The organism is Paenibacillus tyrphae, from assembly GCF_027925525.1.
Classification (GTDB): domain Bacteria; phylum Bacillota; class Bacilli; order Paenibacillales; family NBRC-103111; genus Paenibacillus_G; species Paenibacillus_G tyrfis_B.
Genome location: NZ_BSDJ01000003.1, coordinates 55,886 through 113,556 on the forward strand (window position 1 = coordinate 55,886; position 57,671 = coordinate 113,556).

51 protein-coding genes and 1 tRNA gene (2 of these 52 running past the window's edge) are annotated in these 57,671 nt (G+C 54.4%); 37 read left to right on the forward strand and 15 right to left on the reverse strand.

Annotated elements, in window-relative coordinates; translation table 11 throughout:
* Positions 1–575: the 3' portion of a VanZ family protein gene (locus QMG93_RS03880; RefSeq protein WP_281933691.1), read on the forward strand. It extends 163 nt beyond the left edge of the window; 575 of the gene's 738 nt are visible here — the last part of the coding sequence; its start codon lies beyond the left edge, outside the window; its stop codon occupies positions 573–575.
* 91 nt (positions 576–666) lie between these two features.
* Here the strand turns inward: QMG93_RS03880 and QMG93_RS03885 are convergent, their stop codons facing one another.
* Genes QMG93_RS03885 through QMG93_RS03895 form a run of 3 tightly spaced genes read right to left on the reverse strand, consistent with a single transcriptional unit; the run spans position 667 to position 3,666 of the window.
* The gene (locus tag QMG93_RS03885; protein ID WP_281933693.1) at positions 667–1,716 is read right to left on the reverse strand and encodes an NAD(P)/FAD-dependent oxidoreductase; all 1,050 of its coding nucleotides are present in this window, start codon (positions 1,714–1,716) and stop codon (positions 667–669) included.
* Between the two features lie 37 nt (positions 1,717–1,753).
* Positions 1,754–2,758, reverse strand: a complete 1,005-nt coding sequence (locus QMG93_RS03890) for an ABC transporter substrate-binding protein (RefSeq protein ID WP_281933695.1) — start codon at positions 2,756–2,758, stop codon at positions 1,754–1,756.
* A gap of 56 nt (positions 2,759–2,814) precedes the next feature.
* Complete coding sequence (locus tag QMG93_RS03895) at positions 2,815–3,666, reverse strand: helix-turn-helix domain-containing protein (RefSeq protein ID WP_281933697.1); 852 nt, start codon at positions 3,664–3,666, stop codon at positions 2,815–2,817.
* A gap of 287 nt (positions 3,667–3,953) precedes the next feature.
* On the opposite strand from QMG93_RS03895, the gene QMG93_RS03900 reads away from it, so the two are divergent.
* The 11 genes from QMG93_RS03900 (at position 3,954) to QMG93_RS03950 (ending at position 14,880) form a co-directional block, all read left to right on the forward strand.
* Positions 3,954–4,634 carry a futalosine hydrolase gene (locus tag QMG93_RS03900; protein ID WP_281933698.1) on the forward strand — a complete coding sequence of 227 codons (681 nt, stop codon included), beginning with the start codon at positions 3,954–3,956 and terminating at the stop codon, positions 4,632–4,634.
* Positions 4,631–5,470 (forward strand): 1,4-dihydroxy-6-naphthoate synthase, encoded by an 840-nt coding sequence (locus QMG93_RS03905; RefSeq protein WP_281933700.1) that lies wholly within the window; start codon positions 4,631–4,633, stop codon positions 5,468–5,470. Before QMG93_RS03900 ends, QMG93_RS03905 begins: the two co-directional genes overlap by 4 nt.
* Positions 5,471–5,530: 60 nt before the next feature.
* On the forward strand, positions 5,531–6,115 hold the full coding sequence (locus QMG93_RS03910; RefSeq protein WP_281933702.1) for a YdeI/OmpD-associated family protein: 585 nt from the start codon (positions 5,531–5,533) through the stop codon (positions 6,113–6,115).
* A gap of 346 nt (positions 6,116–6,461) precedes the next feature.
* Positions 6,462–7,136: a YceI family protein gene (locus QMG93_RS03915; protein WP_281933704.1), complete on the forward strand. Its 675-nt coding sequence runs from the start codon at positions 6,462–6,464 to the stop codon at positions 7,134–7,136.
* Positions 7,137–7,308: 172 nt separating this feature from the next.
* Complete coding sequence (locus tag QMG93_RS03920; protein ID WP_010500226.1) at positions 7,309–7,452, forward strand: hypothetical protein; 144 nt, start codon at positions 7,309–7,311, stop codon at positions 7,450–7,452.
* Positions 7,453–7,549: 97 nt separating this feature from the next.
* A complete protein-coding gene (gene abc-f, locus QMG93_RS03925) occupies positions 7,550–9,499 on the forward strand; it encodes a ribosomal protection-like ABC-F family protein (RefSeq protein WP_281933709.1) in 1,950 nt (649 codons plus the stop codon).
* 101 nt (positions 9,500–9,600) lie between these two features.
* Positions 9,601–11,130, forward strand: coding sequence for an AraC family transcriptional regulator (locus QMG93_RS03930; RefSeq protein WP_281933711.1), 1,530 nt, complete (start codon positions 9,601–9,603; stop codon positions 11,128–11,130).
* 109 nt (positions 11,131–11,239) lie between these two features.
* The gene (locus QMG93_RS03935; RefSeq protein ID WP_281933713.1) at positions 11,240–11,836 is read left to right on the forward strand and encodes a nitroreductase; all 597 of its coding nucleotides are present in this window, start codon (positions 11,240–11,242) and stop codon (positions 11,834–11,836) included.
* Positions 11,808–12,845: a FecCD family ABC transporter permease gene (locus QMG93_RS03940; RefSeq protein WP_216797117.1), complete on the forward strand. Its 1,038-nt coding sequence runs from the start codon at positions 11,808–11,810 to the stop codon at positions 12,843–12,845. The genes QMG93_RS03935 and QMG93_RS03940 overlap by 29 nt, the downstream gene beginning before the upstream one ends.
* Positions 12,845–13,870: a FecCD family ABC transporter permease gene (locus QMG93_RS03945; protein ID WP_413789265.1), complete on the forward strand. Its 1,026-nt coding sequence runs from the start codon at positions 12,845–12,847 to the stop codon at positions 13,868–13,870. The genes QMG93_RS03940 and QMG93_RS03945 overlap by 1 nt, the downstream gene beginning before the upstream one ends.
* Before the next feature lie 38 nt (positions 13,871–13,908).
* A complete protein-coding gene (locus QMG93_RS03950; RefSeq protein WP_281933717.1) occupies positions 13,909–14,880 on the forward strand; it encodes an ABC transporter substrate-binding protein in 972 nt (323 codons plus the stop codon).
* Positions 14,881–15,025: 145 nt separating this feature from the next.
* Here QMG93_RS03950 and gluQRS read toward each other — a convergent pair whose 3' ends face one another.
* Positions 15,026–15,979: a tRNA glutamyl-Q(34) synthetase GluQRS gene (gene gluQRS, locus QMG93_RS03955; RefSeq protein WP_281933719.1), complete on the reverse strand. Its 954-nt coding sequence runs from the start codon at positions 15,977–15,979 to the stop codon at positions 15,026–15,028.
* Between the two features lie 208 nt (positions 15,980–16,187).
* Positions 16,188–16,264: transfer RNA gene (locus QMG93_RS03960), tRNA-Asp, on the reverse strand.
* Positions 16,265–16,707: 443 nt separating this feature from the next.
* Between QMG93_RS03960 and QMG93_RS03965 the strand changes: the two genes are divergently transcribed.
* Together QMG93_RS03965 and QMG93_RS03970 are read left to right on the forward strand one after the other, a co-directional pair.
* Entirely contained in the window at positions 16,708–17,142 is a 435-nt protein-coding gene (locus tag QMG93_RS03965; protein ID WP_063185293.1) for a DUF1641 domain-containing protein, read from the forward strand.
* A gap of 35 nt (positions 17,143–17,177) precedes the next feature.
* Positions 17,178–18,356, forward strand: a complete 1,179-nt coding sequence (locus QMG93_RS03970) for an NAD(P)/FAD-dependent oxidoreductase (protein ID WP_281933721.1) — start codon at positions 17,178–17,180, stop codon at positions 18,354–18,356.
* A gap of 85 nt (positions 18,357–18,441) precedes the next feature.
* On the opposite strand, the gene QMG93_RS03975 is transcribed toward QMG93_RS03970, so the two are convergent.
* Complete coding sequence (locus QMG93_RS03975; protein WP_281933723.1) at positions 18,442–20,748, reverse strand: dockerin type I domain-containing protein; 2,307 nt, start codon at positions 20,746–20,748, stop codon at positions 18,442–18,444.
* Positions 20,749–21,020: 272 nt separating this feature from the next.
* Here QMG93_RS03975 and QMG93_RS03980 point away from each other — a divergent pair, with 272 nt between their 5' ends.
* Both QMG93_RS03980 and QMG93_RS03985 read left to right on the forward strand, forming a co-directional pair.
* Positions 21,021–21,605, forward strand: coding sequence for a TetR/AcrR family transcriptional regulator (locus tag QMG93_RS03980; protein WP_281933724.1), 585 nt, complete (start codon positions 21,021–21,023; stop codon positions 21,603–21,605).
* A gap of 57 nt (positions 21,606–21,662) precedes the next feature.
* Positions 21,663–22,241, forward strand: a complete 579-nt coding sequence (locus QMG93_RS03985) for an NAD(P)H-dependent oxidoreductase (RefSeq protein ID WP_281933725.1) — start codon at positions 21,663–21,665, stop codon at positions 22,239–22,241.
* Positions 22,242–22,292: 51 nt separating this feature from the next.
* Here QMG93_RS03985 and QMG93_RS03990 read toward each other — a convergent pair whose 3' ends face one another.
* The 3 genes from QMG93_RS03990 to QMG93_RS04000 all read right to left on the reverse strand — a co-directional run bounded on the left by QMG93_RS03990 (position 22,293) and on the right by QMG93_RS04000 (position 25,603).
* Complete coding sequence (locus QMG93_RS03990; protein ID WP_281933727.1) at positions 22,293–23,816, reverse strand: MDR family MFS transporter; 1,524 nt, start codon at positions 23,814–23,816, stop codon at positions 22,293–22,295.
* Between the two features lie 554 nt (positions 23,817–24,370).
* Positions 24,371–25,057: a queuosine precursor transporter gene (locus tag QMG93_RS03995; protein WP_281933729.1), complete on the reverse strand. Its 687-nt coding sequence runs from the start codon at positions 25,055–25,057 to the stop codon at positions 24,371–24,373.
* A gap of 192 nt (positions 25,058–25,249) precedes the next feature.
* Positions 25,250–25,603, reverse strand: coding sequence for a c-type cytochrome (locus tag QMG93_RS04000; RefSeq protein WP_281933731.1), 354 nt, complete (start codon positions 25,601–25,603; stop codon positions 25,250–25,252).
* A gap of 227 nt (positions 25,604–25,830) precedes the next feature.
* On the opposite strand from QMG93_RS04000, the gene QMG93_RS04005 reads away from it, so the two are divergent.
* Together QMG93_RS04005 and QMG93_RS04010 are read left to right on the forward strand one after the other, a co-directional pair.
* Complete coding sequence (locus tag QMG93_RS04005) at positions 25,831–26,817, forward strand: lipoate--protein ligase (protein WP_281933733.1); 987 nt, start codon at positions 25,831–25,833, stop codon at positions 26,815–26,817.
* 117 nt (positions 26,818–26,934) lie between these two features.
* A complete protein-coding gene (locus QMG93_RS04010) occupies positions 26,935–27,819 on the forward strand; it encodes a GNAT family N-acetyltransferase (RefSeq protein ID WP_281933735.1) in 885 nt (294 codons plus the stop codon).
* A gap of 181 nt (positions 27,820–28,000) precedes the next feature.
* Here QMG93_RS04010 and QMG93_RS04015 read toward each other — a convergent pair whose 3' ends face one another.
* Positions 28,001–28,819: a LuxR C-terminal-related transcriptional regulator gene (locus QMG93_RS04015; protein WP_281934202.1), complete on the reverse strand. Its 819-nt coding sequence runs from the start codon at positions 28,817–28,819 to the stop codon at positions 28,001–28,003.
* 534 nt (positions 28,820–29,353) lie between these two features.
* On the opposite strand from QMG93_RS04015, the gene QMG93_RS04020 reads away from it, so the two are divergent.
* The 4 genes from QMG93_RS04020 to QMG93_RS04035 all read left to right on the forward strand — a co-directional run bounded on the left by QMG93_RS04020 (position 29,354) and on the right by QMG93_RS04035 (position 37,623).
* Positions 29,354–30,574 carry a Bcr/CflA family multidrug efflux MFS transporter gene (locus QMG93_RS04020; protein ID WP_281933738.1) on the forward strand — a complete coding sequence of 407 codons (1,221 nt, stop codon included), beginning with the start codon at positions 29,354–29,356 and terminating at the stop codon, positions 30,572–30,574.
* Positions 30,575–30,815: 241 nt separating this feature from the next.
* Positions 30,816–36,161, forward strand: coding sequence for an S-layer homology domain-containing protein (locus QMG93_RS04025; protein WP_281934205.1), 5,346 nt, complete (start codon positions 30,816–30,818; stop codon positions 36,159–36,161).
* A 78-nt stretch (positions 36,162–36,239) separates the two neighbouring features.
* Positions 36,240–36,449 (forward strand): dockerin type I domain-containing protein, encoded by a 210-nt coding sequence (locus QMG93_RS04030; protein ID WP_281933741.1) that lies wholly within the window; start codon positions 36,240–36,242, stop codon positions 36,447–36,449.
* Positions 36,450–36,831: 382 nt separating this feature from the next.
* Positions 36,832–37,623, forward strand: coding sequence for a potassium channel family protein (locus QMG93_RS04035; RefSeq protein WP_281933743.1), 792 nt, complete (start codon positions 36,832–36,834; stop codon positions 37,621–37,623).
* Positions 37,624–37,699: 76 nt separating this feature from the next.
* Here the strand turns inward: QMG93_RS04035 and QMG93_RS04040 are convergent, their stop codons facing one another.
* The 3 genes from QMG93_RS04040 to QMG93_RS04050 form a co-directional block, all read right to left on the reverse strand.
* Positions 37,700–38,365 carry an NAD(P)H-dependent oxidoreductase gene (locus QMG93_RS04040; protein WP_281933745.1) on the reverse strand — a complete coding sequence of 222 codons (666 nt, stop codon included), beginning with the start codon at positions 38,363–38,365 and terminating at the stop codon, positions 37,700–37,702.
* A 192-nt stretch (positions 38,366–38,557) separates the two neighbouring features.
* Positions 38,558–40,903 (reverse strand): sensor histidine kinase, encoded by a 2,346-nt coding sequence (locus QMG93_RS04045; RefSeq protein WP_281933747.1) that lies wholly within the window; start codon positions 40,901–40,903, stop codon positions 38,558–38,560.
* Positions 40,881–41,573, reverse strand: a complete 693-nt coding sequence (locus QMG93_RS04050; RefSeq protein ID WP_253412011.1) for a response regulator transcription factor — start codon at positions 41,571–41,573, stop codon at positions 40,881–40,883. The genes QMG93_RS04045 and QMG93_RS04050 overlap by 23 nt, the downstream gene beginning before the upstream one ends.
* 245 nt (positions 41,574–41,818) lie before the next feature.
* Between QMG93_RS04050 and QMG93_RS04055 the strand changes: the two genes are divergently transcribed.
* The 4 genes from QMG93_RS04055 to QMG93_RS04070 all read left to right on the forward strand — a co-directional run bounded on the left by QMG93_RS04055 (position 41,819) and on the right by QMG93_RS04070 (position 45,171).
* Positions 41,819–42,262 (forward strand): hypothetical protein, encoded by a 444-nt coding sequence (locus tag QMG93_RS04055; protein WP_281933748.1) that lies wholly within the window; start codon positions 41,819–41,821, stop codon positions 42,260–42,262.
* A gap of 110 nt (positions 42,263–42,372) precedes the next feature.
* Positions 42,373–42,765: a transcriptional repressor gene (locus QMG93_RS04060; protein ID WP_281933749.1), complete on the forward strand. Its 393-nt coding sequence runs from the start codon at positions 42,373–42,375 to the stop codon at positions 42,763–42,765.
* Entirely contained in the window at positions 42,744–43,580 is an 837-nt protein-coding gene (locus QMG93_RS04065) for a DNA-binding response regulator (protein WP_281933750.1), read from the forward strand. The genes QMG93_RS04060 and QMG93_RS04065 overlap by 22 nt, the downstream gene beginning before the upstream one ends.
* A gap of 133 nt (positions 43,581–43,713) precedes the next feature.
* A complete protein-coding gene (locus tag QMG93_RS04070) occupies positions 43,714–45,171 on the forward strand; it encodes a catalase (protein ID WP_281933751.1) in 1,458 nt (485 codons plus the stop codon).
* A 123-nt stretch (positions 45,172–45,294) separates the two neighbouring features.
* Here the strand turns inward: QMG93_RS04070 and QMG93_RS04075 are convergent, their stop codons facing one another.
* The gene (locus QMG93_RS04075; protein ID WP_281933752.1) at positions 45,295–46,011 is read right to left on the reverse strand and encodes a GntR family transcriptional regulator; all 717 of its coding nucleotides are present in this window, start codon (positions 46,009–46,011) and stop codon (positions 45,295–45,297) included.
* 247 nt (positions 46,012–46,258) lie between these two features.
* On the opposite strand from QMG93_RS04075, the gene QMG93_RS04080 reads away from it, so the two are divergent.
* The 5 genes from QMG93_RS04080 to QMG93_RS04100 all read left to right on the forward strand — a co-directional run bounded on the left by QMG93_RS04080 (position 46,259) and on the right by QMG93_RS04100 (position 51,338).
* Positions 46,259–47,236: an SIS domain-containing protein gene (locus QMG93_RS04080; RefSeq protein ID WP_281933753.1), complete on the forward strand. Its 978-nt coding sequence runs from the start codon at positions 46,259–46,261 to the stop codon at positions 47,234–47,236.
* 161 nt (positions 47,237–47,397) lie between these two features.
* Positions 47,398–48,687 carry an ABC transporter substrate-binding protein gene (locus tag QMG93_RS04085; RefSeq protein WP_281933754.1) on the forward strand — a complete coding sequence of 430 codons (1,290 nt, stop codon included), beginning with the start codon at positions 47,398–47,400 and terminating at the stop codon, positions 48,685–48,687.
* A gap of 135 nt (positions 48,688–48,822) precedes the next feature.
* Entirely contained in the window at positions 48,823–49,653 is an 831-nt protein-coding gene (locus QMG93_RS04090) for a carbohydrate ABC transporter permease (protein ID WP_108532443.1), read from the forward strand.
* Between the two features lie 3 nt (positions 49,654–49,656).
* Complete coding sequence (locus QMG93_RS04095; RefSeq protein ID WP_281933755.1) at positions 49,657–50,484, forward strand: carbohydrate ABC transporter permease; 828 nt, start codon at positions 49,657–49,659, stop codon at positions 50,482–50,484.
* Positions 50,485–50,513: 29 nt separating this feature from the next.
* Positions 50,514–51,338 (forward strand): PfkB family carbohydrate kinase, encoded by an 825-nt coding sequence (locus tag QMG93_RS04100; protein ID WP_281933756.1) that lies wholly within the window; start codon positions 50,514–50,516, stop codon positions 51,336–51,338.
* A 290-nt stretch (positions 51,339–51,628) separates the two neighbouring features.
* On the opposite strand, the gene QMG93_RS04105 is transcribed toward QMG93_RS04100, so the two are convergent.
* Entirely contained in the window at positions 51,629–52,990 is a 1,362-nt protein-coding gene (locus QMG93_RS04105) for an ABC transporter substrate-binding protein (RefSeq protein WP_281933757.1), read from the reverse strand.
* On the opposite strand from QMG93_RS04105, the gene pdaA reads away from it, so the two are divergent.
* The 6 genes from pdaA to QMG93_RS04135 all read left to right on the forward strand — a co-directional run.
* Positions 52,968–53,747 (forward strand): delta-lactam-biosynthetic de-N-acetylase, encoded by a 780-nt coding sequence (pdaA, locus tag QMG93_RS04110; RefSeq protein ID WP_127461727.1) that lies wholly within the window; start codon positions 52,968–52,970, stop codon positions 53,745–53,747. The genes QMG93_RS04105 and pdaA overlap by 23 nt on opposite strands.
* Before the next feature lie 280 nt (positions 53,748–54,027).
* Complete coding sequence (locus tag QMG93_RS04115) at positions 54,028–54,375, forward strand: DUF2294 domain-containing protein (RefSeq protein WP_281933758.1); 348 nt, start codon at positions 54,028–54,030, stop codon at positions 54,373–54,375.
* Between the two features lie 243 nt (positions 54,376–54,618).
* Entirely contained in the window at positions 54,619–55,701 is a 1,083-nt protein-coding gene (locus QMG93_RS04120; protein ID WP_216795960.1) for an ABC transporter substrate-binding protein, read from the forward strand.
* Positions 55,702–55,818: 117 nt separating this feature from the next.
* Positions 55,819–56,751: a nucleoside hydrolase gene (locus QMG93_RS04125; RefSeq protein ID WP_281933759.1), complete on the forward strand. Its 933-nt coding sequence runs from the start codon at positions 55,819–55,821 to the stop codon at positions 56,749–56,751.
* A gap of 30 nt (positions 56,752–56,781) precedes the next feature.
* Complete coding sequence (locus QMG93_RS04130; protein ID WP_253412040.1) at positions 56,782–57,603, forward strand: ABC transporter permease; 822 nt, start codon at positions 56,782–56,784, stop codon at positions 57,601–57,603.
* 5 nt (positions 57,604–57,608) lie between these two features.
* Positions 57,609–57,671, forward strand: the 5' portion of a protein-coding gene (locus tag QMG93_RS04135; protein WP_054974486.1) for an ABC transporter permease. 726 nt of this gene lie beyond the right edge of the window; 63 of the gene's 789 nt are visible here — the first part of the coding sequence; its start codon is at positions 57,609–57,611; its stop codon lies beyond the right edge, outside the window.

Genomic DNA, 57,671 nt, shown 5'->3' on the forward strand with positions numbered 1-57,671 from the left:
TTTTTGACTTTGGAGAGTACAAATCATTGCAGAAAAAATTAGACCAAACGCTAAATCCTTTTAGAAAAATCATTAAGGTAACACAATGGTTGTTTTTTGTTGTATACGTATGGTTCGTATCAATGGCTCTTTTTATAGGCAAATTTGATAATTTATCGTACTTAATCAATGCAGATAGGGGAGTTACTTTAAGATTTGATTGGGGAATTTATTCAGACTATAACGTGATACCGTTTAAAAACCTAGACCGACAAATCGTTCAGTCTTTATTTTGGGTTTCCAACAGAAATGCCTTTGACATCACTTTTTTCACAACCGCATTAGGTATTGTTTTATTATTCATCCCTTTAGGTTTTCTTCTTCCGATGTTATTTAAGGTCGATACTTTGAAGAAAATAATGATTTATTCTGTTGTAACGGGGGTATCTATTGAATTGGTACAGTTCTTTACAAATACTGGTGCCTTGAATGTGAATGATGTTTTTTTTAATGTAGTCGGTTCGGTTTTGGGATGGTTAATATATTCATCTATAAGAAAAGTAAAAGTACCACGATTAGGAAATGTCAACGCCTGATTGCCACTTAGAATAACATGCTAAAATATGTTTGTGCTATAGAAGCCGGATTTCTGCATAGTAGAAATCCGGCTTGAAATTTTCTGAAAAACTATTTTATCAATTGCTTAATCAGCTCACGGTTTCTGCTCTGAAAAATTTCATTGTGGGAAGAAACCATTCCGCTTGCGTGGGCTTCCGGCTGAATGTACAGCTTGGCCTGGTTGACTGCATTTGCCGCGTCATGAAACGCTCCGGCAATCAAATGCACTTTCCCTTCATATGAAATAATGTCTCCCGCCGCAAAAATCCCCGGCTCGGATGTAGCGCTGTTTGTCTGACCGGCCAGGAAGTATTCGTTCGCCATCTCAAGCTTCACCTGGCTATTTTCCAGCAGCGATCTGTCCCGTTCATAGCCGTGATTGATAATCACTTCGTCAATGGTCAGCTCCTGTACTTCGCCCGTCTCATGGTTGGTCAGCTCCACCCGCTCAATCGTCTCCTGATTGGAGGCCGCAACCAGCTTCGTAATCGTCGTGTGAAAGAAGCATTGGGCCGTGCTGTTCAGCAGCTGCTTCACCTGTGCCTCGTGCCCGGAGAGCGTATCTTTGCGATAAGTCAAATACACCTGCTTGGCGATCGGCTCCAGCTCGTTTGCCCAATCGACCGCCGAGTTTCCTCCGCCGGAAATGATGACGGTTTTATCCTTAAACCGTCTCAGCGATTTGACGGTATAGCTCAGGTTGGATACCTCGAACTTCTCGGCACCCTCCAATTCGATTCTTTGCGGCTCTAAGATTCCCCCGCCGATGGCAAGAATGACGGTTTTCGTGTAATGCTGCTCACCGGAAGAAGTATGCAGGACGAATACGCCTGTTTCGTCACGTTCAATCCGCTCTACTTTTTGATTCAATACCACAGTAGGATCGAAGGTTAGCCCTTGCTGGACAAGCTGCTCGATCAGCTTCTCACCGAGCGTTGGCGTCAGACCGCCGACATCCCAAATCATTTTTTCCGGATACACATGGACTTTCCCGCCCAGTCGTGGCTGATATTCGATCAGCTTGGTCTTCATTTCTCTTAAACCGCTGTAAAAAGATGCGAACAGCCCAGCAGGGCCTCCACCGATAATCGTGACGTCAAACAATTCCTCGTTTTTCATCCGTGATCTTCTCCTTAGCTAAGATTAGCGACGCGCTCTATTTTGCCGAAATATTTTTCACGATCGTTTTGACCCCCAGCTCAATTCCCAACGGCCCGCCCGCCGCAATCGAGCTGTCCAGGGCGTACATGTGCCCGTTCTTAATGGCTGGAAGAGAGTTCCAGGCAGAGTCACTTTCCAGGTTTTTTAGATAGCCTTGCAGCTTTTTTGACGAGCCTCCGATATCAGCAACAAACATGTAATCGGGGTTCATCGCTGCCAGTCCTTCGAGGGAGATCTGCTCCCCTTTTGTCGACATGTTTACGTATTTGCTTGGCGGGTTTAAAGCAAGACCGCTTTCCTTGTTGAAAACAAACTGTGTGGTAAAGCCCCAGAATTGCTTATCACCCAACATAATCACACTAAAGGTTTTGTCGCTGAATGTTTTCAACTGTTCTTTGGAATCGGCAATCAAGGTTTCAATCCGTGAAATTTCATCCTTGGCCTTTTGCTCTTTGCCGAAAATTTTTCCGTATTCCCGCAGTGCGCCCTGCCAATTGTTTTCATTGCTGTCCACCGTTACAACCGGGGCTATTTTCTCCAGCTTGTCGCCGTAGCTCCCATACCGACCCGAGACCATGATGATGAGATCGGGGCCGATTTCCACCAGCTTGTCCAGATTGGGGCTCGTCATGGAGCCGATATCAGCAATCGGTTTGTCCTTGTAAGGAGCGAGGGATTCCCATTCCTTCAGAACATTCAAGTCTGTCGCCGCTGCAGGAGATTCATCCAGCAAAAACAAATGCTCAAAATTGCGGAAGAACAAAAGCGCTACTTTCTCAGGCTTTTTTTCCAGTACGATCTTGCGTCCAAGAGCATCTACATACGTTCTCGGCCATGCTCCCGTTTCCTGACCGGCTTTTTCTGTAGTGGCGCTTCCCTCTTTTGCCGGGGCTGCGCTGTTTGCTGCTGAAGGATGGCTAGGCTCCGGCGTTCCGGCACAACCGGCTAAAATCCCCGCCACTAGTGCGATAGAGACGAATAGTCTCATGAGTGCTTTCATTCTGACTCCTCCGTTGCTTGAAAAATTAAGCTACGGTCAGTTTAGCAAAACGCATTTTAGAGAGGAATGGAGCCATCCTGAAATCCATATGGATTATTCCTGAATCGCCCCCGGAACTCGGCCGGAGAGACGCCCACCTGTTTTTTAAAGATACGGCTGAAATATAAGGCGTCTGCATAGCCGACGCTTTTCGCCACCTCGCCGATCGGCGCGTCGTTAGCCAGCAGGCCTTCCTTCGCCCGATTCAGACGATAAGCCATCAAATACTTGCCGGGGCCCATGCCCGCGTACTTTTTGAAGACATAGAACAAGCGGTTTTCGTTGATGTCATTTTGTTCAGCCAAAGCACGTACGCTAAGCCCGTCCATATAATGCTCGTGTATGTACCTGGATACTTGCTCGAATAACGCTTGCTCGCCATCGCTGCTTTGGTTTCGTACACAGACAAACAGCTCCTCCAAGACGCAGCGAAACAACGTTTCAGTCTGAAAAGCGGAAATTCCGCCAGGCTCGCCTGAAGAGCGCCACAAAAGCTCAAGCAGCTCCGTCAGCCGGGGGCTTTGGCCCGGGGTAAGCTGAAAATGCGCTTTGGACAAGGAAAATCCGGACGGCTCGGGCGCGCATACCCGGTATAAAACAAGCAGGTACTCCCATCCGGCGTTGCCGAGAACCCTCCGATTCAGTGGCATACGGGCACCGCCATGCACGACATGGCCCGGAGCAAGCGTATAGGACGTTCCGCTGAAATCAAACTCGGCTTTTCCTCTTAATGGAAAAACAAAGCCTGGGAAAGGCTCCGTATAGTCATCGCAGCTCATGCCCGGACCGCGCACATAGCGACAGACTTGTTCCACTTGAAAAGAGGTACGCGCAAAATGCTCGGCAAGCTTGGTGATGTCCATCTTCATTTCACACACCTCCTGCAATCAAGCACCGCTGCTCCATGGGCTCATCTACTCCACTCCGCTTGGGACGAGCGATCGCGTTCCTCCTGGCAAAGTTACACAACTTAATCATACTTGTATTGAGATTGATAATCAATATCAATTATAGTTCGATAATAAGTCTGCGGTGCGGCTGCGGCAGAAAGTTTACATCATTCCTTATAAGTATTAAAGTTAAAAAGAAGGAAGACAGTCGTTTTCGGAAAACAATTACCCGATGAGAAATGGGTGCCGTGAAGGAGAAGGTAACGATGGGTCATGAAATCGACGCCAGCCGGGAACAGACGGGGCTGCGCGTATTGGTGATAGCGGCCGTACCGGCCGAGAGGGATGCCGTGCTGCGCGGGCTGCGGGGCGACGGCCGATTCGACGTCGTGGCCGGAGGCGTCGGCCCGGCCGCGGCGGCGGCAAGCGCCGCGAAGGCCTTAGCTGCGGCCGAGTACGGCCTGGTCGTCAGCGCCGGGATCGGTGGCGGCTTTCCCGGCCGGGCGGAGGTCGGCTCGCTGGTGGTGGCCGACGCGATCGTCGCCGCCGATCTGGGCGCCGAGACGCCCGAAGGCTTCCGCAGTGTGGACGAGCTGGGCTTCGGCTCCAGCCGGATCGCGGTCGATGCCTCTCTCGCTGCGGGGCTGACGGAGGCGCTGCAAAGAGCCGGGCTGCCGGCGCTTACGGGCCCGGTGCTCACGGTGTCTACCGTGACCGGCACGGCGGCGACCGCCTCCGAGCTGGCGGCCCGGGTGCCGGGGGCTGCGGCCGAGGCCATGGAAGGCTTCGGCGTGGCGGTGGCCGCTCGCGACCGTGGGATACCGGCGCTTGAGCTTCGCGCCATCTCGAATGCAGTTGGCCCGCGCGACCGCGAAGCCTGGCGGATCAAAGAAGCGCTGGACGCGCTGGAAGCGGCGGGCGCAATTTTACTGGAGGTGCTACGATGAAGATCGCTTTTTCTCCTTGCCCGAATGATACGTTTGTATTTCACGCTTGGGTTCACGGGCTGGTGCCCGGGGCGCCGAAGCTTGACGTGACCTACGCGGATATCGATATTACCAATCGGCTCGCGGCGGAGCCCGGAGGGCCGGACGTGCTCAAAATATCGTTCGCGGCGCTGCCGTGGGTGCTGTCCGAATACGCACTGCTGCCTTGCGGAGGCGCACTCGGACGCGGATGCGGGCCGCTGGTGCTCACAAACAATCCGGCGGTCAGCGCCGAAGGCCCTGCCGCTTTGGCCGGGCGGCGGGTCGCGGTGCCGAGCGACCGCTCGACCGCGTACTTGCTGTTCCGCTTGTGGGCGGCGCAGCAGGTGCCGGGCGGCGTAGGCGAGATCGTCGTGATGCCGTTTCACGAGATTATGCCTGCGGTGCGGGACGGTCAAATCGATGCCGGGCTGGTCATCCATGAAGCCCGGTTCACGTACCCGTCGTACGGCTTGACCCTGCTGTCCGATCTGGGCAGCTGGTGGGAGGCGGACACAGGCCTGCCCATTCCGCTGGGGGCGATCATCGTCCGCCGATCGCTGGATCGCACGGCGATCGCCGAATGGACCCGCGCCTCGGTCAAGTACGCGTGGGAGCATCCTCGAGCCTCCCAAGACTACGTGATGAGCCATGCGCAGGAGCTGTCTCCGGAGGTGGCCCGCGCGCATATCGACCTGTACGTGAACGAGTATACGGCCAATCTGGGCGAAAGCGGCTACGGTGCGGTGGAGGCTCTGCTTGGCCGGGCGGCGAAGGAAGGGCTGGTTCCGTCCTTCGACTTGTCCCTGCTGCGCTGAGGCGCGGAGCGAATCGGTCAATCGACGGATAAATGACATGGCCCGGGAGGCGAGAGACGCATGTCCAAGAAAGAGAGCGAGCTGCCGATCTTATTGTTTGCAGACCAGCCGTCTTGGGAAGCTTGGCTGGAGCAAAACCATGCTGCATCGGCCGGAGTAAGGCTGCACCTGGCGAAGAAGCAAGCGGATGTCGTGACGTTGACGTATCAGGAAGCGCTGGAAAGCGCCTTGTGCTACGGTTGGATCGACAGCCGGAAGGAAGCTTACGACGAGAGCACCTGGCTTCAGCGGTTTACGCCGCGCGGGGCGAAGAGCATCTGGTCCAAGGTCAATAAGGACAAAGCGGAAGCGCTGATCGCCAGCGGCCGGATGCAGCCCCTGGGCCTTCGGGCCATTGAAGCCGCGAAGCAGAACGGGCAGTGGGACAAGGCGTACGAGTCGCAAAGCCGCGCCACCGTGCCTGACGATCTGCAAAGCGAGCTGGACCGCAATCCGCAAGCCAAAGCTTTCTTCGAAACGCTCGACAGCCAGAACCGGTACGCGATCTTGTTCCGGGTCCACAGTGCGAAAAAGGCGGAAACACGGGCGAAACGAATTCAGCAATTCGTAACGATGCTGGAGCGCGGCGAGAAGATTTACCCGTAGAAGCGAATAAGCGAGGCCTTCGGCCCCGAGGGTCTCGCAAAATTTTTAATCTTATTTTAATCTTCGCTTCAGTTTAAATTAAGGCAGACCGGTTACGATAGGCCACAAGAACGGAGAAGGTAAGATATTCGCGCTCCATTACACTACTTCATGTAGTGCAACCAGCGCCGATGATGCTATACTTATGAAGCGGGACTCGACGTTTTTGGCATCAGGCGTGCGGGGATTTTTATTGCCAATAACACTACATTATGTAGTGTTACCAAGGGGGCCGAGGGGCCAAGCGAATCTGCCATCAAGAAAACAGGCTGCAGCGCAGCTCATATGACGAGGAGGAATAATCATTATGAAACTGAAGTTGGTCGCTTTTGCCGTAGGTGCTGTCGTTATCGTCGGAGGGGGCTATGCCGCTTACGATTATTATGCCGGGAACCATGTGGCCGTACAGAATGTAATTCCTGCGAACGCTTCGGCGTCAGCCGCCGGGGGAGCCGTTGAAGCAAGCAAGCTGGACGGGCAGTGGAACATCAGCCCGGATTCCAAAGTATACTTCTCGGTCACGACCTCCAAGGAAACCGTGAACTTCGAAGGCAGCGCGGTGAAAGGAAGCTGGACGCTCCATTCGTCCGATCCATCCAAGATGAAAGCCGAGGCGGCGCTCGACCTCAAGTCGATCTCGTCCGGCAACTCGCAGCGGGACGAACATGTGCGGGGGGAGAAATTCCTGAACGCCGCTGCGAACCCCGAAGCCAAATTTACATTAAAGTCGATCGAGAACTTCCCTAAGACGTTGAAAGAGGGAGAAAAGGTTTCTTTCGATATGACGGGCACGCTTACCGTGAATGGCAAACCCAAGGACGTCACGTTCAAGAGCGACGCGGTTTACAGCCAAGACGCGCTCCGTATGGAAGGCAGCACGGTCGTTACGTTCGAAGATTTCGGCTTGAAAAATCCTCACGCGGTTGTCGTATCCACCGAGAATAACGTGACCGTGCAATTAAGACTCATCCTGAAAAAGTAAACTGCCCGTACACCGCAATCGCGCATTCGTTGGCTGCCGGACACGAAGCTACAACCGCAGCGTGAGACGTTGTCGGCGCTCATCCGGGACGGCGACTGCCGATGAAGCTTGCCAACCGCCCGTCCGGTATGGTAAAGTTGTAAATAACTTGAACAAGAGGAGGTGAGGTAGGATGAATCACGAGATGGTGAACAACCGTATTAGCCAGCTGCTGATGCTTTTGGCTGGCATTGTGCATGCTTTTTCCGTCAACGGGAGAGGTCTGTCCAAAAATGCCTATACGGTTTCACCATTCGCGAAAATAATCCTACCTTAACCGCAAACGGATGCCAGTCCGAAGAGCCGTAGGGATTTTTTCCTGCGGCTCTTTTTGTTGCATACCAAGGTTAGGATCACACAAGGAGGACTCCTTAATGATGATCGTTAACTGTCAAAATATAAAAGCGTACCATGGCGCACAGCTTGTTCTTGAAGACGTAAATTTGGATATTCAGCAGGGCGAACGCATCGGACTGATCGGCCGCAACGGCAGCGGCAAATCGACTTTATTGCAATTGATCGCGGGGTTGCTTCGCCCCGACGCCGGGCAGCTTTCCGTCCGGAAAGGAACCCGAATCGGCTATTTGACGCAAATTCCGGCGGAATTCGCAGGCCGGACCGTGTATGACGTGCTGGCTCTCGGTCATCAGGAGCTGCTGGGGTGCCGCTTGAAAATGGCGGAGCTGGAGAAGCTCATGTCGGAGCCTGGCGCTTCCGACAGCCCGGACCGGCTGGCCGGCTGGCTGGAACAGTATGCGGCGCTGCAGGAGAAGTTCGAGCGCGAGGGCGGCTACGAGCTGGATGCGGTCATCGAGCGGGTCGCCGACGGCCTGCGAATTGACCGCGGCAGCTATACCCAGACGTACGCCACGCTATCGGGAGGAGAGAAGACTCGCATCAATCTGGCCTCGCAGTTGATTCGCAAGCCCGAGCTGTTGCTGCTGGACGAACCGACGAATCACCTTGATCTGCACGGGGTCGAATGGCTGGAGGACTATTTAACCCAGTACGACGGCTCGTGCCTGATCGTCTCGCATGACCGGTATTTTTTGGACCGGGTCGTCACGAAGATTGTCGAGCTGGAGGATGGCGAATCACAGTCGTATTTTGCCAATTATACCGGCTATATGAAGGAGAAGGAGGCGCGGCTGCTTCAGCAGTTCGCCGACTATCAGGAGCAGCAGAAGAAGATCAAGAAAATGACGGAGACCATCAAGCAGTTGGAAGCATGGGGACGGATCGGCGGCAACGAGAAATTTTTCCGGCGGGCGGCTTCGATGCAAAAAGCGCTGGACCGTATGGAGAAGCTGAAGCGGCCGGTACTGGAGGCGAAGAGCGCTGATTTCGGGCTGACTCAGGCGGAGCGATCGGGTCGCAAGGTGGTAACGCTGGAGGGGATAGGCAAAAGCTACGGGAGCCGGAAGCTGCTGGACCGGGTCGACGGAGCGCTGGCTTACGGTGACAAGGTCGTGCTTATCGGGAAGAACGGGTCGGGAAAATCGACCTTGGTCAAGCTCATCCTCGGCGAGGACGCCGTCGACGAGGGGCGCTTCGAATGGGGTGCGCGCGTGGACATCGGCTATTTGGCCCAGCAGGAGTACCCGGATGGGCCGAAGAAATCGGTGCTGGACTATTTTCGCAGCGAAGCCGGTCTGGAGGAAGGAGAGGCCCGGGGGATTTTGGCCAAATATTTGTTTTACGGCCCGGATGTGTTCAAGTCGGTCAATCTGCTGTCGGGCGGAGAGTGGACGCGGCTGAGGCTGGCGCTGCTGGTGCTTCGCAAGCCGAACCTGCTGCTGCTCGACGAGCCGACGAACCACCTGGACATCGCCTCGCGGGAAGCGCTGGAGGAAGCGCTGGAGACATTCCCGGGCACCGTGCTCGCCATCTCGCACGACCGCTATTTTATCAACCGGCTGGCCGGGCGCATCTGGGAGCTGGACCATGGCAGGATCACCGTCTATCTGGGCAACTTCGACGAGTATCAGGAGAAGCGGAAGCAGCGCGGCGGCTTGGGCGTTCAGAGTGGGGCAGCCGCCTCTCTTGCGAACGTGAAGGCCAAGGCTGCGGTTCCGGCCGCGGCGCAGGGCAGGACGAACGGGCGCGGGAAAACGCCAGACCGCAGCAGGGAACGCGACACGCTGGAGCGGTCCATTGCCCAGGCGGAAGAGCGGCTCGCCGCTTTGGATGCCGCTATGCAGGAGCAGGAGGGCGGTACGGACGCTCTTTTGCTTAGCGAGCGATGGGCGGAGCGGGAAGCCGTGCAGGAAGAGCTCGACTGCCTCTATGAGCAGTGGCTGGCGGCGGGAGAGGAACAGGAGTAAGCAGGATTCCATGTTGCCGCCGGTCCGCATTTGCCCCTACAATGGGAATGGTAAGGCTCTGACAACCTTAACAAGAACAGGGTCAAGGGAGGAACTGCTCGGTGGACCGCGGCGCATGGAATTGTTACGCATTCGATTTCGTCGATATGCAAATGAAGCAAATCTCCGAGGTCTGGACCCTCCGGACGAATTCGGATCCTGGTACGAATCGGCTCGTCTTTGTCATAAGCGGCGAAGGGGAGCTCTACGCTTCCGATGCCGGCATTCGCTTGGAAGCCGGTAGCCTGTTCGTCTGCCAGCCGGGCCGGAATCCGTACACGGTTCGTGCCGTGCGAGGCGGGCTGGCGATTTACTACATCGAGTTCGCTTCGGCCAGAACGTACAGACAGGGGCAGCAATGGGCGGTTGAGGATTGCCCTTTGCCCGTTCAAGGGATCGTACAAGGCATTCCCGTTCCTATCGTCCGCCGGTGTATGGAGACCTTGTACGAATGCTGGAGCGCGGGCTCCGGGGTAGAGGCGCATCGGGTTCAGGCAGGCCTGACCGAGCTGTGGCAGTCGATCCTGACGGCGGGCACGGATGAGAAGGAGCCGGAAGCTTCGCAGGCTGTGATCCGCAGCATTCAGGACTACTTTGACGAGCATTATACCGAGACGTTCCCGGTAGAGGAGCTGGCGTGTGCGTGGGGGATGAAGCCGACGTCTTTTTTCCAGAGCTTCAAGCGCAGCACCTCCCAAAGTCCGCTCCAATATATTACCGCCAAGCGGATCGAGAAAGCCCGCGAGCTGCTGGCAACCCGCGACATGAAAATAAAAGAAGTATCCAAGGCGGTCGGCTATGCCGATGCGTATTATTTCAGCCGAATTTTTAAAAGTGCGGTTGGGGTGTCCCCGGTCGAGTACATGCAGTCGTTTCGGAAAACGATCGTCGTGCTTAATCCGTTCCTCTGGGCAGGGTTAACGGCGCTTGGGATTCCGGGCGACCGTATGGTCGTCCTGTCCAAAGAGGAGCACAGCGAGGACCCGGCGGTCGAATTCGATCTTGCGCCGATGCGCGCCCGGCAGCCCGATCTGATTCTCGGCTCCGAGAAGGCGGCCGTCTGGTACGACGGCTTGTCCGAGCTCGCCCCGACCCGGCTGATTCCGTACAAGCGGCAATCGTGGCGGGAGCACCTGATGCAGCTGGCGGCGGCTATCGGAATGGAGGAGGTCGCCGTCTTTTGGATCCGGTCTTATGAACGCAAAGCTGCGGCGGCCCGTCATCGAATTCATCAATCGCTGCGGAATGAGACGGTGCTCGCGGCCCGCATATGGCGGCATGGGCGGGTTAGAGTATTCGGCGAGCAGCGGCGCAAGGTCGGAGATTTCTTATACCGGGAGCTTCAGTTGAACGCCCCTGCGCGCATCCGCGGTTTCGCTTTCGAGGAGCTCGATAGCGTCGGGAAGCTGAATGATTATGGAGCAGACCATATCCTTCTCTTTACCGAGCCGGGCTTAGACGCCGGCTTCATCCACGAGTTGAAAGGAAAAGTATATCAGGCCGGCGAGTATCCTTGGCTGCATTATTCGGCGCTCGGCCACGAGAAAGCGCTCGCCGAAGCTGTCGAATTGTTTACCAAGCGGGAGTTTTGAAGAAAAATACAGGTCTTGGCGAAGATTCGTCTATTTTAATCCGGGGCGTTTTCTGTACAATTTTATAGTGAGAATGAATATCACTATCATTGACAGGGGGACAACTTTCGTGGAGACTGCGCAATTTCAGACGGCTCGGACGATCGTAGAGAGAAGATCTATCAAGCAATTCAAGCCGGACCCCGTATCGGAAGAGCTCCTGTATGAGCTGCTCAACGTATCGGTATGGGCGCCCAATCATGGGCTCCGGGAGCCGTGGCGGTTTATTTTATTCGTAGACGAAGGCAAGCGGACGCTGGGCGAAGCGATTGCGGGTCATGCCGTGAAGAGCCGTTCGCCGGAGACCTATATGAACATCCCGGCACACCTGCTGGTCGTGGTTCAAGAGGACCCGCGTCAGCGGGAGCGGGAAGAGGATTACGCGGCGGCGTGCGCCTTGATTCAGAACTTTCAGCTGGCCGCTTGGGAGCGCGGACTCGGCGTGATTTGGAAGACGGAGCCGTTTACGTTCGTCCCGGGATTCCTGAAAAGCGTCGGCGTCAAGCCGGGGGAAAAATTGGTCGGGCTCCTTCATGTCGGCTATCCGGAAGTGATTCCCGAGGCAAGACCAAGAACGCGTGCGGAAGAAAAGCTGACGGTCGTTCGCTCATCCACTGCAACGGAGGACCCGCATACCGATGGCTCTATCCCAACCGGCCTTCGATAAAGCGCCGATCCGGAGCCGTCCGTGGATGGCCACCGTCCTTCTGGCTGTCGGCATATGCGCGATCATGCTCGGGATCGGCACCTCGATTGTAACGGGGGTGGCCCATATTACGTTCGGAACGGTGTGGGATTCGATCGTGGCTTACGATCCGGGCAACGATCACCATGTCATTATCCAATCGCTGCGCATGCCCCGCGCGCTTGCCGGGGTATTGGTCGGCGCGGCATTCGCCGTAGCGGGGGCGATCATGCAGGGGATGACCCGCAATCCGATTGCCGACACCGGACTGCTGGGAATCAATGCGGGGGCGGGCTTTGTTCTCGTCCTCGTCTTCGCGTTCTTTCCTTGGCTTCCCTTCGGAGCGATTATCGTATTCTCGTTCATCGGTGCGGGCTTAGGCGCGGGCTTGGTGTACGGCATCGCCTTCTTTGCCAGAGGGGGTTTAACGCCGCTGCGTCTCGTATTGGCCGGCGCCGTCGTCGGTTCGCTGCTGTCGGGTGTCAGTCAGGCGCTGTCGCTGCTGTTCCAAATCAATTACGATCTCGCCTTCTGGACGGCCGGCGGCATCTCGACGGCGGAGTGGTTTCAGGTATCCGTGATGCTGCCGTGGATTGCAGGCGGACTAATCGCCGCGCTGGCTGTCTCCCGGTCCGTTACGATTCTGAGCCTGGGCGAAGACGTGGCGGCGGGGCTCGGCCAACGGACGAAGCTGGTGAAAGGGATCGGCACCGTGGTGGTGATGGTTCTGGTCGGGGCATCCGTGTCTACGGTCGGAGGCGTCGGTTTTATCGGACTGATCGTTCCGCACATGGTCCGCTTTCTGGTCGGCGTCGATTACCGGTGGATTATTCCTTGCTCCGCCGTGCTCGGCGGTGTGCTGGTTGTGTTCGCCGATATCGGAGCGAAAATGGTCGCTCTGCCCTATGAGACGCCACTTGGCTCCATTATTGCCGTGTTGGGCGTTCCTTTCTTTCTATATCTGGCGCGCAAGGAACGGAGGGAGCTGTAGTGAGTACGGATACGTTCGTGCAGCATCGCGGCCGCCGCAGCCTCCGGCTGATCGTGTTGTTCGGCGCGCTGCTGCTTGTGCTGTTTGTCGTTAGTATGAATACGGGGCGCTACAGTATGGCCCCGCTGGAGGTATTGCAGACGCTGCTCGGCGAAGGCAGCCGTAAGCAGAACATCGTCTTGTTCGATCTGCGCCTGCCGCGTATGATCATTGCCGTGCTGATCGGGGCCGGGCTTGCGGTGTCCGGCGCGGTGCTGCAGGGAATTTCACGCAACGGCTTGTCCGATCCGGGCATTCTCGGCATCAATGCCGGCGCGGGCTTCGCAGTCCTGCTGTTCGTGTCGTTCTACCCGGCGACCAGCGTGGCGCCGCCGTTTCTGATGCCTTTTCTCGCTTTGGCGGGCGCCGGCTTGTCTGCTCTTCTCATTTACATCCTGTCGTATAAAAAAGAGAGCGGCATTTCGCCGACAAGGCTGCTGCTTACGGGAATCGCCGTAGGAGCCGGGATGAGCGCGGTCAGCGTCATTTTGACGCTGCAGCTCAATCCGCGAAACTTCGAATTTGTCGTCACTTGGCAAATGGGATCGCTATGGGGCTCGAACTGGAAATTCGTCCTCGCGCTGCTTCCTTGGATCGTCATCCTGCTGCCGTATGTGTATTGGAAATCGAGAGTAATGAACGTACTGAGCATGAACGAGCAGATTGCAGGCGGGTTAGGGCTCTCAGTCAACCGGGAGCGGCTTGTCTTAATGGCGTCTGCCGTCGGGCTGGCGGCCTCCAGCGTGGCCATCGGCGGCGGCATCGGGTTCGTCGGGCTGCTGGGCCCGCATATGGCGCGGCGGCTGGTTGGGCCGCAGCATCAATACATGCTGCCGATTACGGCAGCGGTCGGTGCGCTGCTTGTGCTCGCCGGGGATACGATCGGCCGGAGCTTTATGGAGAACACGGAGATCCCGGCAGGCGTGGTGATTTCGTTATTAGGCGGTCCTTATTTTATTTATTTGTTAATGCGGGCCAAGGCGTGATTTGAAAAATTGATCATTTTTCCAAAAGGGGTAGGAGAATGCGTAAACATCGATTCGCAGCCGGGTTACTTGCGCTGTGCTTGGCTTCGGCCGGGCTTAGCGCTTGCAGCGGGCAGCAGAATGCGGCGGCGGGAACGGAAGCCGCGGGTTCCGGCCAGACCGCCGGTTTTCCGCGCACGATCAAGCACGTGAAGGGCGAGCTGGAGCTGAAGGAAAAGCCGGAGCGAGTGGCCAGCGTCGATATTATGGGTACGGACTACTTTCTCGTACTGGGAGTAGCACCGATCGTGTCGGAAGGCTTCGAAGGAACGAAAGCCAAGTCGCCGATTTTCGCCAAGTATGCGGAAGGGATGAAGGTGGGCGATCTCGGAAGCAAAACGAACCGGGAAACGCTGCTGGAAATGGACCCGCAGGTAATTGTCATGACCAGCACAGGCAAGGGCGCAAGCTATGACGAGTTCAATAAGCTGGCCCCTTCGATTGCCGTCGACTTTTCCTTGGATGCGGCGTCAAGGCTGATGAAATTCGCCGAAATCGTCGGCAAAGAAGAGAAAGCGAAGCAAGTGATTGCCGATTTTGAGAAGCTGAAAAGCGAAGCGAAAGCGGCGGTAGCCGGCCACAAGGGTGAAACCGCGCTGTTCCTCGTAGCAAACGGCAAAGATTTTACGGTGATGCATCCCAAGAACTTCCCGATTTACTACGAGGAGCTGGGTTTGACGCCTGTGGCGGGACTGCCCGAGGACGGAAAGATCGGGGGGCGGATCGGCATTGAAGCGCTCAGCGAGTTCAAGCCCGATCATATTTTTATCGCCGCCAACCGCAGGGAGATGAAAGCCGAAGATCCGCTCGGCTTGATCAGCATTTGGAAGGACCATCCGGTGTGGAACAATCTCAAGGCGGTCAAGGAGAATCGCGTATATCCGATCGACACGCTGGCCGGAGATACGTTCTTCCTCGGGCAGGTAGCCGGGCTTCAAGCGATTAAAGACCATCTCGGTACGAAGAAATAGAGAAGACGAAGGACCGTTCCGCTCCAATGCAGGAGAAGCGAAGCGGTCCTTTTCCGTTCAGTATTTTTGCAAAAGCCGCCGTTTCAGGCGTGGTCTCAACTTGACGACAGCGGCTTGTTGATTCGTGTGAACGGCTTCTTATTGCTCAGCCCAAGGCCAGGGCTTCTTCGCTTAAGGCAATTTGTTCGCCGGAGAGGCGTTCCAGCGAGAAAAGCGGGACCAGCTCGGCCGCTTGTGCCGGTTCTGGGCGGTCGAGCAGACCGGCTGCATAAGCCAAGTAGCCGATCAGGCGTTCCGGCGGAACGCCGGCGGCGCGGAGAGCGGCAAGCGAGAGGCTGCGGTTCCGCTTGGACAGCCTGCCGCCCTCCGGCGTACAGAGCAGCGGGACGTGGCAAAAGCTCGGCGGGGTCGCCTCCAACAGCTCGTAAAGGACGAGCTGCCTCGGGGTCGAATCGAGAAGATCCGCTCCCCGCAGCACATCGGTGATTCCCATGGCGGCATCGTCGACAACGACCGCTAGCTGGTAGCTGAATTGGCCGTCCGCGCGTTTGACGACAAAATCGCCGAGAGCGCCGGGCGGCACGTGCTGTACGCCCGCCATGCCGTCCTCGAAGGAGATGGAGCGTTCCGGAACAGCCACACGCAAGGAGGGAGGCTTAACCTGGGCCTTACGTCTGCGCTCCTCCTCGCTGAGCTCCTTGCACAGCCCGGGATAAACCGCGCCTTCCGAGGCAAGGCCGTGCGGGGCGCTGGCGATGGCGGCCAGTTCGGCCCGGCTGCAGTAGCAAGGATAGAGCCGTCCTCTGCGCTGCAAGCGTTCGACGGCCTGCTCGTACAGCTCCAGCCGCTCGCTTTGCAGATAAGGGCCGTAAGGGCCGTCGGTGGCCGGACCTTCGTCCCAGTCCAGTCCCATCCAGGTTAAATCTTCTACGATGAGCTGAGCATATTCCGGGCGGGAACGAGGCCCATCGATATCCTCGATACGCAGCACGAACGTACCGGAGGCGTGCCGCATTTGCAGCCAGGCGAGCAGCGCCGTGAAGGCATTGCCGATATGCATCGGTCCCGAAGGCGTCGGGGCGAACCGTCCGCGTCTCATCGAATCACCTCGCAGGTATACAAAAAAGAGCAGGATCTCCCCTGCCCGGTTGTTTATGTATGATAAATGTGGTCTTGCAAACAATGATATTAATGGCGGAGCCGACGAGATACTCTCCGTTTCACTCCGAGACTGCGAAGTAACGCAATCGAAGTGAACGCTCCGACGAACCCTGTGGGTCCTCATCCCTTACTAATGAAGTAATCAATGGCGGAGCCGACGGGATTCGAACCCGCGGTCTCCTGCGTGACAGGCAGGCATGTTAGGCCTCTACACCACGGCTCCGCGTTAGGGACAAAAATGATAATAACACAGCCGCCCGATTTTGGCAAGTAGCTAGGAGAGAAGAATAGGCCGGATGGTGGAACCCGCATCGGTTCCGGAAAGTAATCCGTGGCCGCTCTTTTCCCAGTTCTTTCGGTTCCTGACTACAAATGGACACATTCCTGAAATTGAACGTTGGTTAGTCACAAAAAATTCACAAATGTCGAAATTTGTTTTTCCACGGCTCCCTCTTCGGAGGTATAATCTATAAGTATATAGGGTTCCGTTTCGACCTGATCATGCTTCCGAAAATGTGAAAATTGTAACAAGCGTGGGGGGAGGCCTCCGAACGGGCTTCTTCTCGCTTCCTATATTTTCGAGAAAAACATGATGTTTGCATTGCCTGACCAGGTATCGACACAATTAACGGACTTCTATTCCAAAGTAAAGGAGGACGTTCTCTAATGTCAGTAGCATCCACTCAACAAGCGGTAGTTGCAGCCGAGCCCACCCGGGAATCCTTGGATGTGCTTGATCAGTTGATGAAGCCCGAGGTGCAGGAGTCTTTAACGGTGTTGGTCGAGAATTTGCCGAAGCTGGCGGAAATGGTGACCATCCTCACCAAAACGTACGATTTGGTGCAAAATGTAGCCACGGACCGCGTATTTATCGAGGACATCAAAGGCGGCGTCGAAGAATTCGTGAAGCCGATTCAGGACAAAGCCAAAGGTCTGGCGTCCGCGGCAATCGAAGCGAACGACCGTGCGCAGGACGAATCCACAACGATCGGTTTGTTTGGTTTGCTCAAAATGCTGAAAGACCCGCAAGTCCAAAAGATGTTCCGTTTTTCTCAGGCATTCTTGGATGTCTTGGCTGAGCGCCAGCAGCAGCGTCAATAATATAGGAAAGCTGAATCAAGGAGCGGATGAACAGGATGGCTAAGCAAATTTTGATACTAGGCGGCGGCTACGGCGGATTGCTGAGCGCCCTGACGGCCCGGAAATACATGACGGCGGAAGAAGCGACGATTACGGTCGTCAATCGTTATCCGACGCATCAGATTATTACGGAGCTGCACCGGCTGGCTGTGGGCAACCTGACGGAAAAAGCGGTTGCGCTGCCGTTGGAAAAGCTCTTGCGCGGCAAAAATGTCAATCTTCAGATCGATACGGTCGAGGAGATTCGCCCGGACCAGAAAGAAGTTCTGATGGTCAGCGGCAAAACGTACGATTACGATGTGCTCGTTATTGCTCTCGGCAGCGAAACGGCGTTCTTCGGCATTCCGGGTCTGAAGGAGCACAGCTTCGTTCTGAAATCCGTGAACGACGCCAACCGCCTTCGCGCGCATGTGGAAGCTCGAATCGACGAGTACAGCCGCACGAAAAACAAAGCCGATGCGACATTCGTTGTCGGCGGCGGCGGCTTGACCGGCATCGAGCTTGTCGGCGAATTTGCGGACATGCTGCCCAAGCTTTGCCGCAGCAAAGGCGTCGATTTTAACGATATTTCTCTTTATACCGTGGAAGCGGGTCCGTCCATTCTGGCTGGCTTCGCACAAGAGCTTGTCGAGCGTGCGCAATCGAGCCTCGAGAAGCGCGGCGTGAAGTTCCTGACCGGCGTTGCGATTACGGAAATGCAGGAGAATATGGTATTCCTGAAGGACGGCAGCTCCATCGAGACGAACACGCTCGTATGGACCGGCGGCGTACAAGGCAACTCCGTCGTGGCCAACTGCGGTATCGAAGTCAACCGCGGCCGTGCAACGGTAACGGAAGGCTTGCAATCCACGTCCCATAAAGACATCTTCCTCGCCGGCGACAGCGCGGTCGTTATGGGCAACGAAGGACGTCCTTACCCGCCGACGGCGCAGTTGGCTTGGCAAATGGGCGAGACGATCGGACATAACATTTTCGCTTACTTCAACAACGCGCCGATGGATACGTTCACGCCGGTATTCTCCGGTACACTGGCGAGCCTTGGCCGCAAAGACGCGATCGGCACGGTTGGCGGAAACCAAACGCGCCTCAAAGGCCTTCCGGCTTCGCTGATGAAAGAAGCAAGCAACATGCGCTATTTGACTCATATCAACGGGCTGTTTACACTCGCTTATTAATACGATCATTAGCATGTATGCCAAAAAGGCACCCGCCGGGTGCCTTTTTTGTTTTGTTTGCGTTAGGAGGACGGGAGCCGCATCCTTATTGTCCCAACAGCTTTTGGGTGACGAACGATACGTCGTTTTGGTCGACGACGCCGTCTTTATTAACGTCGGCGGCAGGATTGTAGCCCGGCTGTCCGACCGCTGTGCCCAGCGTGCGGATCACGAGCAGCAGATCGTCGGAAGCTACTTTGCCGTCGCCGTTTACATCCGCGTTGGATGTGTTCTTGTTCACGGTCACTTTCTTGACGACATCTTCCTTCAAAACGAAAAGCTTGTCTGCGCTCGTCGATAAATTCCCGCCCTGCTTCAAGCTAAACGCGGCAGTTCCCGTTTGTTCCTTTGCCTTAAAGCTCAATTTGAGAATGCCGCTTCCTGCAGGAACTCCTGCACTCTGTTTGATGCGCGAACCGACCAAGGCAATTTTTCCTTCCGCTTCATTTTTATCCAGATAAGCGTTATCGTTTGCTTTTCCGAAGTTTTCGTCAAGAACGGCATTGGTCAGCTCGAATTTTGCCGGGTCATACTGCAGCTTCAGATCAAAGACATACGTATCTGCCGTTCCGGTATAGACGGTAAGATCCAGGTTTTCTCCCGTTTGAATGATATCCCGTTTCGTTCCGAGAGCCAATTGGGCGTCGGATGCCGCTGTTCCGCTTACCGTTACCGTACTGGTTGCGGTATAGCCTCCGTCCTGGGTGCGGACTGTAATCACGGCAGTGCCGGGTGACAGGGCGGTGACTTTGGCTTGTTGGGCGCCGGGAGTATAGGTGATGGAGGCGATGAACGGATCGCTGGTCGCCCAATCAACTTGCTGATTATCCGCATTTTTCGGTTCGACCGTCGCCTTCAAAGACGCTTCATTCCCCGGAGCGGTTGTCGTTAAGCTAAGCGTCGGTTTATCAAGCGAAATTCCCGTGACTGGAATCCCGTTGCCTGGGACTGTATAGGTGGCCGTCAAAGGGGCTTGGGCCGACTGTCCCGCCGTGTCGATCGCGTCGACCTTGAACGTGTAGGTCGTGCCCGGTATTAAATTTTTCGCGGCATACGACGTGCCGGTTAGCGGCTGAAGCAGCTCGCCGTTTCCGTAAACGGCGTACAGCACAACGCCCTGCTCATCGGCGGCTTCAGGCCAGCTCAGGCTGACGCTGGTCGGATCGCCGGGGTCCGCCGTCACTTTAAGCGAGCTTCCGGCCGGCCAAGCGGGTGCGGCGTTGGACAGATTCGCCGGTTCGGTTAGGTATGGAAGGAAATTTATGGTCCGGCCATAGTAACCTGCTTCCATCTTGGCCTCGATTTCCGCTTCGTTCACAGTTCCCCAATAGTTACGGGAAACGTCTCCGCCCCAGGGAACATTCACCAAGAACTTATTATTGATAAAATTGTTATAGGTCACACCGCTGACGGAATAGTAGAAAGAGAGAACCGTTCCGTTGTTCAGGAATTCGTTGTATTGCATGTCGAGACCAGGCTTACCTTCTTGGTCGAAACAAGTAACCCGACCGAACCCGCTGAATTTCGCGTATCTTGCTTTTACTTTCCCGCCAGGGTCCCTTTCCGATGTCAGCGCGCACCTTCCCCCGGTATGGGTCGTGCCGTACAGCTCGCCAGCATTAAAATACGGCGAATTGGAAAAGAGGCTCCGCACCACTTTATTGCTCGGGTCGGAGCTATAGGGAGCAGTGCCGACGGTCGAATCCGTAAACTGACTGTCCAGGATGATGAGGCGTGATCCGATGACATCATTGCGTTCGGAGAGGGAATTCGTAAGGGTCAAAGGATGGCCCCCCGCATCAATGGCTTTGTCATTATCGTGGAAGCGGACATGGTCCAGCACGGCGGTCGGAGCTTGGGGGCTGCTCCTTTCGTCTCCTATCAGCGCAGTTTCGGCCTTGAAAAATTCGGCATGCCTCACTTCCAGCTTACCAACGTCTTTTGCCAAAACGATGCCTTTCCACTTCTTGTTATCCGGCGCCGTGTCGTCAGCCGTAAGCCGAATGGGTTCTTCGGAAGTTCCGACCGCCCGCAGCTGCCCCTGCACATTTAGTCCGGCGCCGCTGCGGAATTTGACTTCGACGCCCGGTTCAATCGTTAAGGAAACGCCGGGTTGGACGATCGCGTCGATCGTAACGATGTAGGGACTTTCGCTTTTCGTCCATGTTGTGTTATTGAAAATGTGGTTGGAAATGACGGTACCCGTTCCTGCCGCTTCCGCTGTTTCTGCCTCGACTGATTCGATTTTGATCGAGGGAGCGGCTTCGGCGTTGGCCGGCTGGGCTAAGAGCGGGGCGGTCAGCGAGGTTGCGGCTACGATCAGAGCCATGGTTAAGCGAAGTGGTGCTTTCATTGAATGATCTCTCCTCCGTTTGCTGTTCGTTTTATTTGCTGAGATACCAATTGTATCATTTGTCAAATGGAATTTAAGGAAGATTAAGAAAATTTAAGGAGAAGTGCAAAGACGAATCTATAGCTTCGACGGAAAATGCAGTGTTTCATTTTGTATCATCGGAATGTCGGGCGGGTGACCCGCATGCCTTCTTGGTTTATTGCAGATTGGCAATCCCGTTGGGATATCGATCCATTGTTGTTCTTGCATTTTGGTTAGCGTTCACTTACAATATGGTCATTATGAAAAAGCCGCATATCGATAGCAAGAAAAAGGATATTTTGCAGGCGGCCATGCGTCTGTTCGCCACCAAAGGGATCGACGGCATTTCCGTCAAAGAGATCGGGGAGGCGGCGGGCGTCACCGATGCCGCCATTTACAAGCATTTTAAAAGCAAGCAGGCAATGGCGCTCGAAGCGTTCTCCCATTACTGCGGCAGCTATACGCGCTTGATCGACTATATGACCGGGCAGCCGGGGACGTTTCGCAGCCGGTTCCACCGCTTGATCGACGAAGTGCTGCGCATGCATGATGAGGAGCAGTACGGCATGCTGCTGCTTGCCCAGCAGCACGAAATTTTCGTGGAAGCCAGCCGCAGCGGGGAGAGACAGCTATCCGACGCCCTCATTGCTTTCATCGAGCAGGGCATCGAGCGCGGAGAGCTTCCAGAGCAGGACGCCCGGTTGTCCGCCGTGCTGATTATCGGCGCATTCAATCAGATGGCGCTCTCCAGCCTGCACGGGGAGCTACCGGCCCGCCTGGAGCCGCTGGCAGCGGAAGTGAAACAGAGGTTTTCCCATTTATTAGGTCAGCTTTGACCTTTTCTTTTTGCATACAAAGTTAGTGAATGCTAACTAAAAGGAGCGGATTCAGTCATGAAAAAAGTTTTGATCGTGCAAGGAAATCCGGTAGAGCACAGCTATGGATGGGCGCTTGGAGATTCCTATGCGGAGGGAGCCGCGGCTGCCGGGGCCGAGGTTCGGATGATTCGTCTGGCGGAGCTGGATTTTAACCCGAATCTGTCGGGCGGTTACAAAAATAAGCTTCCATTGGAGGACGATCTGGTCAAGGCGCAGGAATCGATTCGGTGGGCGGAGCATCTGGTCTTTACGTATCCGATCTGGTGGGGCGGTCCGCCTGCGCTGCTCAAGGGCTTTCTCGACCGCGTCTTCCTGCCGGGCTACGCTTTTAAATACAAGAAAGGCTCCTCGCTGCCCGATCAGCTACTCAAAGGCAGGACGGCGAGGCTGATCGTGACGATGGATTCGCCGCTCTGGTATTACCGGCTCGTGCAGGGCCAACCGGGCCATCGGATGATGAAGGTGTCCACGCTGCAGTTCTGCGGCATCCGGCCCGTCAAGGTCACCTCCATCGGGCAAGTCGGCAAGTTGACGGACCCGGAGCGGGAGCATTGGCTGGTGAAGGTGAACCGTCTGGGACAAGCGTTGGCGTAAGCGGAAAGAAGCCTGTGCCTCCACGAGGGGGACACAGGCTTCTTGCGCATATCAGTGGGAAGCCGCTGCTTCGGCCGCAGGGTCTAGCTTCTCCTTGCTCATCGCGAAAGCTGCAACCAGCGCCAAGCCTGCCGGAATCAGGCTCCATGCAAACGTCAGAACGACGGAGGACGACAGCCCTTCCGCGATCGTGCCCAGCGCTTGCGGAGGGATCTGGGCCCGGGTGGCCGGATCGAGCAGCGCATGCGGGTCGCCGAAGTCGATGCCCTTCGGGGCTGCGGCTTGACCGCTACCTGCAAAGGCATCCGTCAGCTTTCGGGTCAGCGCATGGCTTTGGACGATGCCGAATAGCGTGATGCCAAGCGTCATGCCGAGCGAGCGAAGGAAATTGAGCGTAGACGTCGCCGCTCCACGCTGGCTGGCCGGGAAAGAATGGATCGCCGCGTTGCTAAGCACGGAGAAGGAAGCTCCGATGCCAAGGCCCGTCAAGATCATGTACAGCGTGACGATAAAACGCGACGATTCCGGCGTCAAGGTCGTGAGAAGGGCGAGACCCAGCACAAGCAGAGCCAGCGTCGGAATCATGATCGACCGGAACGGCATCTTCGTCATCAAGAAACCGCCCAAGGTCGCCGTAACGACCGAGCTGAGCATCATCGGCAGCAGCATGAGGCCGGAATTGGTGGCCGTTCCGCCAAGCACGCCTTGAATGAAGATCGGAATGTACACGGAGGCCGTAATGAACGCCGCCCCGCTCAAGATCCCAACGGCATTGCTTGAGGCGTACAGACGGTTCCGGAACATGCTGAACGAAATGATCGGCTCTTCGGCGCGCTTTTCCACGAACAGGAACAGCAGGGTAAGGACTGCGAATCCGGCGAATAAGCCCAAGATTTGAACCGAGCCCCAGGCATACTGCTTACCGCCGAGCTCCATCGCGAACATGAGGCAGACGACGGCTCCGACCAGCGTCATGGCGCCCCACCAGTCGATCCGCTGCTTCGAATGAACCGGCGACTCTTTATAGAAGAGCGCAATCATGACGAGCGAGATGAAGCCAAGCGGCAGGTTGATATAGAAAATCCAGCTCCAGTGGATGTAATCCGTGATGTAAGCCCCGAGCAGCGGGCCGAAAATACTGGACATGCCGAATACCGCGCCGAACAGTCCGCCGAGCTTCCCACGGTTCTCCGGTGTGACGGTGTCGAACATGATCGTAAACGCAATCGGCACCAACGCCCCGCCGCCAATGCCTTGAATCGCGCGGTAGATGCTTAATTGTACGATCGAAGTCGCCGTTCCGCAGAGAACGGAGCCGAGCATGAAGACGATGATCCCGAAGACGAAAAATCGTTTGCGTCCATACATATCGGATAGCTTGCCGAAGATCGGCATCCCTGCCATTTCCGCGACCATGTAAGCGGAGGTCGCCCAGACGAATTTATCGAGTCCGCCGAGTTCGCCGACGATCGTTCCGATCGCGGTCGCCATGATGGTATTGTCCATCGAGGCCATCAGGATCGCAAGAAGCAGCCCCGCTAGGACCATCCCGGTTTTGTTGGTTGATTTGCCCATGAGTTGATGTCTACCTCCGATATGAAATGTTTTAAGCTTTATATACATACTATACCTTAGCCTAACTGACAACTGGATGTCAGGATTCAGGGATTGGATATAAAGTTTTTTTGAAGAGACGGGGAGCGCGGGAGACTCGCAAAAGAGGGTGTACTTTCACATGGCGGACTAATTTTGGCGAAAAATGTCCTGTTAGCTAAGTGTTCATGGCTAAAACGTAAGCGGAGAAAAACCGCCGATTCGCTTGACCGGCCTTCGGTGGTTTTTCTCCGCTTATTAAAGTTTCACTACAGTGCGCCGTGGGCTGGCGTCCAGAAGTGGTAAATTAATCACATTTGGTGAAATTCGTTCCAGTGTGGAGCGCGATGCAAATAATCGGTCAAAAAAATCCCATTTTGTAGAGTATACTCCGTGGTCCGATTGGTAAATCCGAAGGGAGAAGCATTTCCTATCGCATCGGTTGCAGGTATCGCATGCCGATGGGGCATAACGTGGCCCCTTAAACAACAAAGGCGCTCCCGCCGCATATGCGAACGGAAGCGCCTTTATAACGATCAAGCCCCGTCTTCCTTGATACGGAAGCTGCGGGCGATGTAGAGCACCGGCGTCGAAGCGGCGGAGATGACGAACTTGAATAAGTAGGTCGTCAGCAAAATTTGCAGCCAGACATCCAGCGTATACACCCCGACAAAAGCGATGGTGCAGAAGACCAGCGAGTCCACAAGCTGGCTGAGCCCCGTGCTGCCGTTCGTCCGAATCCAGAACTGGTTGTATACGGGAAACCGTTTCTTCAGATAGCTGTACACCCTCACGTCGAGGAACTGGCTGATAAAATAAGCGCATAGACTAGCCGCGGCCAGTCGCGGCATTAAACCGAATATCGTCTCGAGCGAGCTCTGTGCGATGTCGCTTTCCTGCGGCGTGAACACGAGCGCCATCTGCATGATGACTGTCGAAGCGACCAAGCTGAAAAAGCCAAACCATACCGCCTGCTTGGCTTCCTTCGTCCCATACTTCTCGTTGAGCAGGTCCGTTGACATGTAGATCGACGTGTAGACGGTGTTGCCGAGCGTCATCACGATGCCGAGCAGCTCGATCGTTTTGACGACTTGGATGTTGGCCAGCACGGTGGCGAAGCCGATCCAAGCGTACAGTCCTTTCTTCCCGAACAATCGATAGCAAAGCAGAAACAAAGCAAAATTCACGACAACAAACAAAATTCCCCATGCCAAATTAAACACGTACCGTTTCCCCCTTAGTTTTGATAACGCGGGATGGTCTCGAACCGCGGATGGGCCGGAAGCCCGATCGAATAACAGAATAGCAGAAACGCCCAAGAAAAGGAATGGAACGATTTTACATAAAAAATCCCCTGAAAGCCGCAGCATCGTTAGACAACGTGCGGTTCAGGGGATTTTCGCGCAGAGAGGCCCTTATTTCTTAGCGGCAAGCCAGTCGCTGATGGCGCTGGTATCGGCATCGGACAGTCTGCCCTTGAATGAAGGCATTCCTCCTCTGCCATTCGCAACAATTGTCGCGATCTGGTCCTTGGAGTACTTGCCGCCTACCTTCGTCAGGTTCGGGCCGACCCCGCCTTCAAAATTGGCACCGTGACAGCTGATGCAATTTTGCTTATAGATCGCTTGGGCATCCACGGTAGCGGTTCCGCCTCCCGGGGCGGGGGTTGCGGCTCCTTGATTCGCAGGCGGCGGCGTTTTGGCAGGCTGATTACAAGCAGACAGCGATACGGCAAGGAGAAGGGCGACACATACGAATGTTTTGTTCATCTGGCGAGCTCCTTTGGAAGAATGCTTGAGCTTGTCGGCCGGGGAATCCTGGCCATCAACAAGCTTCGATCCCTGTCCGTTCAGGGACGTCTGGTCTAGGGTTTCCTGCGCCGTTATTTTCATGCACGACTGCGGCGGACAAGACGCTCGATCCGGGCTGCGGCCCTTGCTATAATAGAGCTGGAACGGGAGCTTGTCCGTTCGAACAGGAGAAGGGGGAGAAGCCCATGCTTTTCATTGACAATAACGGCATTACCGATCCCGCATTAAACCTGGCGCTGGAGGAATATGCTCTGAAGCAGCTTCCGGCGGACCATGATTATTTGTTGTTTTATATCAATGAGCCGTCGATCATTATCGGGAAAAACCAGAACACGGCGGAAGAGATTAATCGCGAGTACGTCGAGGGACGCGGCATTCATGTCGTGCGTCGTCTTTCCGGTGGCGGGGCGGTATACCACGATCTCGGCAACCTTAATTTCAGCTTTATTACGAAGGATGATGGCAAGTCCTTCCATAATTATCGCAAGTTTACCGAGCCGGTGATCCGGGCGCTGCATCGGCTTGGCGTCGAGGCGGAGCTGACGGGGCGCAACGATATTCAAGTCGGGGAGCGGAAAATATCCGGCAATGCGCAGTTTGCCACCAAAGGGCGGATGTTTACCCATGGCACGCTGCTGTTCGATTCGCAGATGGACCATGTCGCGTCCGCGCTGAATGTCAATCCGGAGAAGTTCAAGTCGAAGGGCGTGAAGTCGGTCCGCAGCCGGGTGGCGAATATTACGGAATTTTTGAGCGGGCCGATGACGATTGAGTCGTTCAGGCAGCATCTGCTGGACTCGATCTTCGAAGGATCGGAGGTTCAGCGGGTTGAGCTGAGCCCAGCCGATTGGGATGCGGTGCGGCAGCTCGCGGACGAACGGTACCGGAGCTGGGACTGGAACTACGGCAAGTCCCCGGCGTTCAACGTTCACCGCGTGAAGCGCCTGTCTGCCGGCACGTTCGACGTCCGGCTGTACGTGGAAGCGGGAGTGATCCGTGAGGCCGCAGTATATGGCGATTTTTTCGGCCAGGGGGATGCGTCCGAGTTCGCCGCCAAGCTGCAAGGCGTCCGTTACGATACGGCTGCGCTGGCCGGGATACTGGACGATGTGAATTTGCAGCACTACTTCGGACAGGTGACCAAGGACGAGTGGCTGGAGCTGCTGTTATAGGCGCATGTTGGCGGGATGCTTCGGGAAAAAATGATTGTAAACCAATCATTATCCACCGGAACCTACTCCACGACGGTATACTAAAGATTAATATGGTAATGAAGTGGAGGAAACAGATTGAAATTGATCGGGAAACAAGGACTCTCGGAGCAAGAGTTGAGCGATATTCGGGCACTCGCAGACCTGTGCAACGCGGAGGACGGCATTACGCTGAAGCTGAACTGGGAAATGCTTTCCGAACGGCCGGCCGGGGTGACGGACGACTTTTTGATGTATGAAGGGGAAGAGCTTATCGGGTTTCTGGGGATCTACTCCTTCCGGTCGACGGAAGCGGAGATCAGCGGCATGGTGCATCCGCAGCACCGGCGGAAGGGCGTGTTCACCCAACTGGCCGATGCGGCGACCGAAGAATGCAGGCGCCGCGGGATTCCGAAGCTGATCTTTATATGTCAGGAGCGCTCGGTTTCGGGCAAAGCGTTCCTGCAGGCCCGGGGAGCGGTCTATTCCTTCTCCGAGCATTGGATGGAGATGCGGGTGCCGGACAGGCAACCGCCGCAAGTTCCGGATACGCGGCAAGCGGAAGCTCTGGAGCTCCGCTTGGCGACGGCGGATGATGTCGAAGTACTGACGGAGCTCAACCAGCAGGGGTTCGATATGTCGTACGAGGATGCCAAAGAATTCGCGGAGAAAACCGTAGCCGACGGGAAGGAGAACACGTATGTCGCGGAGCTGGGCGGCAAGCCGATCGGCAAGCTGGCTGTACGTGTGGATGAAGGCGGCGCCTTTATTTTCGGTTTCTGCGTATTAACGGAGTACCGGGGACGCGGGTGCGGACGGGAAATTTTGGCCCGGACGATGGAGCGCATATACCGGGAAGGCGGGACGGTCCGCTTCGAGCTGGAGGTTGCGGCGGACAATCCCCGGGCGCTCGGACTGTACGAGTCGTGCGGCTTCCGGGCGCTGAACGCGAACGATTATTATACGATTGAGCTCGGCGGTTAGGGCGACACTTGATGATGCAAAGGAAGCAGGAACCTTGGAACGTAAAGGGGCCTGCTTTCTTGCGCTTGAAGACGTTTTTGATATTTCAAATCCTTGTATTTAAATAGAAAAAATGGGATATAGACTATGACGAAGCAAAAAAGGAAATTGGTGATGATTACATCGATATGCCGTATTGATATTACGTAAACTTTCGGATGAAAGCCGACTTACTGTTTACCCCTGTCTTATCATATACGGTCTTCAAGATGGTTCGTACGGTGTGTATCGATATATAAAGAGACTGTGCAATTTGGGTATAAGTATACCCTTGAAGCCAAGCATAGGCTACTTCTTTCTGGCGTCCGGTTAGTTGATAGGTTTCAAATGTCTTATATACGATTTCGTGTCCCGTATTTATTCCATCCGTTTGAAGCCGTTTTTCTGTCATTCTTGCGATATGCTGCAATAAAGGGACTGCAAACGTCGGGTCGATCTCGACCGGGAAAGTTAAATTCACGTAGGCTTGGATCGTGCCTTTCACTCTTATCGGAGCACAAATGCAATTCCAAGAGTGAAATAGGTTAAGTGTATGTTCCATGCCCTGAACCAGAGCGATCATTCCTGTCTCCATAGTCACCGCAATGGCGTTATACCCTGAATGTTCAACCATAACCGACGTCCCGGGTCCGATGTTCAGCATGTCTATCCTCTGCAGAATATCGTCATTCCCTTGAAGCTTCAGGATTACCCCGGAGGTATCGACAATAATAAAAAAATGCGCGGCCTGCAAGGTCTCTTCGATGGCTTTGATTTCATTTGACAACACTTGGATCAGCGTCGATTGCTGTGCAATCTTTTCTTGTAATCTTGTAGAAGAGATGCGAGGGAAAATCTGCTTATCGCGACATAAACCAACGGACCTTATTCGCTCTTCCCATTGCTTTAAGACATCATACTCCAAACTGGCTATACCTGCGACTGCTCCGTTTCTATTCTGCTGTACTTTTGGAAAGATCATCACGAATTCATCCCCTTCCTCATGCCAAGAAATTAACCCTCTTTCACAATGATAAATATACCAAATTTTAAATTAAAAGGTAAAATTATTAATCAAAAATAATAAAATATACCTCATTTGTGGTATTAATTACAGTTTATGCATGATGTACCATAAATTTAACTTCAAGTCTTAACTGAAATCGGTAGATTCATTACCTAAGAAGATCTTGCTAGAGCAAAAATTATCGGACGGATGGACATCATTCGCTTTTCCGCTTCCACGAGAACTTAAAGAAGGGAAGTATGACCTCGTCTGGACGTTGGAAGAGCCGGTTTTTCTGATGAAAACAACCAAAATCAGGCTACTCATTCCCGATAGCTCAAATGATTGAGCCTATATCTGGGGCCACGGAGTTGCAGTTGAGCTATCTTTTCGTTGACTTTCATTTCATCTTGTAACTATAATTGTTACAGGATAGGAGGAATGGACAATGAAAGATATTTGGAATAAAGCCCTGAACGCATCCATAACGGAATCTGGAGGCTTGAGATCATGAGCCGGATCGAAGCTTCGGCCCAAGGCTCCGTGCCGTCGCGCCGGATATGGATGGTGTTCATCTTAGGCTCGTTGTCCGCTTTCGGGCCGCTGTCGCTCGATATGTATTTGCCCGCATTGCCGAAGCTGGCGGACGAGCTGAGCAGCAGCACGTCGATGGCCCAGCTTAGCCTGACGGCTTGTCTGCTCGGGCTCGCTCTCGGCCAGCTGTATGCCGGGCCGGTCAGCGACGTGCGCGGCCGACGGGTGCCGCTGCTGATCGGGCTGATCCTCTACGGCGTATCTTCGGTGCTCTGCGCTGTTGCGCCATCCGCAGAGCTGCTGGTATTGCTGCGCTTTATCCAAGGGATGGCGGGCTCCGCAGGAATCGTCATTTCGCGGGCCATCGTGCGGGATATGTACTCGGGAACGGAGCTGACGAAGTTTTTCTCGCTGCTGATGCTGGTAAACGGGGCGGCGCCGATTCTTGCGCCCATCGTGGGCGGGCAGCTGCTGGAAGTCACCTCTTGGCGCGGTGTGTTTGTCGTGCTTGGCCTGATTGGCGTCCTGATGCTGATCGCGGTCGTGCTGGCCCTGCCGGAGACGCTGCCGCAGGAGCGTCGGTCCAAGGGAGGCCTGGGGAATACGCTGACAACGTTCCGGCGTCTCCTGAGCGACCGGACGTTTATGGGCTATGCCCTGGCGCAGGGCTTCGTCATCGCCGCCATGTTCGCCTACATTTCGGGCTCGCCCTTCGTGCTTCAGGATATTTTCGGCGTATCGCCGCAAGGGTTTAGTGTCTGCTTCGCGATTAACGGCCTCGGCATCATTCTTGCAGGGCAGGTCACGGGCCGGCTGGCCGGACGGGTCAGCGACAAGCGGCTGCTGGTCAGCGGGCTGGGGCTCGCTTCGGTCGCCGGTGTAGCACTGCTGCTTGCGATCGTATCGGGAGCCGGGCTCTATGCGATTTTGGTGCCTTTATTCTTCGTCGTATCCAGCGTCGGGATCGTGTCAACGGCCGGTTTCTCGCTGGCGATGCGCAATCAGAGCGAAGCGGCGGGAAGCGCCTCGGCTCTGCTCGGCGTACTGTCGTTCATCTTCGGCGGGATTGTGGCGCCGCTGGTCGGTATCGCCGGCAATCAGACCGCCGTGCCGATGGGGATCGTCATCGCCGCAGCCGATGTCAGCTCGGTGCTGTGCTATTTGCTGCTCGTGCGGCGGCATGAAAATAAAGCTTGATTGTTTGCGGTCCTCCGCAACTTTGCGACCTTCCGGTGCAGGAAGGTCTTTTTTTTGCGTTTCATGAAAAGAAGGAAGGGGCGTTATCCTTCTGTTTTGTGAGTTTTGTTACATTTCGTATCTTTCATGGAGATTTTTTTCTAAAAACTGCTTAAAGGTACTCGATTTTGCAATGCTTTGCGAGTAAAATAGCTAAACAGATACAAAATGTATCTTAACTTTGGAGGTGCCTATATTGGCTATGTCCTTAAAGGTTCGCCGTTTTATCGCTGTCATGTTGTTCATTATTTTACTTGTTCCTCATCCGGCCTACTTGCCATTCTCGGGATCGGCCGCAGCGGCGGATTCTTCTCCGATCCGCATTACCGGGTATTATCCGGAGAGCAAGGTGCTTGTCGGGAACGAATTTCGCGTAGCGGCCAATGTGGACAGCACGTATGACGTTAAGCAGCTTTACGCCGAGGTCGAAACGGCCAGGGTGGATTTGACCAAACTGGATTATCCTTTCTGCACTCGGTTGGCATGCTACTATTGGACCGGCCAGCTTCGAATCGCGGGTCTGTCCAAAGGCGAAAAAACAGTTAAGATAACCGCCGTCGATTCCAGGGGGAATAGGGATACGAAGAGCTTTCAAGTGATTTACGACGAGAAGCCCGTTATCCAAATTGCCAGCCCGGCGAACAAAGCGGTGGCGACGCCCAAGCTGCGGATCCAAGCTTCTTGTACGGACGACGATGTCGCAATCGGCTGCACGTCGCTAACGGTTAAGATTGGGGATTTAGGTCAAAGCCTTAGCGGTGTGGATCGGATTGATGAGGAAGTTTCTTTGGCTTCATGGGACGGGGGGACGGTCCGGCTGGTTTTTACCGCAAAAGACTCCAAAGGGCAGGAGGGCGTAACGCAGCGGGATATCAGTATCGATTCCAGCGACAAGCTCTCCCGGATGGATGCGGTTGAAGGAGAAGCGATTCTGGATATTAGTCCGGATCGTATCTTGTACGCCAAGCCGGATAAGGATAGACCTTTTACGGATTACGTAAGACTGGAAATCAAGAATCGGCTGACGGGTCAAGTGACGTCCGTTCCTGCCTTGCCCGATCAAGCCCCTAATAGCGGCTCCCCAGGTTATTTAACCCCTCATGGCGCTATCTTTATTTCGGAAGACGTGAATAATCATGAGAGCAGCGTGGTGGAATGGCGAGACGGACAACTGCTTGTACTGGGCAGACCGGGTTCTATCGGTAATTTCAAGGTTAAAGGAGATTATGCCTTATTCGATAATGCTTTAGGGAATTACGTAGGTGACGGATACACGCTTGTACTCCGGGATCTGGCGTCCGGAACGAACCGGGAAGTATTTCCGAAGGGGCGCTTTGCCGGCATGGATGTAACGGCTAACGGAGAGGTCGTTTTCTCGGCAACGTCTAGCATGAATCAAGGCACTCACAATATTTATAAGTGGAGCCAAGGTGCACTAACTCAAATTACAAATGATACGGTTAACAGCAACATTAATCCGCTAACCGACGGAAGCTCGATTGTATATGCTCATCGATTGGACCCAAATCCAATGAAGCAAGCCGAATCCATCATCGTTCTGGGTCCGTCAGGATCACAGACCTTGAGTACGTTCGACAAAATGACGACAGCAGGCACCGACTATCAGATCAATCAAGGATGGGTCGCTTTTGCGAAGGAAGGATCGAATCGGATTCGACAAATCTGGGTTCAAGCCCCGGACGGCACGAAGCAGCAAGTATCCGATCTCAGTTCCGATAGCAGTATTGTTTCGCTGACGAATCGCGGTGACGTTGTTTTCAATAATTACCCCACTTTCTTTAAAGGTAAACTGTACCTGAGCGAAAATCCCTCTACCGGCCGGGGCGACTACGTGTACATCTCGTCAAAACTGTTAAAACCGTTGTGGTTGCAGGGAAAGTGGATCGGGACGATTAATGGTACGCTATTCGCCGTCCGTACGGGAGCCGCAGGCACAACTCCGCCGACTTGGCCGGAGGCAAGCCGCTTGGATGCCGCGGAGGTGACGTCAAGCAGTGTCCGCTTGTCTTGGAACGCCGCGGAGGGCGATACGGCAGTGGCAGGCTACAAGCTGTATAAAGGCGCGGATTTAATCGCAACCGTCACAGGGACGACGTATGACGTTGCCGGGCTGACGCCGGCGACGGCGTACCGGTTCAAGGTGGAAGCAGGGAATGAGGCAGGCAACTGGAGCACAACGGGACCGGCCGCGGACGTCACGACGAAGCCAGGGCCGGTGAAGGATACGACGCCACCGGCGGTCGTCGCGGTGAGTCCGCATAATGGTCAGACGGTATACACGTCATCGCCGAACATTATTGCGACGGTAGTCGATGATGAGTCCGGCGTCGATCCGACGTCGGTTGCCGTAAAGCTAGCCGGGAAGCCGGTTCCGGCGCAGTATGTGCCGACCGCTTCAACGATAGTGGCGCTGACGGGGAACGTTCCGAACGGGGCGCTGCCGCTAACGATCGACGCGGCGGACAAAGCAGGCAACCGGATGCCGACGTGGACGGGAACGATTCGTGTTGCAGTGAAGAACGATGCGGATGGCGTGACGTATTTGGCGCTAGGCGATTCGCTTGCTGCGGGCTTTTCACCGACACGGACCATCGGCCTGGGCTACGCGGACTTCTTTGTGGAGAACCTGCGGGAAACCGGCTATTTGAACGAATTCGTGAAAAATTATGCGGTGCCAGGCTACACAAGCGCTCAGGTTCTGGCCGACATTCGCCAAAATGTCATCAAGGACGGCGCCGGGATCGGTCTGAAAGCGAATATCCGCCGGGCGGGCGTCATCACGCTGGATGCCGGAGCCAACGATCTGATTCAGGCGCTGGAGGCAAACGGGTATACGTTAACGGAGGAGCAGATGCAGACGCTCTTCGGGCAGGTGTCGGGGAATCTGGCAGCTATCCTGGCAGAGATCAGACAGCTTAATCCTGCGGCATCCGTATACTTGATGGGCTATTATAATGCATTCCATAACGCGTCGCTGCCGCCCGAGAAAAAAGTGGCTTTGCTGAAAGCGCTGGATGTGTTCAACGGAGCTATTGCGGGTGTGGCGCGGCAGGCAGGCGTGGTGTTCGTGCCGACGAAAGACGCCATTGCGACGGACTATGGCGCCTACTTGCCGACTGCGGATATTCATCCGAGCGTGGAAGGATACCGGGTGATTGCACAAGAGTTTTGGAAGGCCGCACAGCCGTCGTACTTGTGGCCAAGAGGCAGCGCTTTGACGGCGACGGGGGTGACGGACAACGGGCTGAAGCTGACATGGTCGCCGGCGGGCGCCGGAACCGCAGCTTACCGCGTGTATCGGAACGGTGCGGAGCTGCAGACCGTGGCCGGGAACGTGTACTCGCTGGATGTGACGGGACTGGCCAAAGATATGACATATGCATTCAAGGTGGAAGCGAGTCAGGCTGCGGGCGTATGGACCAAGAACGGACCGGCGGTGACGGTAAAAACCGGGGCAGGGGCTACCGATACGACGCCTCCGGTCATCAGCGGCGTGTTTCCGGCGGATGGCCAATCCGTGACAGTGTCCAATCCGCATATATCCGCAGTGATCACGGATAACGGGACAGGCGTCGATCCGGCTTCGGTGACGGTAAAGGTCGACAACCAACGCCTGCAGGCAGCCTACGGCGGGGCGACTCATACCGTAACGGCGGCGGCCTATGGGCTCGCGAACGGCAACCATACGCTGTTGATCCGCGCGGCAGACTTGGCCGGGAACTGGAAGGAGTCATCCAGTCGCTTCGTGGTCAACGTCGGACAGGAAGAGACGCCGGGCTGGCCGCAGGGAAGCGCGTTGACCGCGTCGAATGTGACCGCAAGCTCGGTTGCGCTGAACTGGAATCCGGCTATCGGGGTTGTTCGGTATGGGCTTTACCAGAAGGGCAGCCGGGTCCAGACGGTCGCGGCCAATGTGTACTCTACGACGGTAGCGGGACTGCAGCCGGATACGGCGTATACGTTTAAAATCGAAGCGGAGCTGAAGGGAGGCGTCTGGACAACGGATGGCCCGATATTATCCGTAAAAACATCGTCCGCGCCCTCTACGGATACAACGGCTCCTGTTATTACCGACGTCGTTCCGGCGAACGGCGTAACGGTTGCGACCACCACTCCGGCGGTATCCGCCAAGATCACAGATGCGGGCTCCGGGGTGAAGCCGGATTCCGTGAAGATCAAGGTCGGCGATCAGTCGCTGAAAGTGACCTATGACGCAGCAACCTCGACCGTAACGGCGGCGACGTATTCTTTGGCGAATGGCAGCTATACGCTGCAGATCAATGCAGAGGATCAGGCGGGGAATAAAGCCGAATCCAAGACGTCTTTTACGGTAAGTGTCAGCAGCACATCGGCGTGCTGCACCAGCTTCGGTTGGGGCGGCGGAGCTGCATCAACGCCGGAAGGAACGTTCACGAAGCAGCAAATCGAGGAGCTCATTAAGAAGGCGGGCGATACAGCCAGCGTGACGATCGAGACGGGTAAATCGCACGAGGTGACGCTGCCCAAGGAAGTTGGAGAGCTGCTGCAGCAAGCGGACAAAACGCTGAAGGTCGACGCCACTGGCGGATCGGTCGACATCCCGGCTTCCGTGCTCTCGGCACTGGCGAAGCTGGCAGGCAGCGACGCGACGATCAAAGTCCGGATCACGCCGGTTGACCCTACAGCGGAGAACGTGCTTATCCAGGCGGCAGGGCAAGCGTCCGGCGCGGCCGTCCGCATCGGCGGCTCGTTCTACGATATTGTCTTGATCGCCGTCGAGAAAGACGGCACCGAACGACGCTTAAGCGGGTTCGATCAACCGGTCACGTTGACGCTGCATGTTAACACGACGGACACGGAGCTGCCGCTTGTCGGGGTGTATTACTTGAACGAACAGCAGCAGCGCTGGGAATATGAGGGCGGTGAAGCAAGCACGGAAGGTAACATCCGCGTGGCGCTGCGCCATACCTCGAAGTATGCGGTGCTCGAATACAAGAAGTCTTACGCCGACGTAGCGACGACACATTGGGCACATCGGTACGTTCAAGCGCTGAGCGCAAAGCATATTGCCGAAGGTGTGTCGGGCGACAAATTTGCGCCGGAACAGCTTGTGACGCGGGCCGAGTTCGTTGCGCTGCTCGTGCGTGCCCTCGGATTGCTGCAAGCCTCGGCCGACAAGCCGCTGGCGTACAGCGACGTGGAAGCGAATGCGTGGTACCATAGCGCGGTAGCCTCGGCGGTTCAAGCCGGTCTCGTGCAGGGAACGGACAGCACGCGGTTTGCGCCGGATGCGCGGATTACCCGCGAACAGATGGCGGTGCTGCTGGTGCGGGCGCTCGAACATAAGAAGGGCGGCGTAATGGCGGTGGAAGGCAAGCTGGACGGTTATGCAGACGAAGGAGATATCTCCGCTTGGGCAAAAGCCGAAGTAAGCCGGGCGATTGGAGCCGGACTGATGGAAGGCCGCGAAAACGGCAAATTCGTGCCGGCCGCCCAGACGACCCGTGCAGAAGCGACGACAGTCATTTACAAGCTGCTGCAAAACTAACCTGTTTCAGCAGGGCAGAAGTACGTTCACGCTGCAGCCGATTCACAGCTTGCCGACAGCCGGAGAGGAGTTCGAACCATGCCGGGGCCGGTGAGCTTGACCGTGCACGTCGGATCGGCGGATTTCGACGGGGACGGCCGGACGGGCTTATGCGATCTCGTGCTCATTTCGCAGCATAGCGGTACGCGTGCCGGACAGCCGGGGGATGACAGCATGTACGACTTGAACAACGACGGCGTCATCGACAACGCGGACGTGCGGTACGTGGCGGACAAAGTCGCAGGTTGACCATTTCGCGCAGCATCGCTCCTTTTCGACATTCAAAAAGCGTTTCACGGGGAACATTGTACAAAAAAGTCCTTTCCGGTCGACGGAGGGGCTTTTTTGCAGTTAAAGGTTATCGAAGCATGCCGCAGCTAATAGATTTAAGGAGGAGTGCGGACAACGCCGGTCCGCAAGGCCCGGATAATCTTCTTGTAGATAAATCATATACCGTCATATAATGAAAAATATTGAAATTTGAACGAAATCGTCGGAATACGGCGGGATGAAACGGACAGCGGTCTGCCCTGCAAATATGAGAAGTCATGACCGCTGCACGCAGCAATGTGGATAATTCTTCGGCTGGGCATCGAACTGTTATTCGTCATAGCGAAGGAGAGAAAATCGAGTGAGGTTCTGGTTCCAATTCCGCAAGCTGTTTTTCTCCGTGTTCCAAATCCGGATGAGAACCTTATCGTTCGCCACCGGGCTGCTGGTGCTCACAAGCGCGGTTCTTATGCCGATTCTGGAGCCGGAGCAGTTTCCCAGGGTTTACGACGGACTGTGGTGGACGGTCGTTACGCTCGCTACGGTCGGCTATGGGGACACGTTTCCGAAAACCGATCTTGGGCGATTGTGGGCCATTCTGCTCATTGTCGGCGGGGTCGGTTTGTTTACCTTATTTATCGGGAGGCTCTATGAAATGCTGGTCGAAAGGCAAGAGAGAAGGAAGAACGGAGACTTGGATTATACGAAGCACGGCGGCGGCCATGTCGTCGTCATCGGCTGGAGCGGCCGTGCCCGGATCACGATCAAAAACATCCTCAAAAACGAGCCGTCCACAGACGTCGTGCTGATCGATGACCGACTCGCAACGGCGCCGCTGGACGAACATAACTTCCTGTTTATCCGGGGGATTCCTTCCAGGGACAAGACCTTGCACCGCGCCCGGGTAGCGGAAGCCCGGGAGATCCTTATTTTTGCCGACGAGTCGCTGAAGGTGGAGAACCCGTACAATGCCGATGCCCGTACGGCGTTCATACTCACAAGCGTCGAACGGATCGCGGGGATGGTTCAGACCACGCTGGAAGTGGTGCTCGAAGAAAATCTGGCTAACTTTACGAAAATTGCCTCGAACACGCATTTTAGAATATCCGACCAGTCGTTCGCCGAGCAAATGTATGCGGGACCCAAGCGATAGGCGGCGGACCGGTAAAACAAGCAACCCCTTCTTCCTCTATGGGTCGAAGGGGTTTGTCTATGGGGCAAATCGAGAATCAGTTCACCCACTGCACGACTTGCTCAAGCGATTGTCTTGTTTTGGGGCGTGGTTCGCTTACGCGGTAGCCGAAAGCAGCCATGCTGGAAATGCCGAAGTTGCCTTGAAGAATCCCTTCTTCACGAAGCACCTGCTCTGCCTTCGCTTTGTCGAACCCTTCGATCGGGCACGAATCGATGCCGATTTGAGCGGCTGCCGTCATCATGTTGCCCAGAGCGATATAGGTCTGCCGGGCTGCCCATTCGAACATGACGCGTTCGTTGCCGAGCAGGTCGAAATCTACTTCCAGAAACTTATGGTAGATATTGGTGAAGTGGGCGCGGATCTCTTCCGGGAACTGCTTGACGTTCGTCAGCATGTTTTGAATATAGTCGGAATCGGCGACCATATCGGCTTTCGTACGGGAGAGGATGACGACAAAATGGCTGGCGGTCGGCAGCTGCTTGGATGCTCCCCAAGTGAACGGCAGCAGCTTTTCGCGAATTGCCGGATTCTGCACGACGACAAATTTCCACGGTTCGAAGCCAAAGGAGCTTGGCGACAGTCGTCCGGTCTCCAGAATAAAGCCGAAATCCGCGTCGCTGATCTTTTTGCTGCTGTCGAACTCCTTGCACGCATGCCTGAACTGAAACGCCTCAATAATTTGCTGTTTTCTTGCTTCCATAAGTAACGCCTCGCTTTCGGATAATATTGGTTCCTGTTCAGCATTATAACCCTCAACATCCGAATGCGTAAGTACGCACATTTTTGTTATATAGTTCTCATTTGTATACTGTGATGACAAAGAGGCCGCGGGAGCTGTCTCCCGGACCTCTTTTTTTCACGTCCTTTTGCACGGGGTGGCGGACAGTAAGGGTTAAGACGCGGCAGCCTTGACTTCCCGGGCGAACTCGACGCGCACCTTGAAATAGTCCCCGTCGATGTCGATGCGAAGCTGTCCACCCTGCAGCTCGACGATGCTTTTCGCAATGGCGAGCCCGAGGCCCGACCCTTCGGTATTGCGCGACGTGTCGCCCCGTTTGAACCGTTCGAAAATTTCGTCCACATCGAAGTTAAGCTCATAGGCGGCAACGTTGTTGATCGTGAAGACGACTTTGTCCGCTTCCTCGGTTAACGCGAGGTGAACCCGGGTATGCGGCATCGCGTATTTGAGCGCATTGCTGATCAGGTTCTCGAAGACGCGCCATGTCTTGCGCCCGTCCAGCGGAGCGGTTACCTTCGGGTTATCCACCCGGACGCGGAAGGTGAGCGTGGAAGCCTCGATCTTGTCGCTGAATTCGGCCAGCGCCTGCTGCAGCAGGTCGGCGACGTTGACGTGCTCTACCGCCAATTCGACGGACCCGCTCGCCATCTTGGACGCTTCGAACAAATCGTCGATCAGCACCTTCAGCCGCTGCGTTTTCCGGTCCAGCACCTCGACATAGCTTGCGACGGTCTCCGGAGACAGGTCCCTACGCTTGAGCAAATCGACATAGTTCATGATCGAGGTGAGCGGCGTCTTCAGATCGTGGGATACGTTCGTAATCAGCTCGGACTTCAGCCGTTCGCTCTTCGTCTCGCGTTCGACCGAGGTCTTAATGCTCTGCTTGATGTTGTTCAGCAGGTGCGCCAGCCGGGCCAGATTGCCGCGGCCCTTCTCCACGATCGTATGGTCGAACCGGCCGGAGGCGATCGCTTCCGCGCCGGTCAGGATGCGGACCAACTGCCGGATTCGGCGTAGGAGGTAGGGAACGACGACAAATGAGTAAAACAGTACATATCCCGCCGACCAAAGAAACGGGCTAAAATTGCCGCGGAACCGGTTGTTCATCATATAATCGACAGCAGTGATCAGGAGAACACCGAACAGCAAGGTCAGGACAAAGATCAAGCCGGCCTTAAATAGGATGTTTCTATGGATCAGGGCATCCCGAAAGTACCTCTCCAGCTTGCGGTAAAGCCCCGCGTTCCACTGCTCCCGAAGCGCCAGCGGATTGCGCAGCAGCAGCACGGCATCGCTAAGCAGGAGGCCCAGACAGCCGATCAGCAGCGCCAGCAGCGTCAATTGGGCGAAATGGCTCGGACCGACAGGCAGCCGGAATAAGGCGGCGGAGCTTCCGTAGCTTAACGCAAACATGGTCAGAACATAAAAAAGCAGCAGGCGAAGCTCCAGCGGAATCCCGCGGATGACAGCCGTATAGTTCTGCTGTACAACTTCGATCCCAAAACGATTTCGGCGCAGGTAAAAGATCAGCGCGGCGGCGGCCGCCACGACGGCCCCCAGCAGGTACAGCTCATAAATTAACCGCTCCCGCAGCGTATTGAAGTAAGCGTGGTCGGCAATCATTTGACTGAAGCCTCGGGGCTCCTTCGGAAAAAGAAAAATGCCTTCCAGCCGATACTGTTGGAAAGAACGGTTGATCGATTGAAGAGCGCCGCCTTCCAACGTCGTTTGCGGTAAGCGGATGGCATAAAACGCCGCAGTCTCCTCTCCCGTATATGGATCCCTATCCCGATTGGCATAGATCTCACCGGTTTCGAGGTCTTTGACATAATATTGAAAGGAGCCGCTGCGGGCCGACAAACTGTGTTTGACGGCAGCATATTGTTTGTTATGAAAATCAAGATAGTTCTTGATTTCCTTCTCAATCCGCTCGTTTTTCTGCCGCTCTGCGTTCGGTAAGATGTTGGCCTCTGTGTCTTGCAGTAAGGCAATTTCTTTTCTAATACGCGCAATCTCGGCTTGCTCTTCAGCGTCCGGCGGGTTCTGCGCGTCCTGACTTTGTGCCTTGGCCTGCTCCGCTCCTGACTCTTCCGCGGAATTGGCGGCCTGCTCCCGCTTTTCCTTTGCTATCGCAACTACATCGCCCAACAACGTCTGAAGGTTCAGGATTTGATGCTGCACTTCTGCCTTTCTTTGCTCGACCTCGATGTTTTTCACCGTTTCAAAATGCCGGGTCCATTGCTCCATCCGGGCCTGCCCGATCTTCTCGGCATCCGTCTTATCCTCCCAATGGTTATAGACCACATGAACGTTCCGAAACAGATTGAAATGCTGCTGAAGCTGCTCGTAGAAGGCCGGAGAGCGAAAGTAATAATCCTTCTGAAGATATTCCTGATTCTTTAGCACGTCCGAGGCTGCGAGCAGCCCAAGCGCAATCAGGTAAGAGAGCAAGCCCCAAGCCAGCCAAGGGACGAGCTTACTTCTCGATTTTGTAGCCAATGCCCCACACCACCTTCAAATATTTGGGCTCCCGCGGATTGATTTCGATTTTCTCGCGGATTCGACGCACGTGTACCGCTACCGTATTCTCGCCGTTGAAATACGGCTCTTTCCATACCTTTTCATAAATCTCCTCTATCGAAAACACACGCCCCCGATGCTCGATCAAGAGCTCAAGAATTCTATATTCGGTCGCCGTCAGCCGGACCTCCTCCTGGTCCACGAAGACAGTTTTGCTGCGTTTGTTCAGCACGAGGCCCCGGACTTCGATCTCGTCCTCGTTTGCCTTGTAATGCCCCAACAGCGTGTAGCGTCGAAGCTGGGACTTCACTCGGGCGGTCAGCTCCAGCGGATTGAAGGGCTTGCACAAGTAATCGTCGGCGCCGACGGTCAGCCCCAGGATTTTGTCCGTATCCTCGGATTTGGCGGACAGCATGAGAATCGGAATATTGCGGCTCTCGCGTATTTTGAACGTCGTCTGAATGCCGTCCAAGCCGGGCATCATAACGTCCAAAATGATCAGGTGGATATCTTCCTTCTCCAGAATGTCCAAAGCCTCCAAGCCGTGGCTCGCTTTGAACACGTTCATATTCTCGTTCTTCAAATAGATTTCGATGGCGTCCCGAATCTCCGGTTCATCGTCGGCCACCAGCACATTGTACTTCTGCATGATCTTACTCCTTGAATGCTGCATTCGAATTTACGGCTGCTTGCAAGCGCATATGTCTATATTAAAGGAGACTTTTGTCAAAAAAGCTACCCGTTTTCTTACAAATTTCTTACGAAGCAGGGGAACGGGGTAAATCAAAGTTGATTCGTGTGTGGAGAAATATGGAAAGTTGAGCTAAAATGATAGAAGATGAAGCGGCTAGGAGTCAAATCATGCAACCAGTAACAAGGGGAAAAATACAATTCATGAAGCATGTTCTGGAAGAGGACCCTTTTTATTTGGTGATCGGGGATATTCAGGAAGAGTCCGATCCCGACCCGGATGTGAAGAAAAACGCTCTGCAAGCGTATCACGAGTTCTTGAACGAGTACTCGTCATTGAGGTGCGGAAGCGTTGTACTCTTTGGCCGGAAAGAGCTGCCGGACTATCAGTTCCCCGTAGCGGATATGCCCGGCGGATTCGAGGAATGGGTATGCATTGGGAAGATCGAACCGTATCCGTTGTATATAAATAAACAGAACGGACGAATCTGTTGTTTGACCGGCGATCCGGGAACGGAAATAGAAATTCGGCATTTCGGAGATTTTCATGAGTTTTTGGAAAGCTATGTTTTCGGTGAAAAATACGTCGAAATCGGAGGCAGGGACGATTGGTATGACCTGCTGAAACAACGAGGCCTATTAAAATAAACGGGGGCACCGCGCAGGCCGGCTCCGGCAGACCTACTGCTTCCTTAGCTCTTGACCTTCACCCTAATTAAATTTATACTAAGTCTAAATACTATTAAGGGGTGAGCCTGATGAGCAGATTGAATTTAACCACGCAGCGCAAAGCGATCCTGGATCTAGTCCAAAGCTGCGAGGATCATCCGACGGCCGCCGAGATTATGGAGCGGCTGCGTACGAACGGCCACCAATTTGCTTATGGCACGGTGTACAACTCGCTTCGGTACTTGACGGATGCGGGGTTGATTCGGGAACTCAAGCTGGGGGAGACCGCCAGCCGTTACGACGGAAGAACGGAAGACCATTACCATATCGTGTGTAAGAAGTGCGGACGGGTCGATGAAGTGCTGTCCGCGCCGCCCGCCGATTGGATTCGGGAGGTTGCGGCGAAAACGAACTACGACGTGCATCACAGTCAAGTCGTCTTCGAGGGGGTATGCTATTCATGCAAGCATCCGAACGCGTAATGCAGCCGCTCATGCGGATGGGTTATTCACAAGCCGAGGGAACCGGAATGGCCGACGCGGAGCGCCATGCCGGAAGCCCGGCGGCTCCTATGGCTCCAAGCGCAGGAGAAAAGGCTAGCACGCGGCCTTTCCTGTGCGCCGAAACGAAGCGCGTGGCTGTCATCAGTCCATTCCCCGGGGCGCTGCATCCGCTGATCAACGGACTGGCAGGCGAGTGCTACGACGTTCTCGTGTTTCACCGATTCGAGGCCCAGGTCATGAATGCGTTGGCCGTCGATCTGTTCGTATTCGACGTGACAACAGCGGAATGGGAAGGCGTGGCCGGCATTCGGGAGGCGCTCGCTTCCGATCCGAAGAAGCAGGCCCGTTCGGTGCTGCTGGTCGGCGAGCGGGAGATGGAGGAGAGCAGCTTCGCCGGACTCGGGGAGCTGCAGCCGTGGCCGACGGGTCTGCAGGAAGCGATGTACCGGATCGAGCGCAAGCTCAGCGGTCTCGCCGATGCGGAAGAAGGGAATAGCGTCGGCACCTTCAAGGATCTGCAGATCGACACCAAGAAGATGACTGTTCTGCGCGGCGGCAGCCGTATCGAATGCACGAAGACGGAATACGAGATTTTGCTGATGCTGCTCGAAGCGCAAGGGGCCGTGATGTCGCGCGACGAGATCATGGACCGCATCTGGGGCAGCTCGTTTGTCGGCGGCAGTAACGTCGTCGACGTTCATGTGAAAAGCTTGCGCAAAAAGCTGGGCGACAATCCCGCCGCGCCGCAATACATCGCAACGGTGCGCGGGGTCGGATACAGGCTGGCCGACTAAACCGTCGGCCGCCCGCTTCATCCGATCTTCATGAAAAACTCACGGAATGCTCATGATTCGGTCATGCAGCGATGGTACAATGATCTCATAATTTAGATCAAGTCTAAATATAAATGAAAGGTGAGATCAAGATATGAACCATCGTTTGACGACCAATCAAGGCGCTCCCGTAGGAGATAACCAAAATTCGCGTACGGCAGGCCGCCGCGGACCGACGCTGCTGGAGGATTACCATCTGCTGGAGAAGCTGGCCCACTTCGACCGGGAGCGCATCCCGGAGCGGGTCGTGCATGCGCGCGGCGCAGGAGCGCACGGGGTATTCCGCGTCGAGCGGAGCATGAAGCCTTATACGAAGGCGCATTTTCTGCAAGATGTGGGGCAGGAAACGCCCGTATTCGTTCGGTTCTCAACCGTAATCCACGGCACCGGCTCGCCGGAGACGGCCCGCGATCCGCGCGGATTCGCCGTGAAGCTGTACACGGAAGAAGGCAATTATGACATCGTCGGCAATCACTTGCCGGTATTCTTTATCCGCGACGCGCTGAAATTCCCGGATATGGTGCATTCGCTCAAGCCCGCACCGGACACCAATATCCAGGACCCGGCAAGGTACTGGGACTTCATGACGTTGTCGCCGGAATCGACGCATATGCTGACTTGGGTGTTTTCGGATCACGGTACTCCCGCCAATTACCGGCAAATGGACGGCTTCGGCGTACACGCGTTCAAGTGGGTGAATGCGGAAGGCAAAGTCACGTACGTCAAATATCATTGGAAATCGCTGCAAGGCGTCGTGAATTTGTCCGCCGATGAGGTCCGGGAGGTGCAGGGCAGGGACTTCAACCATGCGACGAGAGATTTGTTCGACCAGATCCGGGACGGGAACTTCCCGCAGTGGGCGCTGCATGTGCAGCTGATGCCGCCGGAGGACTTGGACCGGTGGGGCTTCGACCCGCTCGACGCGACGAAAGTATGGCCCGAGGATGCGTATCCGCTGCACCGGATCGGCACGATGACGCTGAAGCGGAACCCGGACAACTTCTTCGCCGAGGTCGAGCAGTCCGCTTTCTCGCCGAGCGCCTTGGTGCCGGGGATCGAACCTTCCGAGGATAAGCTGCTGCAGGGCCGTCTGTTCTCCTACCCTGACACGCAGCGCTACCGGCTCGGCACGAACTATCTGCAGATTCCAATCAACTGCCCGTATGCGCCGGTCCGCAACCATCAGCGGGACGGAGCGATGAACGTGAAGCAGGATACGTCCAAGGTCAACTACGAGCCAAATAGCGCTTCCGGCAGTCCGCAGGAAGACCCGGCCTATGTGGAAAGCGAAGCGCCGCTGACGGGTCCCGCGGTCCGACAAAAAATCGAGAAAACCGACGATTTCACGCAGGCAGGCGAGCGGTACCGCAGCTACACGAAGCAGGAGCAGGACAACCTGATCCGCAATCTGATCAACGATCTGAAGCAGACCGGGCAGGACATTCAACTGCGCGCCATCTGCAACTTTTTCCGGGCGGATGCCGAGTACGGGATGCGTCTCGCGCAAGGGCTCGGCATCGATATCCAAAGCTTCCTTCCGCGTTCGAATTAAAAACGGGAAGACCGCTCTCGTGAAGCTGCTGCGGGAGCGGTTGTTCCGGGGAAACGCCGTGTTCTAAGACAAGAATATCGTCTCATGAAAAGTCACGTTAATCGTGGCTTTTTTGTTTTGGGGTTAGATATAAAATTTTATTTTATCGCCGACGATATATTGGTCTCCGTAATGGATGACTTTCATGTCGGGGGAGTATACCGGTCCCTGAATCATCAAGAGAGGATATCCTTTTTTTACCTTTAAATGTTTGGATTGGAACGCATCGGCAAACACAATCTGGATCGATCTCCGGGTCCTGTTCAGGACAACGTGAAATTGATCCCGCAGCGTCGCATAGAGCGATTTGTTCGTCAGGTCTTCGTCCAGCAGCGACATATATTGGGGAGGAAGATACGTGAAGTCCATCATGACGGGCACGTTATCGGCCATCATGACGCGCTTGATGGAAACGATTTCGGAATGGACGGGAACACCCATCGCCGTTGCAAGCGACGAGCTGGCTTCGATTCGTTTTTGCTCGATGACCTCCGAGGAAGCGGCAAGTCCGTTCATCTTGCATATTTCCGAAAACCCCAGGATGGGCCCGAGCTCTCTTTCGATTTTGTTAGAACTGATAAAGGTCCCCTTACCTTGCTTCCGGGTGAGCAGCCCCTCCTCAATAAGCTCGTTAATCGCCGATCGAACCGTCCGGCGGCTAATCGAGTACATCTCGCACAATTCAAATTCCGTAGGCAGCTTCTGTCCAGGCTTGAGCTTGCCGCTGGCCAGTTCGTCCTTAATAATCTGCTTCAACTGAATATACATCGGCACAACATTATCTTGTTCCAGTCTGCTCATATTTCCACCTTCTCGGATCTAATCTCCGTAACGGAGCACCAGGGATATATTAGAACTTACACACATTATAAACCATTACGCAAGAAGAGTATAACGACATCGCTGCACAATCGTCTCCGGGGATATTTTTTATTTTGCTGTTGAATTTGTACAAAATCTATAGTAACATAACGTACATCACGTTACAATACGATACATTATGGGATGTAACGTGATGAATATAAGCAAACAGGAGGCTACAATTTCTATGAATCAAGAGCATGCACAACAACTGAAAGCGGCGATCGAGGCAGTAAAATCACGTGAGATCGGCAACATTTACTTTGTTGCTTGCGGCGGCTCGATGGCGACTCTCACCCCGGCGCAGTACATTCTTGACAGAGAAATCGATATTCCTTCGGCTGTTTACTCATCCAATGAATTTATTCTTCGATCTCCGAAAGCGCTTAACGAAAAATCCGTCGTTATCTCATGCTCTCATTCCGGCAATACGCCTGAAACCGTCGAAGCGACGGAATTTGCCCGTTCAAAAGGCGCGTTGACAATTAGCCTTTCCCATCTTGTCGACTCGCCGCTCTGGAATGCGGCCGAATACAGACTGCATTACGACTGGGGAACGGAGGCGCGTGCGGAAGAAAACAATTACGGCATTTTATACCGATTGATCTTCGGCATTCTCAATACGCTCTATCCGAACGAAAAGTATGCCCGCGCCGTGGCCTCCGTCGAGACAAGCCTTCACGACGTGTTCGAACGAAACAAAGCTAATACGCTGGAAGCGGCTAAAGCTTTCGGAAGCGATTACAAGCGGGAGCCGATCATTTACACGATGGCGAGCGGCATCAATTACTCGCTGGCTTACTCGTTCGCCATTTGTCTTCTTCAAGAGATGCAGTGGATTCATTCCAGCGCGATTCATGCCGGCGAATACTTCCACGGACCGTTCGAAGTTACCGATTACGACGTACCTTTCATTATCATCAAAGGAATCGGCGAGACGCGTTTGATGGACGACCGCGCACATGATTTCTGCCAGAAATTCTCCGACAAAATCGTACTCGTCGATGCGGAAACGTTCGATATGGAAGGCATCTCGGCCGAAGTGCGCAATTATTTCGCCAATCTGGTCGCCGGCGTTGTGCTCAGACAGTACGCTCAGTATTTGTCGGAGTTTAGAGGACATCCGCTGTCTGTCCGTCGTTACATGTGGAAAATGGACTATTAATATTTGCCGCTTGAATGAAAAGATAGGCTGTCGTATGTTTTGGTTATGGCGTTTCCCGGTTCGGGAACTACCGCCATAACCAAAACGGCGGCAAAGAAGCGGCAGGCGGGGATTGACGTATCCAAACGGAGTTTATCTTTAGCGGAGGTGTGAAATCATCTATGAAAAGAAAAACAACCGCAATCTTTGCAAGCGTTCTCATTTTACTGACGGCAGCCTGCAGCTCCACGAACGGGGATCAGGCGGGGTCGAAGGACCAACAGACGGTAACGCTGAAATTTTTCCACCGCTGGCCCAGCGAACCGAGAAATTCTTATTTCAACTACATTGTGAAGGAGTTTGAGAAGCAAAATCCCGGCGTGAAGATTGAAATGGAATCGGTGCTGAACGACAGCTACAAGGAAAAGATCAAGGTGCTCGTTTCTTCCGACAATATCCCCGACGTATTCACTTCCTGGTCCGACAGCTTTGCGGAAAACCTGGTGTCTTCCGGAAAGGTTAAAGACGTCACGTCCATGTTCGATTCCGATGCGAACTGGGCGAATACGATTATTAAATCGCAGATCAAGCCGTTCACGTTTAACGGCAAAATTTACGGCGTTCCGTTTACGATGGACGGAAAGGCGTTCTTTTATAACAAAAAAGCGTTCGAAAAGGCGGGCATACAGAAGCCGAAGACGTGGGACGAACTAATTGCCGCGCTCGATAAGCTGAAGGGCGCCGGATACGACGCACCACTCATGGAAGGGTTGCAAAATACATGGGCCGTCAGTCACTACTTGGGCACGATGAACCAGCGGATGCTCAGCCCCGAGGTCATCGCGAAGGATTACAAGACGGAAACGGCGCAATATTCGGACCCCGGCTATGTAAAAGTTCTTGAATATTGGGACAAGCTTGTGTCTTACATGGGGCCGGCCGCGACATCCATCGATCACGAGGCCGCCAGAAATCTGTTTATCGCGGAAAAGGTGCCGGTCATGTATTTGCAGTTTGCCGAGCTCGGCTATTTGACGAAAAACCCCAAGCTGGATTTCGACTTTTTCAATTTCCCTGCGTTTCCCGAAGGCAAGGGCAATCCGGGGGCGTTAACCGGGGCTCCGGAAGGATTCATGATCAGCAATACAGGCAAGCATCAGGAGCTCGCCGAGAAGTTTGTGAAATTTATCGTATCGCCTGAAAATGCGGCGAAATTCCAGAAGGATGCCGGGGCAATGACCGCCGTCAAAGGCTCCGCCACCGCCGAGAACTCTCCGAAGGGAACTTTGGAAGCGGTCGATGTCATTATGAATGCTTCCGAGACGACGCCTTGGCTCGACAATGCGATGAACATTGCCATAGCGGACGCCTTCATGAAAGGCGGCCAAGCGATGGCGTCCAAGTCGATGACGCCTCAGCAGGTTATGGAAAGCGTGCAGAAGGCGGCCAAATCGCTTCAAAGTGCAAAGTAACGAACGGACTGGAACGAGGGAGCATTGCGACTCGGTTTTTACCAAACCAATGCTCCTGATAGGTGATAGATCGGAGGAGACAAAGTGAAATCAAGCAAGCTGGCTCCTTTTTTGTTTATTTTTCCGTGCCTGCTCATGCTGGCGTTGTTCGTCTATATGCCACTCATACAAAACCTGGTTTACAGCTTTCAGGAATTTTCCATGCTTTCGGGGAAAAGAAGCTTTATCGGATTGGACAATTACAAAATGCTCTTTTCCGACCCCGTTATCGTTACCGCTCTAATCAACAATGTAAAATACGCCGTCATCTCGGTCATTTTTCAGGTGGGGTTCGGGCTGATTTTGGCCGCCGTATTGGAAGACGAAGCCTTCCGCAAAATTTCTCCGTTTTTCCGGACCATTTATTTTATCCCGGTCGTGATTTCGATCACCGTCATTTGCTTGCTGTTTACGTTTGTGTATCATCCTACCGACGGTCTGCTCAATCTTTTTCTGGAGGCGATCGGGCTCGGCAGTTGGGCGAAGCCGTGGCTTGGATCGGGCTCCACGGCGATTTATGCGGTCATCGCGGTTTCGCAGTGGCAAAGCGTCGGCTACTGCATGATGCTGTTCATCGTCGCTATTCAGAAAATACCGGCCGATCTGTACGAGGCGGCTAAAATCGACGGCGCCGGGAAGATCAGAAGCTTCTTCAACGTCACGCTGCCTCAGGTGAAGGAGATGTGTTTCGTAACTTCGGTCATTACGATCACGGGCGCGTTCATGGTATTTAACGAACCGTTTATTATGACGAAAGGCGGCGGTCCCGGAACGAGCTCGATTACGATCGCGGTTCATATGTATCAAACCGGATTCTTCAAAGACAGCATGGGCTATGCCTCTACGATTGCCATGCTGATGTTTCTTATCACGGCTGTACTGGCTTTCGCGCAGACCGTATTCTTCAGAACAGGCAAGGGGGATTAATCCGTGACAGCCAAATTCAGCATTAGTAAAACGGTCATTTTATTATTGCTCGCCGCGGGTGTTGTCGTAATCCTCTATCCATTATCCTGGATGCTCGCCTCGTCGTTCAAAAGCTACGACGAAATCTTCGGATCGGTCTGGGGGCTGCCAAGCAAATGGCTGTTCTCCAATTATGCGACCGCCTGGAGCAAAGGCGTGGCCAACTACTTTGTGAACAGTGGCATCGTGACGATCAGCACAATCGCGGGTGTCGTCCTGCTTGCATCGCTGTGCGCCTTCGGTCTCAGCAGATATTCTTTCAAATTCGACAGAGCGGCACTGCTGTTCGTTATGGGCGGAATGATGCTTAACCCGCAAGTGTGTCTTGTGCCGCTTTACATCCTGCTGCAGCAAACGCATTTGCACAATACGCTTCTGGCGTTAATTTTGCCTTATATCGCATTCAGGCTGCCGCTTATCGTTCTGCTGATCCGTTCGTACTTTCTCGGCGTATCCAAAGAAATCGAGGAGTCAGCGAAAATCGACGGCTGCTCCGCCTTCCAAATTTATTGGCGCATCTTCATGCCGATGTCGACTCCGATTATTTTGACTTCGACCATACTGATCGCTTATTATGCATGGAACGAATTTTTATTCGCTATCATCTTCATTGATTCCGAAAAATACAAGACGATTCCGGCGGGGCTGATGAGCTTTAAAGACGCTCTGTCCACGGACTGGGGCGTGCTGCTGGCGGGCTTGGTCATGTCGGCGCTGCCGCTGATTCTGTTGTTTATCTTTATGCAGAAGTACTTTATCCGAGGGATTGCCGCAGGCTCGGTAAAAGGGTGAACGAGCCTGAATCAAGGGAGGTTGCCGTAATGATGAAAATGATTGCGATTGGAGATAATGTCGTCGATTGCTATCTGGATCAACAGCTGTATTATCCGGGCGGAAACGCGGTCAATGTGGCGGTCAATTGCAAAAGAAACGGTTTCGAAGAATGCGCGTACATCGGCGTCTTCGGGAACGACAAAAAAGCGGAGCATATCAGGAAATCTCTCGACCAGGAGCAGGTGACCTACGAGTTCTCCCGCCAAGTGTACGCTCCGAGCGGTTCGCCCGGAGTTCAACTGGTCGATGGTAATCGCGTATTCGTAGGTGGTCCGAAAAATACGGCGCAGCACATCGTTCGCTTAAGGCTGACTCCTCATGACATGGAGTACATTTCCCAATTCGACGTATGTCATACGAGCTGCTATTCGAATATCGAAGGAGAGCTCGCTCAGATCAAAACCGCGTGCGACATTTCATTCGACTTTTCGACGAATGTCGGTACGGACTATTTGCAGAGGGTATGCCCTCATATCAAATATGCCTTTTTCTCCGGCGCCGACTTACCGGATGATCAGCTCGACCCGTTAATTGAAGCTTGCCATCGTCTCGGAGTCGAAATCGTCGGCATTACGCTGGGGGGCAAAGGAGCTTTGTTCTCGCGAAACGGTGAGCGCTATGTTCAGGGCGTTAAGCCGACCGAAGTTGTCGATACGATGGGTGCTGGTGACAGCTTTATCGCTGGTTTTCTTACCGCGTACATCCAACACGGCGGGATGGAATCGGCCCTCGATTACGCCGCGGATTGCGCGGCAAAGACCTGCACCTTTTACGGCGCTTACGGTTACCCTCATCCGATGGAGAGGGATTGATATTGGGGCTTATAGATATACGTAAATCCTAAAGAGGACCGGAGGCAGCGTCTCCGGTTTTTTGGAGTTGTTAAATTTAGTTCTTTGCCTGCTTCGCTTTTTCGAGTTCCTGCTGCCCGGTTTCCTGCAGTGTTTTTAAGGCGTCGTCCAACGATTTTTTTTCTTCAACCACTTGTTGGAGTTCTTGGGAGACTAATTGGTCAAAGGAAGGAAAGAAACTTTGTGGAATATTTTCCAAATATTTGTTGAGGTTTGCTTCACTCGGCCTAAGCTTGTAGAAAGAGGCGAGGCTATGGCCATCGCGTTCTATAAGCCGATCTGGAAGGCAATTCGCCAGGAGAACTGTTATAGTTTGTTTTTGCCATTTGATCGCTGTTAATAAATTTGACCAGCTCCCAGGCTGCGCGGATATTGGCCGACTTGGCGTTGATCGAGAATATCCTCGATACGGACATGGCATGGGAAGCGTTCGGGGAACGCGGATCGATCGGCACCGTCGCGATTTCCCAATTCACGGGGGAGACATCCTTCAGCGTATCTTTGGCCCGTTGAATGGTTTCCATGAAGTTGGAAGAGCTTAAAATCATGGCTGCTTTTCCTGTAATAAACAAATTTCTTTTTAGAACATCCTCCATAGTCTTTGGCTTCCCTTGGTTCGCTGCGGGATTTTTTTGCGGTACATAGAATGCCCCTGATTTCATCCCTTCTACGGTCAACTGGGCTGCTTGTTTCCATTCTTCCGTACGAATGGTAACCTTCATCTGGCCAGGATCGACAAACGACAGCCCCTTGGCCGCTGCGATGCTGCTCAAATAATGAAACCCGACCTGTGCTGCGGCGGGGTAGGAAGGAGCAAAACCGTAAATCCGCTCGTTTCCTTGCCCGTTCGAAGGAAATCGCCGGGCGAGTTGAACCAACTCCTCCCAAGTCATTTGATCTTTCGGGAAAGGGACCCCGTATTCCGAAAATAAGTCTTTATTGTAATAGATAGCCTGGCTGGAAAAAGTGGGCGCTAATCCGTAGAGCGTTCCTTCGCCTTTCGTTTTAATCAGCTCGGTCACACCGGGCAGCATATTCTCGATATCAAACTTATCTTGTTTGATGATCTCGTTTAAACCGTAAAGCTCGTCCTTGCGAATAGCCTCTTGGAACAGATCCATCGTTTGAAAATAAATGATATCCGGTTGCTCGCTGTCCATCAGCTTCTGAAATTCAGCCATCACATCTTTATCACGATGAAAAAGTCTTTCGGTGGAAACCACTTCCACACTAATGTTCGGGAACCGGCTCATAAATAAATTTCCATAATGCTGGTAAAATGCATTCTTATCGTAATAGGCAACTTTAATATTGACTTTGTCTTTTCCCAGTTCCGGGAGCTGGGGCTCCATTTTGTCCGAGCAGCCGGATAGCAGGGCAACCGACAACAATGCAACCATAAGCAAGCGATTGAACCGAAGCATGAATGCTGCAAAATCCTCCTTTTTTAAATTAAGTAAATATTTTACATGTAATGGACGAGTTCGATTGATCATTGGTTTCACTAAAGCCGGAGAAGGCACATATTTTTCAGGGGACGAGGGATAATGACTTCTAGCTGACAAAAACATGAAGGAGTGAGCCCAACCCTTGAAACGTATCGCAATTGCCACCCTCCTGCTGGCCGGTCTGCTGGCAGCGGTCCCGGTCCAAGCGGCCGCCGCAGGGGACGGCGCCTATCATTTCGGGTTTAAGAAGAGTAAGAACGGCAGCCGTCCCTCTATCGACGAAGAAGGCTTCAAGCCCACTGTGGAGAAGCACGGGGCTATTTTTCTCGGGGATACGACGCAAAAGGAGCTGTATCTCACCTTCGATAACGGCTACGAGAACGGGTATACCGCCCGCGTGCTCGACGTGCTGAAGGAAAAGAAGGTCCCCGCGATCTTTTTCGTCACCGGTCACTACATCAAGGATCAGCCGGAGCTGCTGCGGCGCATGGCGGCCGAAGGCCATCTGATCGGCAACCATTCGTGGAGCCATCCCGACATGACCCAGATTTCGAGCGACAAAATCAAGGACGAGCTGGAGAAGGTAAAAGCGGACGCGGCGCAAATTACCGGACGGCAGACGATGATCTACTTGCGCCCGCCGCGGGGCATCTTCAACGACCGCAGCCTCGCGGTTAGCAAGGAGCTCGGGTATACGAGCGTATTCTGGTCGGTCGCGTACAAGGACTGGGATACGAGGGCGCAAAAGGGGGCCGACTACGCCTACAATCAAGTCATGGCCCAGCTTCACCCCGGTGCCGTTATCCTGCTGCATACGGTATCCAAGGATAACGCGGACGCGCTCGGAAGAATCATTGACGGAGCCAGGCAGCAGGGCTACGAATTCAAGAGCCTGGACCAGTTGACGGTCAAGTCTTACTAGCAGAGACAGGCCGACTGGCCGAGGGCCCGGCCCATACCGTGCGGGGAGCCGCTCCCGCCGCAACAAGCGTCATGGTGCGCGAGTTTCGGCGGGATGACGGCTTATTTGTCGTTTCGGTCCACCTCTTATTCGGAAAATGACTATTTTTTGCTAATTAAAGGCATTTCAAATCGTTTTTAGTGGCAAAAAATCCGAACAATCGCTTGCAGAATCGTAAATTCTTATGTATGATTAAATTACGTCGCATCACAAAAAGCCGGTTGCTCTTGAAGGTGAACGAATGCCCTTGATCGACACGAACGAAAATAAAAAGAAGCTGTGCCACCTGTACAACGAAATTTCGAAAAGCTTGTTCGGCTTCGGAACGACATTGCTGCGGGTTACGATCGACGACCGGATCATCACGTATTATGCCAAGCATCGTCGTTCGCCGCGCTCGGATGCGCTCGAAGGCGAGGCGCCTACGCTAAAGCATGAGGTCGACTTTTACATGTCTTCGATCTATAAGAAGAAGCTTCGCGAGAAGCTGGAGCAGGAATTCGGGCTGGAGATCGAAGCGCTGCTGAGGGATTACGACCCGGCGACGCAATGGGCAATTACGAATGTAATTCTGACCGAAACGAAATAACAGGCCGGAGCCGCGGCGTTGATCTATCATCGAGCGGACCGCATGCATTGCCATAGATGCCGCTTATCTTTGTTTACGAAGAAAAAGCGCTCTTACGTAGAAGATTTATTTCTATTTAAGGGCGTTTTTTCTTTTTTAATAAAATGCAAGAAGAACCGATGCCGGTGAGAGTATACTGCTAAACGTTTCTACAAATCTTAAATCATGGATACAGGGATGGTCCCTACTGGAGGATGAAGAACGATGATGAAAAAACGAATGATTCGCAGCTTGCTTTCCGTTTCGCTGATTGGATTGGCTTTGTCCGGATGCGGCCAAGCGGGAGGTAACAAAGAGCAAGGCGCAGCACCGGGAGCGGGCGGCGGCGAGCCGACCAAGCTGGTCATTTCCACCTGGGGCTTCTCCGAGGACTTCTTTAAGAAAGAAGTATACGCGCCTTTCGAGAAAGAGCATAACGTGAAGATCGTGCTGGAAATCGGCAACAACGCCGAGCGCTTGAATAAAGTGAAGCAGGGCAGCTCGAACGTCGATCTGATCTACCTCTCGGACTATTACGCGCAGCAAGGTATCGAGGCGGGAGTGTTCGAGAAAATCGACCGCAGCCGCATCCCGAACCTGAAGGACATTTACGACATCGCCAAAGCGCCGCTCGGCGAGGACTATGGTCCGGCTTATACGATCGGTCAATTCGGTATCGCCTATAATCCGAAAGCGGCGGGCAAGGAAATCAAATCATGGAGCGATCTGTGGAGCCCCGAGCTGGCGAAGAAGCTGACGCTGCCGAACATTACGTCGACGAGCGGCCCGATGATTCTGGATGCGGCTTCGACTGTTGCCGGCAGCACGACGTTCAACGCCGATCAAGCGTTCGCGAAGCTGAAGACGCTGAATAAAAGCGTCGTGAAATACTACGGCCAAACGTCCGAGTTCGTGAACATGTTCGCTCAAGGCGAAATCGCCGCAGGACCGATCATGGAAATGTACGTGAAAGACTTGAAGGCTGCCGTGCCGGATACGAAGTTCGTTACGCCGCAGGAAGGCGCATACGCGATCATGAACACGGTGAACGTCGTGAAGGGCAGCAAAAACAAGCAGCTCGCGGAAGATTTCATCAACTGGCACCTGAGCAAGGAAGTACAGGAGAAATCGGCCAAGTCCAAAATCGATTCGCCGGTCAACACGACGCTGCAGCTCAAGCCGGAGGAAGCGCAAGGCATTACGTACGGCGCGGACGTGGTGAACAAGCTGCGCAAGCTGGATATGAAGTTTGTCAACCAGAACCTCAAGGGCTGGATCGACCGCTGGAACCGCGAAGTAACACAATAAGTTACGCAATAAGCAACGCGATAGCATGACCATAATCGAAACGCTGGACAAGGGTATATGATCCGACATGTACCCTTGTTTTCATATCGGGAGTATGGAAAGGAGCTAACGGAGCGCATGAAACAAAAAGTAATCCTCGATGTCGATACGGGTGTGGACGACGCGTTAGGCATTCTGCTCGCGGTCAAGAGCGGGCAGTTCGACGTGCTCGGCATCACGACCGTCAACGGCAACGTATCGCTGGATCAAGCGACGGCCAACACCTGCAAAATTCTGCAGCTGCTGGGTGCGGAAGCTAATATCCCGGTCATTCGGGGGGCCGATCGGCCCTTGCTGCGGCCGCACTATTTCGAGCACCGAATACACGGGGCGGACGGCCTCGGCGGGGCGCTGCGGGACATGGAAGTCCGCCAAGGCGCGGCCGAGGGGTTCGGGCCGGACTACATCGTGGACCGCGTACGCGAAAACCCGGGCGAAGTGACGCTGATTATGACGGCTCCGCTGACCAATCTGGCGCTCGCATTGATGAAATATCCCGGGCTAGTGAACGACGTGAAAGAGGTCGTCGTCATGGGCGGTGTCGTCGCGGGCTTCGGGAACGTGACTCCGACGGCGGAGTACAACATGTATGTCGATCCGGAAGCGGCCAAGCTCGTGCTGCGCGCCGGCTTCCCGTCCTTGACGCTTGTCGGGCTCGATGTGACCCGGCGCGCGCTGCTCAAGGACGAGCACATTGCCGCGCTTGGCGATACGCCGATCGGCCACTACGTGAAGGAGAGCACAGCCAATTACATGCAGCGCTACTCTGAACGCAACGGCGTCCGCGCCTGCGCGCTGCACGATCCGTTGGCCGTCGGGGTGGCCTTGACTCGTGAGGTGGTCACGACGAAGCCCTATTACGTCGATGTGGAAACTCGCAGCGAGCTGTGCGACGGCCAGACGGTCTGCGATTTTCAGAACCGGCTCGGACAGAAGCCGAACGTTCAGGTCTGCACCGATGTGGACGCGGACGCTTTTCTCCGGCTGTTCGTTCAGACGCTGAGCCGTTAGCCCCCAATCCAGGAACAGGAGAACCGTTCGATGAAGAAATCGTATCTGTATTTGCTATTGCTGCCGGGACTGTTGTTCCTGACGGTATTTATGGCGGCTCCGATCCTCATTACGATCGGGTCCACCTTTTTCCAGAAAGGGACTGTGACGTTTGACGGGTATCTGCATTTCTTCAAGGACCCGTATTTTATCAAAATTTTGCTGACGACGCTTCAGGTCAGTCTGGTGACGACGGCGATCTGCATTTTGCTCGGCTTTCCGGTCGCCTACTATATTTCCCGGCAGAGCCTGAAGAAAAAGAGCGTGCTGCTCGCGCTCGCGATCTTCCCGCTGCTCACCAGCTCGGTCGTCCGCTCCTTCAGCTGGATGATCGTCCTCGGCAAGAAGGGGCTGCTCAACACGGCGCTGCTTGCGATGGGGATCATTCAGGACCCGCTGGATATTTTGTATACGCCGACCGCGATGATGATCGGGCTGATCCATCTGTTTCTGCCGCTGATTATCATCACGCTCGTCGGGGTGATGGAGAACATCGATGCCGATCTGATCAAAGCGGCGGAGAGCCTCGGGGCGTCCCGGTTCACCGCGTTTCGTAAAGTTGTGATCCCGCTCAGCGTGCCCGGTCTCATTATCGGGAGCATTCTCGTCTTCGTCGGCAGCTTGACCGCGTACACGACTCCGGCGCTGCTCGGCGGGAAACAGCGCGTCATCTCGACGTTCCTGTACCAGAATGCGATCACGCTGAACGACTGGTATTCGGCCTCCGTCATCGCGACGATCATGATGGCGATTACGTTCGTGGTCATCAGCCTGATGAATAAACTGGCCAACACTTTAAATCCGAAGGGGTAGAAGGGATGAAGGAGAACAACCGGGGCCTCGGCCTGTTTACGCTGCTTGTTTATATCTTTTTGCTCGGT

What these genes read in the sequence shown, in the direction of transcription:
- QMG93_RS03885 (WP_281933693.1), bottom strand. Translation starts at nt 1,716, where the DNA reads ATGAAAAACGAGGAATTGTTTGACGTCACGATTATCGGTGGAGGCCCT.
- QMG93_RS03890 (WP_281933695.1), bottom strand. Translation starts at nt 2,758, where the DNA reads ATGAAAGCACTCATGAGACTATTCGTCTCTATCGCACTAGTGGCGGGG.
- QMG93_RS03895 (WP_281933697.1), bottom strand. Translation starts at nt 3,666, where the DNA reads ATGAAGATGGACATCACCAAGCTTGCCGAGCATTTTGCGCGTACCTCT.
- QMG93_RS03900 (WP_281933698.1), top strand. Translation starts at nt 3,954, where the DNA reads ATGGGTCATGAAATCGACGCCAGCCGGGAACAGACGGGGCTGCGCGTA.
- QMG93_RS03905 (WP_281933700.1), top strand. Translation starts at nt 4,631, where the DNA reads ATGAAGATCGCTTTTTCTCCTTGCCCGAATGATACGTTTGTATTTCAC.
- QMG93_RS03910 (WP_281933702.1), top strand. Translation starts at nt 5,531, where the DNA reads ATGTCCAAGAAAGAGAGCGAGCTGCCGATCTTATTGTTTGCAGACCAG.
- QMG93_RS03915 (WP_281933704.1), top strand. Translation starts at nt 6,462, where the DNA reads ATGAAACTGAAGTTGGTCGCTTTTGCCGTAGGTGCTGTCGTTATCGTC.
- QMG93_RS03920 (WP_010500226.1), top strand. Translation starts at nt 7,309, where the DNA reads ATGAATCACGAGATGGTGAACAACCGTATTAGCCAGCTGCTGATGCTT.
- abc-f (WP_281933709.1), top strand. Translation starts at nt 7,550, where the DNA reads ATGATGATCGTTAACTGTCAAAATATAAAAGCGTACCATGGCGCACAG.
- QMG93_RS03940 (WP_216797117.1), top strand. Translation starts at nt 11,808, where the DNA reads ATGGCTCTATCCCAACCGGCCTTCGATAAAGCGCCGATCCGGAGCCGT.
- QMG93_RS03950 (WP_281933717.1), top strand. Translation starts at nt 13,909, where the DNA reads ATGCGTAAACATCGATTCGCAGCCGGGTTACTTGCGCTGTGCTTGGCT.
- gluQRS (WP_281933719.1), bottom strand. Translation starts at nt 15,979, where the DNA reads ATGAGACGCGGACGGTTCGCCCCGACGCCTTCGGGACCGATGCATATC.
- QMG93_RS03965 (WP_063185293.1), top strand. Translation starts at nt 16,708, where the DNA reads ATGTCAGTAGCATCCACTCAACAAGCGGTAGTTGCAGCCGAGCCCACC.
- QMG93_RS03970 (WP_281933721.1), top strand. Translation starts at nt 17,178, where the DNA reads ATGGCTAAGCAAATTTTGATACTAGGCGGCGGCTACGGCGGATTGCTG.
- QMG93_RS03975 (WP_281933723.1), bottom strand. Translation starts at nt 20,748, where the DNA reads ATGAAAGCACCACTTCGCTTAACCATGGCTCTGATCGTAGCCGCAACC.
- QMG93_RS03980 (WP_281933724.1), top strand. Translation starts at nt 21,021, where the DNA reads ATGGTCATTATGAAAAAGCCGCATATCGATAGCAAGAAAAAGGATATT.
- QMG93_RS03985 (WP_281933725.1), top strand. Translation starts at nt 21,663, where the DNA reads ATGAAAAAAGTTTTGATCGTGCAAGGAAATCCGGTAGAGCACAGCTAT.
- QMG93_RS03990 (WP_281933727.1), bottom strand. Translation starts at nt 23,816, where the DNA reads ATGGGCAAATCAACCAACAAAACCGGGATGGTCCTAGCGGGGCTGCTT.
- QMG93_RS04000 (WP_281933731.1), bottom strand. Translation starts at nt 25,603, where the DNA reads ATGAACAAAACATTCGTATGTGTCGCCCTTCTCCTTGCCGTATCGCTG.
- QMG93_RS04005 (WP_281933733.1), top strand. Translation starts at nt 25,831, where the DNA reads ATGCTTTTCATTGACAATAACGGCATTACCGATCCCGCATTAAACCTG.
- QMG93_RS04015 (WP_281934202.1), bottom strand. Translation starts at nt 28,819, where the DNA reads ATGATCTTTCCAAAAGTACAGCAGAATAGAAACGGAGCAGTCGCAGGT.
- QMG93_RS04020 (WP_281933738.1), top strand. Translation starts at nt 29,354, where the DNA reads ATGAGCCGGATCGAAGCTTCGGCCCAAGGCTCCGTGCCGTCGCGCCGG.
- QMG93_RS04025 (WP_281934205.1), top strand. Translation starts at nt 30,816, where the DNA reads ATGTCCTTAAAGGTTCGCCGTTTTATCGCTGTCATGTTGTTCATTATT.
- QMG93_RS04030 (WP_281933741.1), top strand. Translation starts at nt 36,240, where the DNA reads ATGCCGGGGCCGGTGAGCTTGACCGTGCACGTCGGATCGGCGGATTTC.
- QMG93_RS04040 (WP_281933745.1), bottom strand. Translation starts at nt 38,365, where the DNA reads ATGGAAGCAAGAAAACAGCAAATTATTGAGGCGTTTCAGTTCAGGCAT.
- QMG93_RS04050 (WP_253412011.1), bottom strand. Translation starts at nt 41,573, where the DNA reads ATGCAGAAGTACAATGTGCTGGTGGCCGACGATGAACCGGAGATTCGG.
- QMG93_RS04055 (WP_281933748.1), top strand. Translation starts at nt 41,819, where the DNA reads ATGAAGCATGTTCTGGAAGAGGACCCTTTTTATTTGGTGATCGGGGAT.
- QMG93_RS04060 (WP_281933749.1), top strand. Translation starts at nt 42,373, where the DNA reads ATGAGCAGATTGAATTTAACCACGCAGCGCAAAGCGATCCTGGATCTA.
- QMG93_RS04065 (WP_281933750.1), top strand. Translation starts at nt 42,744, where the DNA reads ATGCAAGCATCCGAACGCGTAATGCAGCCGCTCATGCGGATGGGTTAT.
- QMG93_RS04070 (WP_281933751.1), top strand. Translation starts at nt 43,714, where the DNA reads ATGAACCATCGTTTGACGACCAATCAAGGCGCTCCCGTAGGAGATAAC.
- QMG93_RS04075 (WP_281933752.1), bottom strand. Translation starts at nt 46,011, where the DNA reads ATGAGCAGACTGGAACAAGATAATGTTGTGCCGATGTATATTCAGTTG.
- QMG93_RS04080 (WP_281933753.1), top strand. Translation starts at nt 46,259, where the DNA reads ATGAATCAAGAGCATGCACAACAACTGAAAGCGGCGATCGAGGCAGTA.
- QMG93_RS04085 (WP_281933754.1), top strand. Translation starts at nt 47,398, where the DNA reads ATGAAAAGAAAAACAACCGCAATCTTTGCAAGCGTTCTCATTTTACTG.
- QMG93_RS04090 (WP_108532443.1), top strand. Translation starts at nt 48,823, where the DNA reads ATGCTGGCGTTGTTCGTCTATATGCCACTCATACAAAACCTGGTTTAC.
- QMG93_RS04100 (WP_281933756.1), top strand. Translation starts at nt 50,514, where the DNA reads ATGATGAAAATGATTGCGATTGGAGATAATGTCGTCGATTGCTATCTG.
- QMG93_RS04115 (WP_281933758.1), top strand. Translation starts at nt 54,028, where the DNA reads ATGCCCTTGATCGACACGAACGAAAATAAAAAGAAGCTGTGCCACCTG.
- QMG93_RS04120 (WP_216795960.1), top strand. Translation starts at nt 54,619, where the DNA reads ATGATGAAAAAACGAATGATTCGCAGCTTGCTTTCCGTTTCGCTGATT.
- QMG93_RS04125 (WP_281933759.1), top strand. Translation starts at nt 55,819, where the DNA reads ATGAAACAAAAAGTAATCCTCGATGTCGATACGGGTGTGGACGACGCG.
- QMG93_RS04130 (WP_253412040.1), top strand. Translation starts at nt 56,782, where the DNA reads ATGAAGAAATCGTATCTGTATTTGCTATTGCTGCCGGGACTGTTGTTC.